Origin of the sequence: Myxococcus sp. CA040A (genome assembly GCF_013336725.1) — a bacterium.
GTDB lineage: Bacteria > Myxococcota > Myxococcia > Myxococcales > Myxococcaceae > Myxococcus > Myxococcus llanfairpwllgwyngyllgogerychwyrndrobwllllantysiliogogogochensis.
In genome coordinates, this window is record NZ_JABUMR010000001.1 from 1,602,449 (window position 1) to 1,660,119 (window position 57,671).

The 57,671-nt window shown below is 68.4% G+C and carries 37 protein-coding genes (2 of these 37 running past the window's edge); 16 read left to right on the forward strand and 21 right to left on the reverse strand.

The genetic code is table 11. The features are described 5' to 3' along the window. From pgm to HUA75_RS06605, 7 genes are all read right to left on the reverse strand, one after another. Positions 1-1,444: the 5' portion of a phosphoglucomutase (alpha-D-glucose-1,6-bisphosphate-dependent) gene (pgm, locus tag HUA75_RS06575; RefSeq protein ID WP_174485813.1), read on the reverse strand. It extends 197 nt beyond the left edge of the window; the window shows 1,444 of its 1,641 coding nt (coding positions 1-1,444); it begins with the start codon at positions 1,442-1,444; its stop codon lies off the left edge, out of view. A 103-nt stretch (positions 1,445-1,547) separates the two neighbouring features. After that, entirely contained in the window at positions 1,548-3,179 is a 1,632-nt protein-coding gene (locus tag HUA75_RS06580) for an MFS transporter (RefSeq protein WP_174453598.1), read from the reverse strand. Positions 3,180-3,252: 73 nt separating this feature from the next. After that, positions 3,253-4,209, reverse strand: a complete 957-nt coding sequence (locus HUA75_RS06585; RefSeq protein WP_174485814.1) for a hypothetical protein — start codon at positions 4,207-4,209, stop codon at positions 3,253-3,255. Positions 4,210-4,220: 11 nt separating this feature from the next. Then, complete coding sequence (locus HUA75_RS06590) at positions 4,221-5,819, reverse strand: caspase family protein (protein WP_174485815.1); 1,599 nt, start codon at positions 5,817-5,819, stop codon at positions 4,221-4,223. Further along, entirely contained in the window at positions 5,816-6,586 is a 771-nt protein-coding gene (locus tag HUA75_RS06595; RefSeq protein ID WP_174453601.1) for an ACP synthase, read from the reverse strand. The genes HUA75_RS06590 and HUA75_RS06595 overlap by 4 nt, the downstream gene beginning before the upstream one ends. Further along, a complete protein-coding gene (locus tag HUA75_RS06600; RefSeq protein ID WP_141644816.1) occupies positions 6,583-7,125 on the reverse strand; it encodes an RNA polymerase sigma factor in 543 nt (180 codons plus the stop codon). Before HUA75_RS06600 ends, HUA75_RS06595 begins: the two co-directional genes overlap by 4 nt. Positions 7,126-7,150: 25 nt before the next feature. Then, entirely contained in the window at positions 7,151-8,125 is a 975-nt protein-coding gene (locus HUA75_RS06605) for a hypothetical protein (RefSeq protein ID WP_174485816.1), read from the reverse strand. Between the two features lie 241 nt (positions 8,126-8,366). Here HUA75_RS06605 and HUA75_RS06610 point away from each other — a divergent pair, with 241 nt between their 5' ends. After that, the gene (locus tag HUA75_RS06610) at positions 8,367-9,191 is read left to right on the forward strand and encodes a nucleotidyltransferase (RefSeq protein WP_174485930.1); all 825 of its coding nucleotides are present in this window, start codon (positions 8,367-8,369) and stop codon (positions 9,189-9,191) included. After that, entirely contained in the window at positions 9,175-9,879 is a 705-nt protein-coding gene (locus HUA75_RS06615; protein WP_141644819.1) for a metallophosphoesterase, read from the forward strand. The genes HUA75_RS06610 and HUA75_RS06615 overlap by 17 nt, the downstream gene beginning before the upstream one ends. A 7-nt stretch (positions 9,880-9,886) precedes the next feature. Here the strand turns inward: HUA75_RS06615 and HUA75_RS06620 are convergent, their stop codons facing one another. The 7 genes from HUA75_RS06620 to HUA75_RS06650 all read right to left on the reverse strand — a co-directional run bounded on the left by HUA75_RS06620 (position 9,887) and on the right by HUA75_RS06650 (position 17,581). Then, positions 9,887-10,255, reverse strand: coding sequence for a Rieske (2Fe-2S) protein (locus HUA75_RS06620; protein WP_141644820.1), 369 nt, complete (start codon positions 10,253-10,255; stop codon positions 9,887-9,889). After that, positions 10,252-11,589, reverse strand: a complete 1,338-nt coding sequence (hmgA, locus tag HUA75_RS06625; protein WP_174485817.1) for a homogentisate 1,2-dioxygenase — start codon at positions 11,587-11,589, stop codon at positions 10,252-10,254. Before hmgA ends, HUA75_RS06620 begins: the two co-directional genes overlap by 4 nt. A gap of 30 nt (positions 11,590-11,619) precedes the next feature. Continuing rightward, a complete protein-coding gene (gene hppD, locus HUA75_RS06630) occupies positions 11,620-12,696 on the reverse strand; it encodes a 4-hydroxyphenylpyruvate dioxygenase (protein ID WP_174485818.1) in 1,077 nt (358 codons plus the stop codon). A gap of 211 nt (positions 12,697-12,907) precedes the next feature. Continuing rightward, entirely contained in the window at positions 12,908-14,422 is a 1,515-nt protein-coding gene (locus HUA75_RS06635; RefSeq protein ID WP_174485819.1) for a DUF4340 domain-containing protein, read from the reverse strand. Then, entirely contained in the window at positions 14,419-15,978 is a 1,560-nt protein-coding gene (locus HUA75_RS06640; protein ID WP_174485820.1) for a Gldg family protein, read from the reverse strand. The genes HUA75_RS06635 and HUA75_RS06640 overlap by 4 nt, the downstream gene beginning before the upstream one ends. A 36-nt stretch (positions 15,979-16,014) precedes the next feature. After that, positions 16,015-16,818, reverse strand: coding sequence for an ABC transporter permease (locus tag HUA75_RS06645; RefSeq protein ID WP_174463067.1), 804 nt, complete (start codon positions 16,816-16,818; stop codon positions 16,015-16,017). A gap of 40 nt (positions 16,819-16,858) precedes the next feature. Then, positions 16,859-17,581 carry an ABC transporter ATP-binding protein gene (locus HUA75_RS06650; protein ID WP_141644831.1) on the reverse strand — a complete coding sequence of 241 codons (723 nt, stop codon included), beginning with the start codon at positions 17,579-17,581 and terminating at the stop codon, positions 16,859-16,861. Between the two features lie 228 nt (positions 17,582-17,809). Between HUA75_RS06650 and HUA75_RS06655 the strand changes: the two genes are divergently transcribed. Beyond that, positions 17,810-19,003, forward strand: a complete 1,194-nt coding sequence (locus tag HUA75_RS06655) for an aspartate kinase (protein WP_141644826.1) — start codon at positions 17,810-17,812, stop codon at positions 19,001-19,003. A 110-nt stretch (positions 19,004-19,113) separates the two neighbouring features. On the opposite strand, the gene HUA75_RS06660 is transcribed toward HUA75_RS06655, so the two are convergent. Beyond that, on the reverse strand, positions 19,114-20,739 hold the full coding sequence (locus HUA75_RS06660; RefSeq protein WP_174485821.1) for a nitrous oxide reductase family maturation protein NosD: 1,626 nt from the start codon (positions 20,737-20,739) through the stop codon (positions 19,114-19,116). Between the two features lie 410 nt (positions 20,740-21,149). On the opposite strand from HUA75_RS06660, the gene HUA75_RS06665 reads away from it, so the two are divergent. Continuing rightward, positions 21,150-21,542, forward strand: a complete 393-nt coding sequence (locus tag HUA75_RS06665) for a LysM peptidoglycan-binding domain-containing protein (RefSeq protein WP_141647503.1) — start codon at positions 21,150-21,152, stop codon at positions 21,540-21,542. A gap of 208 nt (positions 21,543-21,750) precedes the next feature. On the opposite strand, the gene HUA75_RS06670 is transcribed toward HUA75_RS06665, so the two are convergent. Continuing rightward, a complete protein-coding gene (locus HUA75_RS06670; RefSeq protein WP_217445915.1) occupies positions 21,751-22,206 on the reverse strand; it encodes a hypothetical protein in 456 nt (151 codons plus the stop codon). A gap of 352 nt (positions 22,207-22,558) precedes the next feature. Between HUA75_RS06670 and HUA75_RS06675 the strand changes: the two genes are divergently transcribed. Further along, positions 22,559-25,246: an ATP-dependent Clp protease ATP-binding subunit gene (locus tag HUA75_RS06675; RefSeq protein ID WP_174485823.1), complete on the forward strand. Its 2,688-nt coding sequence runs from the start codon at positions 22,559-22,561 to the stop codon at positions 25,244-25,246. Positions 25,247-25,273: 27 nt separating this feature from the next. Here the strand turns inward: HUA75_RS06675 and cutA are convergent, their stop codons facing one another. From cutA to HUA75_RS06690, 3 genes are all read right to left on the reverse strand, one after another. Further along, the gene (cutA, locus tag HUA75_RS06680; protein WP_141647500.1) at positions 25,274-25,600 is read right to left on the reverse strand and encodes a divalent-cation tolerance protein CutA; all 327 of its coding nucleotides are present in this window, start codon (positions 25,598-25,600) and stop codon (positions 25,274-25,276) included. A gap of 10 nt (positions 25,601-25,610) precedes the next feature. Further along, positions 25,611-26,576 carry an ATP-binding protein gene (locus HUA75_RS06685; RefSeq protein ID WP_174485824.1) on the reverse strand — a complete coding sequence of 322 codons (966 nt, stop codon included), beginning with the start codon at positions 26,574-26,576 and terminating at the stop codon, positions 25,611-25,613. A gap of 61 nt (positions 26,577-26,637) precedes the next feature. Next, on the reverse strand, positions 26,638-27,300 hold the full coding sequence (locus HUA75_RS06690; RefSeq protein WP_174485825.1) for a hypothetical protein: 663 nt from the start codon (positions 27,298-27,300) through the stop codon (positions 26,638-26,640). A 282-nt stretch (positions 27,301-27,582) separates the two neighbouring features. Between HUA75_RS06690 and HUA75_RS06695 the strand changes: the two genes are divergently transcribed. The 11 genes from HUA75_RS06695 to HUA75_RS06745 all read left to right on the forward strand — a co-directional run bounded on the left by HUA75_RS06695 (position 27,583) and on the right by HUA75_RS06745 (position 55,464). After that, positions 27,583-31,164, forward strand: coding sequence for a tetratricopeptide repeat protein (locus HUA75_RS06695; RefSeq protein ID WP_174485826.1), 3,582 nt, complete (start codon positions 27,583-27,585; stop codon positions 31,162-31,164). Beyond that, the gene (gene gltE / locus HUA75_RS06700) at positions 31,164-32,633 is read left to right on the forward strand and encodes an adventurous gliding motility TPR repeat lipoprotein GltE (RefSeq protein ID WP_174485827.1); all 1,470 of its coding nucleotides are present in this window, start codon (positions 31,164-31,166) and stop codon (positions 32,631-32,633) included. Before HUA75_RS06695 ends, gltE begins: the two co-directional genes overlap by 1 nt. A 125-nt stretch (positions 32,634-32,758) precedes the next feature. After that, positions 32,759-33,031, forward strand: coding sequence for an adventurous gliding motility protein CglF (cglF, locus tag HUA75_RS06705; protein ID WP_141647495.1), 273 nt, complete (start codon positions 32,759-32,761; stop codon positions 33,029-33,031). Between the two features lie 78 nt (positions 33,032-33,109). Further along, complete coding sequence (gene gltG, locus HUA75_RS06710) at positions 33,110-35,074, forward strand: adventurous gliding motility protein GltG (protein WP_141647494.1); 1,965 nt, start codon at positions 33,110-33,112, stop codon at positions 35,072-35,074. 102 nt (positions 35,075-35,176) lie between these two features. Beyond that, entirely contained in the window at positions 35,177-35,809 is a 633-nt protein-coding gene (gene cglE, locus HUA75_RS06715) for an adventurous gliding motility protein CglE (RefSeq protein WP_141647493.1), read from the forward strand. Positions 35,810-36,019: 210 nt separating this feature from the next. After that, entirely contained in the window at positions 36,020-37,720 is a 1,701-nt protein-coding gene (locus HUA75_RS06720; protein ID WP_174485828.1) for a DEAD/DEAH box helicase, read from the forward strand. 129 nt (positions 37,721-37,849) lie between these two features. Beyond that, the gene (locus HUA75_RS06725) at positions 37,850-50,125 is read left to right on the forward strand and encodes a tetratricopeptide repeat protein (RefSeq protein ID WP_174485829.1); all 12,276 of its coding nucleotides are present in this window, start codon (positions 37,850-37,852) and stop codon (positions 50,123-50,125) included. A 136-nt stretch (positions 50,126-50,261) separates the two neighbouring features. Beyond that, a complete protein-coding gene (gltJ, locus tag HUA75_RS06730) occupies positions 50,262-52,391 on the forward strand; it encodes an adventurous gliding motility protein GltJ (protein WP_174485830.1) in 2,130 nt (709 codons plus the stop codon). Positions 52,392-52,637: 246 nt separating this feature from the next. Further along, positions 52,638-53,555, forward strand: coding sequence for a hypothetical protein (locus tag HUA75_RS06735; protein ID WP_254627373.1), 918 nt, complete (start codon positions 52,638-52,640; stop codon positions 53,553-53,555). Positions 53,556-53,754: 199 nt separating this feature from the next. Continuing rightward, positions 53,755-54,243 carry a toxin-antitoxin system YwqK family antitoxin gene (locus tag HUA75_RS06740; RefSeq protein WP_174485831.1) on the forward strand — a complete coding sequence of 163 codons (489 nt, stop codon included), beginning with the start codon at positions 53,755-53,757 and terminating at the stop codon, positions 54,241-54,243. Between the two features lie 120 nt (positions 54,244-54,363). Continuing rightward, positions 54,364-55,464, forward strand: coding sequence for a TIGR04552 family protein (locus tag HUA75_RS06745; RefSeq protein WP_174453621.1), 1,101 nt, complete (start codon positions 54,364-54,366; stop codon positions 55,462-55,464). 37 nt (positions 55,465-55,501) lie between these two features. Here the strand turns inward: HUA75_RS06745 and HUA75_RS06750 are convergent, their stop codons facing one another. Together HUA75_RS06750 and ffh are read right to left on the reverse strand one after the other, a co-directional pair. Further along, a complete protein-coding gene (locus HUA75_RS06750; RefSeq protein ID WP_217445916.1) occupies positions 55,502-56,869 on the reverse strand; it encodes an Ig-like domain-containing protein in 1,368 nt (455 codons plus the stop codon). A gap of 237 nt (positions 56,870-57,106) precedes the next feature. Then, on the reverse strand, positions 57,107-57,671 hold the end of the coding sequence (gene ffh, locus HUA75_RS06755) for a signal recognition particle protein (protein ID WP_141649456.1). The gene runs 1,082 nt beyond the window's last position; the window shows 565 of its 1,647 coding nt (coding positions 1,083-1,647); its start codon lies off the right edge, out of view — the gene reads right to left on this strand; it ends in the stop codon at positions 57,107-57,109.

Sequence of the window (57,671 nt, forward strand, 5' to 3'; positions counted from 1 at the left end):
GGCGCTGGAGGATGGGTTCTCCCGCGAGGCTCGTCGCCTTCACCGCCTCCGGTGAGAGCTTCTTCAGCACGGACTTCTGCGCGGGCGTGGCCGCCTGGTCGATGCGCGCGTAGTACGGCGTGCCGAAGCGCCCCGCCAGCTCCTGATAGTGCTGTCCCGGGTCCTTGCCGGTGCGCGCGAGAATCTCCACCGCGAGCAGGTCGAGCAACATGCCGTCCTTGTCGGTGGTCCACACGGTGCCGTCGCGGCGCAGGAAGGACGCGCCCGCGCTCTCCTCACCGCCGAAGCCGAGCGAGCCGTCCAACAGCCCGTCCACGAACCACTTGAAGCCCACCGGCACCTCGACGACGCGGCGGCCCAGGCTCTTGGCCACGCGGTCGATGAGCCCGCTGCTCACCAGCGTCTTGCCCACGGCGGTGTCCGCCTTCCAGCCGGGCCGGTTCTGGAACAGGTAGTGGATGGCCACCGCGAGGTAGTGGTTGGGATTCATCAACCCGATGGAGCGCGTGACGATGCCGTGCCGGTCCGAGTCCGCGTCATTGCCGAAGGCGATGTCGTACTGGTCCTTGAGCTTCACGAGATTCGCCATGGCGTACGGCGACGAGCAGTCCATGCGGATCTTCCCGTCATGGTCCACCGGCATGAAGCGGAACGTCGGGTCCACCGTGGGGTTCACCACGCGCAGGTTCAATCCGTAGCGCGTGGCGATGGGCTCCCAGTACGCGACATTGGAGCCGCCGAGCGGATCCGCGCCGATGTGCAGCTTCGCGCCGCGCAGGGCCTCCATGTCCACCACGGTGCCCAGGTCCTCGACATAGGGCGTGATGAAGTCGTGGGGCTTCACCGTCGGGGCCGTGCGCGCCTTCTCGTAGGGCGTGCGCTTCACGCCCGCGTTGCTGGTACCGAGCAGCGCATTGGCGCGGCGCTCGATGCCGGAGGTGACGTTCGTGTCCGCGGGGCCGCCGTTGGGCGGGTTGTATTTGATGCCGCCGTCCTCGGGCGGGTTGTGGGACGGGGTGATGACGATGCCGTCCGAGAGCCCCGAGGCGCCCCGGCCTTTGTTGTACGTGAGGATGGCGTGGGAGATGACGGGCGTGGGCGTGGCGCCGTCGGTGAAGCGCACCTGGACGCCGTTGGCGGCCAGCACCTCGAGCGCGGTCTGCTGCGCGGGCGCGGACAGCGCATGGGTGTCCATGCCCAGGAACAGCGGCCCGTCGATGCCCTGCTGCTGCCGGTACTCGCAGATGGCCTGCGTCACCGCGATGATGTGGGCCTCGTTGAAGCTGGTGCGCGCGGACGAGCCCCGGTGGCCCGACGTGCCAAAGGCGACGCGCTGCTCGGGCACGGCCACGTCGGGACGCTCCGCGTAGTAGCGCGCGCGCAGCTTCTCGGGGTCGATGAGGAGGTCTTCCGGCGGGAGCTTTCCAGCGAGGGGATGGGCCATGTCGCCGCCAACATAAACGCGCCGCGCGACGGATGGATCTCCCATGTGAGGGAGCTGTCCTCGGGTGGACCCAGACCCTCCCGGGCTCGAAGCGGGTGCCGCGCTACGAGCCGGTGGCGCCGGAGGGGGAGGGGGGCGCCTCCTGCTCGGGCAGGTAGAACGCCCCGGAGCGCGCGGCGAGCACCGCCGCGGTGAGCAGGCCCACCGTCAACCCGAAGACGGCGATGCCGGCCAGCGTCACCCAGTCGGTGACACCCGAGGGCTGGAACAGCGCGGTGAAGGGCGTGGCGAAATCGAAGCCCTTCTCCGGTGTCTTGCGCAGGTTCTGCACGGCGGTGAGCAGCGCTGTCGTCATCGCGCCCAGCACCATGCCCACCACGGCCGCGAAGGCGGCGCTGCCCATGAGGACGGGGCGGGTGACGGCGCGGGTGGTGGGGCGGCTCTGCACGTCGAAGTCCGGGTCCTTCACGCCCAGCGGCACGAAGCGCGCGAGCAGCAACAGACCGGGGATGCCGCCCACCATGGTGAACCAGAAGAAGGGCTCCCAGCCGATGGCGTACACGAGGAAGCCGGCGATGGGCCCCGCCACCACGCGCGGAATGGAGAAGAGGCTGGAGAGCAGCGCGAACTGGGTGGCGGAGAAGCGCTTCTGCGTCAGCCGCATCAGCAGCACGGAGAAGGCCCCGGTGCCCAGGCCCTGCGTCACGTTCTCGAAGCCGATGGCGATGTACATCAGCCACGGCGTGGGGGCTCCAGCGCGCGCGACGAGCACGTAGCCGATGTTGGACACAATCTGGATGACGCCGAACACCCAGAGCGCGCGGCCCAGGCCCAGCACCGTCGTCCACGCGCCTCCCACGAGCGTGCCGGCGATGGTGCCGAACAGGCCGATGGTGCCCAGGGCCACGCCCCGGTGCAGGTCGCTGTAGCCCATGTCCACCAGGAAGGGCCGCAAGAGCGTGCCGCCGAGGTTGTCGGCCAGCTTGTAGAGGAAGACGAAGGCGAGGATTTCGAGCGCCCGGTGCCGCGCGAGGAAGCCCACGAAGGGATACCAGACGGCGTCCTTGAGGGACTTCGGAGGCGTGAAGCGCTCCTCGGGCTCCGGCGCGAAGCGCGTGACGATGAGCATGGGCAGGTACAGCACCGCCAGCCCGATGACGACCCACTTCCACGACACGCGGCCCGCGAGCGTAATCGCCGCCGAGCCCGCGATGAACATGGCCGCGCGGTACACCGCCACGCGCGCGCCCACCGCCACGCCCTGCTCCTCCTTGCGCAGCACCTCCACCGCGTACGCGTCGATGGCGATGTCCTGCGTCGCCGCGGAGAACGCCACCGCCATGGCCAGCGCGCCCACCACCCACGCGGTCTCCGGATGTTCTCCGATGCCGGCCAGGGCCAATGTCGTCGCGAAGAGGGCCACCTGCGCCACCGCCATCCAGCCCCGCCGCCGGCCCCAGAAGGGCGGCACATAGCGGTCCATCAGCGGCGACCAGAGGAACTTGAAGGACCACGGTGCCTGCGCCAGCGTGATGATGCCCACCACGCGGATGTCCACGCCGATGCTGCGCAGCCAGTCGGGGATGGCGATCCACACCAGGCCGAGCGGCAGGCCCGAGGAGAACGAGAGCAGCGTGACGGAGGCCGTCCGCCAGGAGGCCATGGCCCGCGCCAGACTGGCCCAGGTTCCCGGCCGCGCTGCCTGCTCTCCACTCTTGCCCTGCTGCTCGCTCATGGCGGCGGACTCTATACCAGCCGTGCTCGCGGCCCAGGGTGTCCCGCGCGCTTCCGCTCGGAGGGTTGGCCGGTTACCGGTCCAGCGCGGACATGTCCGGGCAGGAGCTGCGCAGGCCCTCGGTGGGGTTGAGGAAGTCCCAGCTCCGGGAGATGAACGTCACGCGGCCCTGCGCGTCCCAGCACTCGGTGTATTTGGCGCCCAGGATGTCGCCCTTGATGATCTCCAGGATGCCCGTCCCCCGCCCGTCCGGCGCCCAGCGCGTGGTGAGCGCCACGTCTTCGCGCAGCCCGCCCTGGACGAAGTCGGTGTCGAGGATCTGGAAGGTCATCTCCGCCAGGTCCCCCTCCGCCTCGCGGTAGATGTAGCGCGAAGGCAGCAGGGTGGGCACGTTGCTGACGAACACCAGCTCCACCCGCGTGGGGAGCTTCCGCGTCTGGTAGTGGATCTCCTCGCGGTCCAGGAAGGGGATGTCCAGGAAGCGTTCTTCCCGGGCCCGCTTCAGGTCCATGATGAGGCTGCCCTCACCCTTGCGGACGCCGCCATTGGCCTGGAAGGAGCCCGACATGAAGCTCCACCACGCGTCCTCGCCTTCACCGATGTCCCGGTACTGGAGCTGGTAGTCGAACCGCTCCCCTTCACGCGTCATCACGAAGCGCGTGTCGAACCTCATGTCGTTGCGCCCCGGGATGGGCCCCCACACCCGACGGTCCGGCTCTCGCTTCGTGGGCGTGTACTGCTGGATGGCCTCCAGCGAGGAGAGGATTCCGTCCACCGCCTCGTTGAAGCGCAGGCCCGTCTCGTCCGTGTCGCCGACGATGCCCGACGAGTCGCCCAACCGGCCCGCCTGCTGCGCGGACTTGCTGGCCACACGTGCGCCCCAGGCTTCGCCTTGGGTCTTCCCCGGCATCGACGCCGTCAGGTCCTCGCGCCGGGGGAAGGCGTTGAGGAACTCCAGGTCGTCATTGGAGAAGTCGCCGCCACATGCGGCCAGGGCCAGACACAGACAGATGGGCACCAGGTGTCGCATCGAACGCTCCCTCAAGGCTGATACGTGACGAGCGCGCCCAGCTCCCAGAAGCCCAGCGAGCGTTGCTCATCCACGGTGTAGAGGAGGTAGTGGAGCCGCGCGCGTCCCGTCACGTGCAGGCGCCGCAGGGGTTGCCACCGCAGGCCCGCCACCAGGCCCGGGGAGAACATCGCGTACTTCTGGTCCGGGTACGTCGCTTCCTCGAAGTCGCGGCGCATCACCAGATACGCCATGCGCGCGCCCACGAAGGGCGCCACGGTGCCTCGCGGCCACTCGGACGTGAGCGTCGTGCCCAGGCTCGTCACCGAATACTTGTAGGGCGGTCCACTCAGGGTCGGCAACGCCAGCAGCGCCTGCTTTCCGCCCACCGCCACGTCCACGCCCCACACCCAGTCGCGGCGGAAGTAGTCGTGAAGCTGCGCCTCCGCGCCCAGCATGCCCACCGAGAGGAACAGCGACTGGCGCGTGGGTGCGTCGAAGAAGGCCTGCACGCCACCGGACAGGCCCACCGTCCACCACGCCCCGCCCTCCGGCGCCGCGCCCTTCACCGGGTCATCCGAGAACGGCGCGTCTCGCAGCCGCGACTCTTCCAGCACCACCTGCCGTCCCCGGGACACTTCCACTTCGCCGATGCGCAGCCGGTCCGACAGCCTTCGCTTCACGCGGTACGTGCCGGGCGCGAGCGCCACGCGGCGCTCCACGTCGGGCGTCTTGTCCAGCTCCGCCACCACCATGCCGCCCGGGTCCACGAAGTAATACATGCCCGCGGGCGCGAGTCCTGGCACCACCAGCCCGTCGCCGCCCGCGCGCAGGTCCGTCAGCACCAGGTCCCCGTTGCCGGCGAGGTCGTAGCTGAACGTCGGATGCTGAGCGCCCCCGCTGCTGGCCGCCGTGTCCGCCACGGTGCGGGCGTAGGCATGCGAGTACGCCTCGAACAGCGTCACGCGTCCGTCACCGCTGCGGTCCGCGTCCCCGAGCAGGCCACTGGCCAGGTGGTGCGAGAAGTAGCTGCCGCGCAGCGCGTCCGACTCCTGCGAGTCCTCGTCCGCCGAACTGGAGGTGAGGATGACCAGTCCCCGCGCATCGCGCGCCGCGCCGGACTCGATTTCGAAGGCCGGTGCCCGTCGCGCGCCCTTGGTGCGCGTCAGCGCGCCAGAGCGGCACGAGTCGAGAATCGCGATGCGGATATCCGCGGGCGCGTTCGACAGCCGCTGCTTGAGGTCCTCGAAGCCCAGCCGCGTGTTGCCCAGGCGCAGCGTGCCGTCCTTCGCGTGGCCGGAGTAGTAGACGAGCAGCGCCGTGCGCTCACCTCGCGCCCGAGCCTCCTTCGCCCGGGCCTCCAACTGCGTCAGCGCCGCGAGGAAGTCCTTCGAGGACTCGTTGAGCAGCAGCATCGCGTCGCCGGGCGCGACACCGCCCAGGCGCGCCAGCAGGCCGTGCATCTTCCGCGCGTCGTCCTGTGCGAAGCGCAGGGGCCGCGTCTCGTCGCCGCCCTCGTCGTTGCCCGCCACCAGCGCGAAGCGGCGCAGGCTGTCCGCATGCGCGGCCGAGGCACCGAGCACGAGGAGGGCGGCCAGCGCGCGCCAGGAAGGAAGCAGGGGAGGGCTCATGGCTTGAACAGCACCCAGTGCGTCTGCGCACCCGGCACGTCGAGCTGGGACATCCGCTCCACCTCGCCGTTCGCCGCCGTGAATGCACGACGGGTCGCCTCCACCACCGACTCCACCGTGAACGGTTCATCCCCGAGCACCAGCACCACGCGCTCGGCCCCGGAGCCGGTGAACTCCCAGCTTCCTTGCAGCCAGTGCAGGTCCTCGCCGGACTCCACGGGGGCGCTCGCGCCGGACTCCGGATGCAGCGCCGTCACCTCGCCGATGGCATCCACGGACACGGCGGCCACGTAGCGGTGGGTGCCCGCCTTGTAGCCCAGCATCACCCGCTCACCCGGTTCCAGGGCCTCGGGAGCCTCCGGCTTCACCTCGCGCTGGGGCCCGGGACCTCCGCCGATGCGCAGCTCCGCGATGTCCGCGCCGCCCTTGCTCCGGTCCCAACCCGGACCCTGATTCAGCAGCGGCCGGGCCAGCACCACCATCAGCACCGACGCGGCCAGCGCCACCGTCGGAGCGAGCCAGCGCCGGGGGGAGGGCTTCAGCGCGTCACGCCGCTGCTGTCGCTCCAACGCGCGCTGCACTCCCAACTCGAAGCGCTCGAAGGGAAGCTCTGCTTCGAAGCGGGCCTGGTTCGACTCGAGGCCGCGCAGCACTGCGCCACAGGTGTCGCAGCTCGCCGCGTGGGCGCGCGCGCGGGTGGCCTCGGGCGAGCCCAGCTCACCGGCCCTCAGGCGTCGCAGTGTCCACTCCGACTCGTGCGCGCTCATCGAACCCTCAGCTCCTCTCCACCCAGCGCGGCGAAGTGCTCCAGCCGCTTGCGAATCGTGGGCACCGAGCGCCCCAGCAACGCCGCCACCTCTTCCAACGTCATCCCATCCACGTGGTAGTGCACCACCGCGGCCTGCGTCTCCGCATCCACCCGGGACAGCAGCCGGCGCACCAGGTCCCGCGTCTCCATCTCTCCCGGGCCCCCGTGGGCTTCCGGGCGCGCGGCCGCGTCCCGCTCGAACCACTGCCTCCAGCCCGCTCGCTCCGAGCGGAGCTGGTTGAGACAGTGGTGCGTGGCGATCTTCATCAACCACGTCAGCGGCGAGGCATCCGCGCGGAAGTCGTCCGCGTGGGCGAGCGCTCGGGCGAACACGTCGTGCATCGCGTCCTCCGCCCTCGCCGCGTCCTTCAACAGGTAGCGGCAGCGTCCCATCACGCTGCCGCCGTACCGCGTGTAAAGGTCGCGCAGGAAGTCCCGCCGGTCCTGCTGGGGACCCCCCTGGATGACCCTGAGGGCCGGCTGGCGCGTTCCTGTCACGCGCCGCAGACTACCGCGAGCCGGCTCACAGCGTGGAGTAGACCGCCGTGCTGAAGCTGCCGCAGGCGCTCACCGTCCCGTAGCCGATGGCCGGGTTGTAGCTGACCGCGTGGTAGGCGCTGCGGAAGTTGCTGTCCCAGCACTCGTTGATGGTCGCCTCGCCGAACAGGTCTCCGCCCGACAGCTTGATGTCCGAGCGACCGAGGCCCGTGCGCTCCCAGCGGCTCTTGATGGACAGCTTCTCCAGCTTCGAGCGCGTCGGGTCCACGTCGATGTTCTGCTTCACGACGTAGTCCAGTTCGCCGCCGGTGCCCGGGGCCTGCTTGAAACGATAGTTCGCGCTCGCCAGGGTGCCTCCGCCGGCATCCACCTGGAAGTCCGCCTCCACGGAGGCCACCGCGTTCGGGGCCGTGCGCGCGTAGCGAATCTCCATCGTCGCCACGCCCGTCTCGCCCTCGTTGCCAGGCAGGGAGTTGTTCTTCTCCCAGTCGATGAGGAACTGTCCGGAGCCATAGCCGGAGCGGCGCTCGCCATCATCATCGACCGCCGCCGTGTGCGAGCCGGCCAGCACCGTCTTGAAGTTCGTGTCGGGCTCGATCTTCGCCTTGGCCGCCAGCACCCACCCGTAGGTGTCGTCATCGGTGCGCGTGACGGTCAGCTTCCAGGTGATGGGGCTCAGGGCCTCCGTGTGCGGACCCCACACCGCGACGTCGCCCTGGATGGAGGACGGCGGGTGCTTGACGATGGCCTCGATGAGGCCGAGCACTCCCAGCGTCCCCCCGTTGATGCTCGCGGCGGCGGCCACGGTGAGCACGTAGTACTCCGACGTCTGGTTCTCGGCGGAGGCCGCGGTCAGTCCCTGACCGCCCGGGCCCGGCGAGGCCACTTCCACCATCTGCTTGGAGGGAAGTCCCTCGCGGAACGAATCGGCGTCCTGCTTCGAGTCAGGATCGCAACCGGCGAGCAACAGGGAGGCGCACAGCAGGCTCTTGCGCAGCATGGTCCTTCTACCTTTCGGATGGCCCCCGGCGGGCCGTGCAGCAGCGTGTTCGCCTCAATGGACACAGCCCTGCCGAAAAACAGAAAGCACGCCTGTCAGGTTCTGAAATGCGCTGGGATTCCAGGGGGTTGGAGGTCGCTCGGACGCCCCTCGGGCGACTTCACCCGGCCTTCGGACGGCGGAAATGCACCGTCCCTACCTTTCGCCCATGGAAAAACGACACCCCAACCATCCCGGGGAGATGGGCACGGACGCCTCGCTCGCGGAACGGGAGCGCACGGCGGATGAAATCAACGCCCGCGCACGGGCCGTGGGGCTGTTGCGCGACGCGGGGGTGCCCTTCGTGGTGGGAGGCGCGTACGCATACGCCACCTATACCGGCATCTACCGGGACACGAAGGACCTGGACCTGTTCCCGCGCAAGGCGGACGCGCTCCGGGCGCTCCAGGTGCTGGAGAAGGACGGCTGGCGCACCGAGCGCACCGACGAGGTGTGGCTCTACAAGGCCTTCAAGGGTGACTACTTCGTCGACTTCATCTTCTCGTCCGGCAACGGCGTGGCGGTGGTCGACGACGAGTGGTTCCAATACGCCAAGACGGCCACCGTCTTCGGACACGAGTGTCTGGTGGCGCCCGCCGAGGAGATGATCTGGTCCAAGGCCTTCGTCGTCGAGCGCGAGCGCTACGACGGCGCGGACGTCAACCACCTCATCCTCAAGGCGGGCCACGTCATGGACTGGGACCGGCTGATGCGCCGGTTCGACCGGTACTGGGAGGTGCTGCTCAGTCACCTGATGATGTTCCGCTTCGCCTATCCCTCGGAGAGAGACCTGGTGCCGGAGTGGGTGATGGCGGAGCTGATGCGCCGCACGCTGGACAGCATCCGCGAGGGGCGCTGGGAGGAGAAGCTGTGTCGCGGCAACCTCGTCTCCAAGGTGAACTACCACGTGGACATCCACCACTGGGGGTTCAGGGACGGGCGGGCCTGGGACGAAAACGAACGACAGCAGGGGGGCGAGCGTGGCGAGGGATCCGAGCTCGAAAATTCGATTGGCGGCAGTCGGTGACCTGCACTGCCGGGAGGACCAGCACGGACGCTTTCGCCACCTCGTCAAGCAGGTGAACGCCACGGCGGACCTGCTGGTGCTGTGTGGGGACCTCACGGACCGCGGCATGCTCGAGGAGGGCAAGGTGCTCGCTGAGGAGCTGTCCGCGCTGCGGGTGCCGTGCGCGGCGGTGCTCGGCAATCACGACTACGAGCACGGCCAGGTGAAGGACATCTGCGCGGAGCTCGCGAAGGTGGGCATCCACATCCTCGATGGGGACCACTTCATCTTCGAGAAGGTGCTTGGCGTGGCTGGCGTGAAGGGCTTTGGCGGCGGTTATGGCAACGCGACGTTGCAGGCCTTCGGCGAGGCGCAGACGAAGGGCTTCGTGCAGGAGGCGGTGACGGAGTCGCTGAAGCTGGAGGCGGCGCTGAGCCACCTCGACACGCCGAGGAAGATCATCATCATGCATTACTCCCCCATCCCGGAGACGCTGGAGGGGGAGAACATCGAGATCCGCCCCTTCCTCGGGACGAGCCGGCTGGCGATGCCCATTGACCACTACGGCGCGGAGGCGGTGTTCCACGGACACGCGCACCACGGCGCGCTCCAGGGGAAAACGAAGAACGGCATCCCCGTCTTCAACGTGGCCATGCCCCTGCTGGCGCGGCACACGCCCGACCAACGCTACGTGCTGCTCGAAGTGTGAGCCGGACTCAGGCGGTGACGACCATCCCGGCTTCCACCTTCACGGGCCAGGACGTCAGCGACGCTCCGCTGCACGGACCGCCGACACACTTCCCGTCGTCGGGTTGGAACAGGGCGCCGTGCCACGCGCAGACGATGAGCTGCTTGTCTGGCGTCAGGTAGCGGTCCAACACGCGCGCCAGCGGGAGCCCGGCGTGGGGGCACCGGTCCACATAGCCGTGGACCTGGGTGCCCTTGCGCACGAGGAAGCCGTGGAAGAACGCCTCGCCAATCTGGAGCACGATGTTGCGCGAGCCCGGGTCCTCCAGCGAGTCCACCGGGCAGAGCTCGACGTCGGAGGGCGTCGTCCAGACGCGCTGCCTTGGAGGCAGGCTCAAGGCAGTCGGGCCTTCTCGAACCCGGCCCAGCAGTCGTCGTAGTCCAACTGCATCGCCGGCGTCTCCATCGCGAAGCGCGTGGGGCGGATGGTCCACCGGGACTCGAACATGAACGCGAGCGTGTCCTGAATCTTGTGCGGCTTCAGGTCCGCGCGGAGGGCCTGCTCGTAGCTCGCCCGGTCCGGACCGTGGCCGCTCATGCAGTTGTGCAGGGACGCGCCGCCCGGAGCAAAGCCTCCGGCCTTCGCGTCATAGACACCCTGCACCAGCCCCATGAACTCGCTCATCACGTTGCGGTGGAACCACGGCGGCCGGAACGTGTTCTCCGCCACCATCCACCGGGGCGGGAAGATGACGAAGTCGCAGTTGGCCGTGCCCGGTGACTCGCTGGGCGAGGTCAGCACCGTGAAGATGGACGGGTCCGGATGGTCGTAGCTCACCGTGCCGATGGTGTTGAACCGCGACAGGTCATACTTGTACGGCGCCAGATTCCCGTGCCACGCCACCACGTCGAGCGGGGAGTGGTCGAACTGGGACGCCCACAGGCGCCCCTGGAACTTCTGGATGACCAGCGTCGGGCGGTCCACGTCCTCGAACGCGGCCACGGGCGTCAGGAAGTCGCGCGCGTTCGCCAGTCCGTTGGAGCCGATGGGCCCCAGGTCTGGCAGGCGGAAGAGGGCGCCGTGGTTCTCACAGATGTAGCCCGACACCGGCCCTTCGGGCAGCTCTGCCCGGAAGCGCACGCCCCGGGGCACCACGCCCATCTCGCCGGGCCGCAGGTCCAGCACGCCCAGCTCCGTCACGAGCGTCAGCCGCCCGGCCTGCGGAACGATGAGCAGCTCGCCGTCGGCGTCGTAGAACACCTTGTCCGTCATCGACCGGTTGGCGAGGTACAGGTGGATGGCGATGCCCGCCCCCGTGCCTGGATCTCCATTGCCCGCGTAGGTGACCAGGCCCTCGACGAAGTCGGTGGGCGCGGTCGGCGCCGGCTGGGGACTCCAGCGCAGGCGGTTGGGCGTGGGCGGGACCTCGTCGAACGGGCCACCGCGCAACAGGCCCTGGGGATGGACCTTGTACGCGGGATGGTTGGCGCTGGGCCGCAGCCGATACAGCCACGAGCGCTTGTTCTCCCGGCGCGCCACTGTGAAGGCCGTGCCGGAGAGCTGCTCCGCGTAGAGCCCGAACGGGGCGCGCTGCGGTGAGTTGCGCCCCACGGGCAGGGCACCCGGGACGGCCTCCGTGGCGAATTCATTGCCAAAGCCGGAGAGATAGTCACCGGGCGCCTGTCGGAGCCCGCTCTTCGGAGGTACCGCGGTTCGATTCTCGAGAGTCACCGTGTCGCTCCTCCGAAGTCGGGCCGGAGACTACTTCCGGGTCTTGTCGACCTTGATGACGCCGCGGCGGATCTGATCCAGCTCGATGGACTCGAACAGCGCCTGGAAGTTGCCGTTGCCGAAGCCCTCGTTGCCCTTGCGCTGGATGATCTCGAAGAAGATGGGCCCGAACAGGTTCTCGGTGAAGATCTGCAGCAGCAGGCCTTCCTGCTGATTGCCGTCGATGAGGATGCGGTTCTTCCGCATGCGCTCCAGGTCCTCGCCGTGGTTGGGGACGCGCGAGTCGACCAGGTCGTAGTAGGTCTCGATGGTGTCCTGGAGATCCACGCCGCGAGCGCGCAGCTTCTCGACGGTGTCGTAGATGTCCTGCGTGGCCAGGGCCAGGTGCTGGATGCCCTCGCCCTTGTACTCGCGGATGAACTCCTCGATCTGCGACTTCTCGTCCTGGCTCTCGTTGAGCGGAATCCGGATGGCGCGGTCCGGCGCAATCATCGCCTGGCTGAACAGGCCCGTGGCCTGGCCCTTGATGTCGAAGTACTTCTGCTCGGTGAAGCCGAAGATGCGGTTGTAGAACGAAGACCACGTCCGCATCTCACCCCGGCGCACGTTGTGCGTCAGGTGGTCCAGCGACTCCAGGCCCACGCTGTTGCGGGCCTCGGCCTCGACGGCGCCGGGAATCTGCACCCAGGAGTCGTAGATGGTGCCGCTCGGACCGTGTCGGTCGATGAGATACAGCAGGCTGCCACCGATGCCCTGGAGGACATAGAAGCCCTCGCCCAGGGAGCTGGCGGCGGGGTCGGCCGGGATGGCGCCGCGCTCCAGCGCCATCTCGTAAGCGGTGCGGGCATTGGCCACGCGGAAGGCCATCGCGTTGGCGGACGGGCCGTGGGCGGCGCGGAACTCGGCGGCCTGCCCCGTGGTCTCCCGGCTGATGAGCAGGTTGATGTCACCCTGCTTGTAGCGAACCAGGTCCTTGCTCGGGTGCTTGGAGAAGGCGGTGAACCCCAGCATCTCCACCAGCTTCACCATTGCCTCGGGGGCGGGGCTCGTGAACTCCACGAACTCGAAGCCATTCAGTCCAAGAGGGTTTTCCGCCGTGCTCATCATGACCCAGCCTCCGCGAAACGTCTGCGAGTGTGCCTTGGAAGGTAGGGAGTGGCGGCCAGGGAGGAAAGCACAAAGCACTGCCAGAGAATGTCAGGCCCTTTCACAATCTCCAGAGGGAGGGCCCACGCGAATGCGCACGGGTGGCGCGTCAAACGCGGCACCGCGTCGCGTCACCTACGGAGGGTCGTGGATTGTCACAGCAGGAGCGGGCTCATCCTCCCGGACCGCGTGCTTCCGTGGGCTCCGGTGCGGGGGCGCCTTCCATCAGGTCTTCAGCCCGCACCGGCAGCACGAGTCCTTCGATGGAGACCTCCATCACCTCGGGCCCCGAACCCCGCACGTAGCTCAAGCCCGACGAGTCGGGCACGTCACCGCCAAGCCACAGTCGCGCCAGCTCGCGTCCATCCGCGCCCCGCAGCACCGCGCCGCGCGAGGACTCGTCGATGCCGTACTTCGCCCAGCTTCGTGGCTTTGCGTCTCCGAAGCTCGTGGCCTTCAGTGCGCCCAGTGCGCGCAGCAGGGAGACGACGCGGAAGTGCTGGGCCTTGCCTTGCTTCGGTGACTCCACCCGCCACGACTCCGTGCCGCCATCCGTCTCCGAGGCGTTGACCAGGATGATGGGGGCCGCGCCTCCGCCAGGGTGGAACACCACGCGTCGCACGTCCTCGCGCCGGAAGCTCAGCACGTGCTTGTCCTTCAGTTCGTGGACGTCCACGTCGAGCACCGTGAGCACGCCGTCCGACACCTCGCCCAGCACCGCGTCTGGGCCCTGCTCCCGCAGCGCGTGGATGCGCGGAGTGCCGTCCTCCATCACCTGGGCGAGTCGGATGCGCACGGGCTCGCCCGAGAGCGGAGTGAAGCGCGCATCGACGAGCGGCGACTCCAGTCCCAGCTTCTTTCGCGTCTGCGCGGAGTCCGGGGGGAAGGCGAGCGCCCGGTGCTCCTTCAAGTTTTTCAACAATGTCGCCACCCGAGCCTCGTCCGCGCGCTCGGCCACGGGTTTCGTCAGGCGCCACTTCGTCGTGCCCGTCTCGTGCTGCAGCACGTAGCTTCGCTCCTGGGCCCGCACCTCGATGGACGCGAGCGAAGTCGCCTCCAGTCCGCCGAGCAGCTCCTTCGAGCGCAGCGCGAAGGTGTCCTTGTCCAGGCTCCACCGCACCGAACCCTGGGCCGCGTAGACCTTCGAGTCCCCGTCACGACGCACGTACACGGACCCGTCGAAGGTGTTCTCGACGCCGCCGTGCAGCGTCACCGTGTGCTGGCGGCTCGGGACGTCTTCACCTCCGCCGCTCGCGTCCGGCAGGAAGGCGTGCGCCGTCACGCTGAAGACGGGCGACTTGAGGCCGTACTTCTCCAGGTCGGCGTCGGTGGGCGCGTCGTTCACCAGGGGGCTCGACGCGGTGCTCCCCAACGTCTCCAGCAGGGCCTCCACCGCGGCGGCCTCCGCGCGTGCCTTCACGGGAGCGACGAGTTGCCACGCGCCATCCGGCTCGCGCGCCAGCTCCGTGGTGTCGCCCTGGGCCCGCACGGTGATGCGAGTGAACACGGGCGCGGCGGCCTTCGCCCCCTGTGTCGCGCTGGACGGCGGGGCGAACAGTTTCTCTGACACCGCGGGGGTCTCGGAGCCTCGGCGCGAGGTGCCGTCGGAGCACGCGGACAAGGTCAGTCCCCCCGCGCCCAGCGCGAGGACCGCCACCGTCACGAGTCCCTTGCCCGTGGCGCTCACTTGTTCCGCCGGGTCAGCCAGATGGCCAGTCCCAGGCCCATCATGGTGAGGGGGAGCAGGTCGGTGGAGATGAAGCGGATGTGGTCCATGTCGTCCGCGTCCAGCTCCAGCGTCGACACCTCGCGGTCCGGGGGGCGCAGGGTGACCTTGGTCACCTGATTGGAGGCCCAGCCCAGCGCGTTCATCACGAGGTTGCGGTTGGGCTCATGGCCCCAGTTCGGATCCAACAGCAGCTCCGCGTCACCCATCACCACGAGTCGCGCCTCGTCGAAGCGCTTGTTGGCGGCGTTCTTCGTGTCGCGGACGATGGCGGCCACGAGCGTGAGCTGGCCCGTCTTCTCGCCATCGGAGGGGACCGCGTTCTCTTCCGGCCTCGTCTCCACCCAGCCGTACTGAGAGGTGTGCACCACGGGCTCCACGCGCACGCCTTCCGCGAGGCCCTCGCGCAGCAGCGTGAGGCTGCGCGGCGTGGGCAGCTCCACGTTCAGCCCGCGCTGCCGCAGCGGGAGCACCATCGCGTGGTTGCTGTAGAACCGGGAGAGCACCACGTAGGGATTGCCGCTGTTGAACTGCGCGTCAGCGGCGATGCCCTCGTCGAGCTGGATGCCGTACTCGGCCAGCAACCCGCCCAGACCGTCCTCCAACCCCGCGTCCGTGAAGTAGAGCAGCCTGCCGCCGCCCGCGAGATACTTGCTCAGCACCTCCACCTCCGGCGTCGTGAAGCGCGCGCGAGCACCCGCGATGATGACCAGCGAGGCATCCCGTGGCACGTCCGTCGCGCCCGCCAGGTACATGGCCTCCGCGCCGTAGCCCTCCTGAAGTAGCTGCCTGCGCAGCTCGGACATGGTGGCGCCCGGGTCATTCGGGGCCGCTTCGTCCTTGGCCAGCGGCCACTCACCGTGGCCGGTGACGAAGTACACCCGCTGCGTGCCCACCGCGTTCAGCTTGATGAGCGCGTTGGTCAGGTCCTGCTCGGAGACGGCCTGCAGCGTCGTGTGCGCCTCGCCACGCACCAACACCACGCTCGCCTGACCCTCCTTGAGCTGGTACTTCGCGGCCAGGTCCGGGCTGCGGCGCGCGTCCTTGAACGTGTACTCGAAGCGCTCCGGCGCCTGCGCGCGGTAGCGCTGGAACAGCGTGTCCAGCAGGCCGTAGGACTCGTGCGTCGGAGGCACGAAGCCAATGGCGAGGACCTTCTCCGGCAGGGCCTCCAGCGTGGCGAGCGTCTGCGGCGCCAGCGTGTGGATGCGTCCCTTCGTCAAATCCCAGCGAGGACTCTTCTGGAAGGCGACGTAGTTGAGCGCCACCAGCGCGAGCAGGGTGGCGACCACGGTGAGTCCCGAGCGCAGGAAGAAGAGGCTGGAGCGGTGCGAGGCGAGCTTGCCGAAGTGCTTCAGGTTCGTCGCCAGGTACACGCCGAGCAGCGCGAGGCCCACCGCCGCCTTCACGCCCGCGGCAATGGGGTTGCCGGAGGTGACGAAGAGGGTGAAGGGGCTCGACAGCAGCAGCAGGAGCCCGAAGGCGCCCAGGTATCGACCGAGGAGGGTCGCATTCATGTGCGGGGATTCCCTTTCGCGTGAGCGCGGGCCATGTCAGGCCCAGCGCCGCGCTTCCACGGTGCGGTGGGTGAGCAGCAGCGAGAAGACGATGACGGATGCGAAGAACACGAGCGTCTGCACGTCGAGGATGCCCTTGAGCATGTTCTGCAACTGCGCGTCGAAGGACAGGTACGTCAGCACCGAGCGCAGCGGCTCCTCCGTGGCCTGCGCCACGCCGGACAGCAGCATCCACGGCAGCAGCACCGCGAAGGTGAGGAAGGCCGCCAGCATCTGGCTCTCCGTGAGCGCGGAGATGAACATGCCCACCGCCATGCACGTGGCGCCCCACAGCAGGATGCCGCCGTAGCCCAGGAGCACGGTGGGCCACTCCAGCGCGGTGCCGGACTCCGCGTGGCCGAACGCGGAGAGCACCAGCGGGAAGATGAGCGTGAGGCCCAGCGTCGCGGAGATGATGCCCAGTCCGCCCAGGTACTTGCCCAGGACGATTTCGATGGGGCGCACTGGCGCGGTCATCAGCAGCTCGAACGTCTTGTTGCGCTTCTCCTCCGCGAACAGCCGCATGGAGAGGAAGGGCGCGATGAAGAGGGTGATGATGATGACCATGCCCCACAGCTGCACCATCACCCCGTCGGTGAGGTTGCGGTAGGCGGTCATGTCCGGAGGCATCATCGCCCACGTGACTTCCCGTGCCTGCTCCTGCACCTGCTGGAACGTCGCGAGCAGGTTCACGAAGAAGAAGGACGAGAGCGCCACCATCGCCGTGAAGACGCCATAGGCCCACGGGGTGGTGAAGAAGAGGGACAGCTCCTTGCGAGCGATGGCCAGGGCGATGCGCATGGACCGAGGGGTTCCTTGAAGGAGGGGACGGGCGTCGCGCTCAGGCGGCGGTCAGCTTGATGAAGACCTCTTCCAGCGACGCGCTCTCCGAGGTGCCCTGGGAGCCGGCCAGCTTGCGGAGGTCGTCGTAGGCGACGATGCGCCCTTGGTTGAGGATGAGGACCTTCTCGCACGTCATCGTCACTTCCGGGAGGATGTGCGTGGAGAGGATGACGGTGTGCTTGCCCGCGAGGCTCTTGATGAGCGCGCGCACCTCCGCGCGCTGCGCGGGGTCCAGGCCTTCCGTCGGCTCGTCGAGGATGAGGACCTGGGGCGAGCCGAGCAGCGCCTGCGCGATGCCGACGCGCTGCTTGTAGCCCTTGGACAGGTTCTGGATGAGGCGGCCGAGCACGTGCGTGACGCCGGTGAGGCCGGCCACCCGCTCGACTTCGCCCTTGAGTTCCCGGGCGGGCAGGCGCTTGAGGGCCGCGACGAACTTCAGGTACCCGTGCACCGTCATGTCCGGATAGAGGGGCGGCGCCTCCGGCAGGTAGCCGATGCGGCGCTTCACCTCCAGCGGGTGGGTGAAGACGTCGAAGCCTCCCACGCGGGCGACTCCCTCCGAAGGCGGGAGGAAGCCGGTGAGAATCTTCATCGTGGTGGACTTGCCCGCGCCGTTGGGCCCGAGGAAGCCGAGGATTTCGCCCTCTTCGACGCTGAAGGTGAGGTCGTCGATGGCCACGCGGTCGCGATACCGCTTGGTGAGGTGCTGTACCTCGATCATCGCCATGGGCAGGCTCCAGGAGAGACGCGCTCGACCCTGGGCCGCCGGCCGTGGAGGTGTTTCTCGGACGGCCCGGGCAGACCGTCGCCGACTATAGGGGCCGACCTTGGGGTGTCAAGGCGACGCCCGGCTCCCGGCTCGGGTGCTTCACCGCGCTGGCCGGGCTCCTGCAAGACTGCGCTTCGGTGTGGTTCCCCGGACACGCCCAACAGGGGTAGTGAGACGCTCATGCCTATCGTGGTCCAGAAGTACGGCGGCTCGTCGGTGGCCGACGTGGAGAAGATTCGCAAGGTGGCGCGCAGGGTGAAGGACAAGCGCGACGCCGGGTACCAGGTGGTGGTGGTGGTGAGTGCCATGGGCGACACCACGGACGAGCTGCTCGCCCTGGCCAAGCAGGTGTCCCCGGACCCCGCGCGGCGCGAGCTGGACATGTTGTTGACGTGCGGCGAGCGCATCTCCATGGCGCTGCTCTCCATGGCGCTCCAGGAGATGGAGGTGCCGGCCATCAGCTTCACGGGCAGCCAGAGCGGCATCATCACCAACGACGCACACGCACAGGCGCGCATCGTCGAGGTGCGGCCCTATCGCATCCACGACGAGCTGGCGCGCGGCAAGGTCGTCATCGTCGCCGGCTACCAGGGCGTCTCCTACAAGAAGGAAGTGACGACGCTGGGGCGCGGAGGCTCGGACACGACGGCCGTGGCGCTGGCCGCGGCGCTGGAGGCGGAGGCGTGTGAAATCTACTCCGACGTGGATGGCATCTTCAGCGCGGACCCGCGCGTGGTGCCGGATGCGCGCAAGCTGGAGTCGCTCAGCTACGACGAGATGCAGGAGCTGGCGAGCGCGGGCGCCAAGGTGCTCAACGCCCAGGCGGTGGAGTGGGCGAAGTCGCGCGGCATCGCCATCCTCGCGCGGACGGCGCATGCCCCGGGCAACGGCACGGTGGTGCGCGAGCTGACGGCGCCCTCGGACAGTCGGGTGAAGGGCGTGACGGCGGACTCGGAGCTGGCGGTGCTGGCGGTGGGCGAGCAGGTGCCGCTGCCGGAGCTGTTGGAGTTCCTCGACGCTCGAGGCGTGCGAGGCCGCTCCCTGGGCTTCGACGGGCTGCCGGGGGGCACGGCCCACGCGTACCTTCTGGTCCCGCTGGCGGACATCCACGGGCCGGAGGCGCTGCGCAAGGAGCTGGCCACGCGCTTCGACGGAGCGGTGTCATGGCGCGAGGAGCTGGGCACGGTCACCTGCGTGGGCGTGGGGCTCAACGCGGACTGGGCGCCGCTGCGGCAGTCCCTGGCGGCGGCGGAGGAACTCGGCGCGAAGGTGCATGCGGCCCACACGTCACCGCTCCAGCTCACGCTGCTCGTGGACAAGCCCCACCTCAAGCCGCTGACGGCGAGGCTGCACCGGGAGCTGCTCGGCGCGTGACGACCAACGAGTCGCGGTCCATCGACAGCAAGCTGTCGCCTCGCGTGGACCGAGGGGCGCACGGGAGAGGACCTCCCCGTATCCAGCCGGGAGGTCCTCTCTCAACCCCGCTATTCGGTGAGCGCCGCGGAGGCGGCCTGGGCATCCGAGGGGCAGTCGGACTCCACCGCGCCGACGTCGGGCGCCGAGCCGCAGAAGGGCAGGCCCAGGTCCATGCCCCGGTCGACCGCACCCGTGCCGGGCATGAAGGTGTTCGTGTCCACCAGCGCGTTGGCGGACTCGGCGGAGCTCACGTCCTGGCCTTGCTGCTTCCACGCGGCCAGCAGCTCACCCACCCAGGAGTCCTCGGGGATGAAGAAGTTGCCCTTCGTGAAGTGCGCGCCCTGCAGGTACACGTTGGCGGCCAGGTCCAGCCCGGAGGTGTAGGGCCCCAGGTTGACGGCGTTGCGCGTGGCGAAGAGGTTGTTTCGCACCGCCACGTTGGTGGAGTCGCCGCCGGTGCCATGTCCGAGCACCAGCGCGAAGCCCTTCGTCCCGGTGACGGTGTTGTGCAGCACGCGCACGTCGACGCCGTTCTCGATGCGGATGGCGGAGCCCTCGGGCATCTTCAGCGAGTGGACGCGGTTGCGTCGCACGGAGATGTTGGTCGGAGGGGCGCCCACTCGGTTGCCGCCCACGGCGATGCCCAGCGCGGCGTCCGAGATGTCGTTGTCCTCCAGGACGACGTTCTTCGCGGAGTAGTGCACCACCACCGCCTCACCTCGTGACGTCGAGGACTTGGTGAAGCCGTGCATGCGGTTGCCGCGCACGGTGACATCGTGGCACGTCTTGATGTCCACGGCGTTCTCACGGTTGTCGTACATGTGATTGGCTTCGATGAGGACGCCGCTGGCGGGCGCGTCGTTGCTGAAGCCCTCGGGCCCGAGGCACTGCACGGAGTCGCCCGAGTTGTCGTGGATGTCGTTGCCGCGCACGGTGATGTCCTTCGACGTGGGGGCGATGACGACGCCGTGCGAGTCGTCGGACCCTCGAGCGAAGTGATGGATGTGGTTGTTCTCGATGGTGACGCCGCGCGCGCTGGCGTCCGTGCTGATGCCGCTGCCGAAGGCGCCGTGGTGCAGGTCGTTGTTCGCGAGCACCGTGCCCTGGGTGTCTCCGGCGAAGGTGACGGCGATCTGCCGCTGGCTCTTCACGTCGAACTCGAAGCCCTCGATGCGCCAGTTCGGGCGCTGCACCAGGACCATGTACCAGCCGCTGGAAGTGGGAACGAGCTTGGGCTTGCCCTCGCCGAGCAGGGTGATGGGCGCGCTGGTGGTGCCGGCGCGGACGTTGGAGTCGAGCACCAGCTTCTCCGCATAGGTGCCCTGCTGGACGCGGATGATTTCACCGGGGCCCACCAGGGTGAGCGCCTTGGCGATGGTGCGCAGCGGACTGGCTTGCGAGCCGGCGGCGGTGTCGTTGCCGGACGGGCTGACGTACCACTCGCGCGAGTACCGAGGTGGGGCTGGCTCCTCGGGCGTGGGAACGGGCGAAGGTGTGGTGGGCTCCGGGGACGGCGTGGGCACCTGCGTCACGGGAGGCGTCGTCGGCTCGGGAGAGGGCTGGGTCGGGGGAGGCGTGGGACGGGTGGGGAGGGAAATGGTGCCCGAGGGGGAGGGGGGCTCCTTGTTTCCGTTACAGGCGAGGGCTCCCACGGAGAAAGCTCCGATGAGGCACAGGCTGCGCAGCGTGGACATGGGGGTCGACTCCTCTGGGGGTTGAGCGAGCCAAGGAACGTTCGGGAGGGCGAGCGGTATTCTGCTGGCCTGTGCCGTACGGCCCCTCGTGAAGCAGGCGGCCTGTCATCCTTCCCGCGCGTGATGCACTGGTGAAGGAGCGCCGTGGCTCGGTGCTCATTCGCTACCACGAACCCGATGCGAAATGGAAAGGGACCGCCGGCTGCTCTCCTGCCGAAGCGCGGGTGCTCGTGGGGACTGTCGTGGAGCGACGGAGCCGGCGTCCTCGCGAGAGTGTCAGCTGCCACGCAGTGGTGAGGGCCTGGAGGGCAAGACGGGAGCCGAGGCCCGCGTGCCTACAGTGCGCTCCCTCGCACGGCGGCAGTCACGTGGACATCGTGCGACCTGACCCGACGACTGGAGGAACGCCCATGGCCCTGCAGAACGACTACAAGGACGTGCTCGACGTGGCGAAGACGATTGGCGCGAAGGTCGAGTCCCGCGAGGAGAATGGAAAGCTCATCCTCAAGGGCTCGGTGGACTACGCGTGGGACCGCGACCGCATCTGGGACCAGATCAAGGCGAAGCACACGCAGTGGCAGCAGGAAGTCATGGTGAACCTCACCGTGACGCACGCGGAGCCGTACGGCGTCTACACGGTGAAGTCCGGCGACACGCTGGGCAAGCTGGCCAAGGACATCTACGGCGACGTGAAGCTGTACCCGAAGATTTTCGAGGCCAACAAGGACCAGCTCAAGGACCCGGACCACATCAAGGTGGGCCAGGTGCTCAAGCTGCCGCCCAAGTCCATCGCCCAGGCTTGAGCGCTCCGTCGTGTCGGGGGAGCCTCAGGGCTCCTTCGATGCACGGGGTGCTCGCGCGTGAGCGGTTCGTCGTGTCGAGGTGAGCCCGTGGAGGAGGCGCGGGGCTTCGTATACCTCCGTGCGGGCGACCTCTGGCGCGAGGTGCGCTGGCTCGTGAGTCGCGGCCCGCTGCTCTCCGGTTCTTCGAAGAGGGGCGTGCGAGTCCTGCTCAGGGAAGCAGTCCCGGGATACTGCCCCCGGGCCTGGGGCCGATGTGGAACCGGATGCTGCCCGGCGCCAGTGTGCACGCGGGCGGATGGGGCGCGTGGAAGGCACCGTGCCGGGGCAGTGTGCACAGTCCGAGCAGTTGCATCGTGGAGTACGGCGACGAGGGCTGCTCGAGATAGGTCTCCACCGTGTTTCGTGGCGGTGGTGGCTCCTCGGCGGTCACCGCTGGCTCGTCGAGCGCGGCGAGAGCGTCCTCCGGCAATGGACTCGTGTCCGGAACGAAGGAGATGCCCTCGGGAATGGGCTCCTCGCGGTCCGGTCGGCCGATGATGTTCTCGATGCGCTCGGTGCCCTCGTCCTTCACGGCGCGAGGCGCGGTGGCACACGCGCCCAGGAGCGACGCCGCCAGGAGCGTGGAGAGCACTCGGCGCGAATGGAACGGAGACGGAAGGGGCATGGGCGTCAGGGGCCTTGGCGAGATTTAGCCGGCTGCCAGACATGTTCCCTCGGGAAGAGGGGGCCGGGGAAGAGGCGCATTTACCCACCGTGGGGAAGTCGGTCTTGGGACATCACTCGGACTCCTGAGGACTCTCGTCACAGGCTTCGTCCGAAGCGCATGCGGCGCAACGTCGCGAGCCAACGCCTTCCTCCATCCTGGGGGTGGGGCGGTGGAGTCGTGAGAGCGCCTCTCCACGAGAGAGAGGATGAGGCCTCGTCAGGATGCCCGCCCTTCGTGAGGCGGCCTTCCGTGGTCCTCGGCCCGCGCCATTCCTAGCTTGCCCGGGAGTGGAGCGCGGAGGTCGTCGACCATGCTGTGTCAGAACTGCCGGACCCGTCCAGCCGCGGTCATGCTCAAGAAGCGGATGAACGGGCAGGAAGCCATCCTCAACTTCTGCAACCACTGCGCGAGCGCGATGGGCGTGGGGTTGGGGGACGCCAAGGGGTTCGGCAGCCTGGAGAGCCTCGTCGAGCAGATGATGGGCCCTCGCCCTCGGGGCCGGGAGAATCTGCTGACGCAGCTGTCGGAGATGGCGCAGCAGGTGCTGGAGCGCTCGGCGCGGATGACGCTCGACTCGGGCTACGAGCGGATGCGCATCGAGCACCTGTTGCTGTCCTTGCTCCACTCCGTTCCGGAGCTGCGCGAGTCGCTGAAGCACGCAGGCGCGCCCGTGGACGAGTTCGAGGCGCGCCTGGACGCGGTGATGCCCCGCCGCGAGCCGCGCAAGGCCCAGGGTGTGACGCTGTCCTCGGGCGTCAAGCGTGTGCTCCAGATTGCCCGCCTCCAGGCGCTCCAGATGGGGCACAGCTTCATTGGACCGGAGCACCTGCTGCTCGGCATCCTCATGGAGGCGGAGAGCTACGCGGCGCAGTTCCTCTCGGGCGTCGACGTCAATGAGCTGCGCAAGCGCCTGGTCGCCTCGGTGGGCGGCCCCGCGGCGCCCTCGGCGGGAGTCGGTGGGCGGCAGGGAAGCGGAGGGCTTCCGCCAAACCTGACACGCTTCACCAGGGACTTGTCGGTGCTGGCGCGCGCGGGAGAGTTGGACCCGGTCATCGGACGCGAAAAGGAAATCAGTCGCGTCATTCGCATCCTGAGTCGCAAGACGAAGAACAATCCGGTGCTCATCGGTGAACCGGGCGTGGGCAAGACGGCCATCGCGGAGGGACTGGCCCAGCGCATCGTCGCGGGAGAGGTCCCCGAGGTTCTCAAGGACAAGCGCGTGCTGTCGCTGGACCTGGGGAGTGTCCTGGGCGGCACGAAGTTCCGAGGCGAGTTCGAGGAGCGCTTCAAGGGACTGATGGATGAGATTCGCGCCCTCAAGGGGCAGATCATCCTCTTCATCGACGAGGTGCATACGGTGGTGGGCGCCGGTGGTGCCGAGGGCGCGGTGGATGCGTCCAACCTGCTCAAGCCGGCGCTGGCTCGCGGAGAGCTGCAGTGCCTGGGGGCCACGACGCTGGACGAGTATCGGAAGAACATCGAGAAGGACGCCGCCCTGGAGCGCCGCTTCCAACCCGTCATGGTGGCCGAGCCCACGCCGGAGCAGGCCATCGAAATCCTGCGAGGACTGCGCGATGCGTACGAGGCGCATCACCGCGTGAAGATTCTCGACACGTCGCTCACCGCGTCCGTCGAGCTGTCGGACAAGTACGTCAATGACCGGTTCCTGCCGGACAAGGCCATCGACCTGCTCGACGAGGCCTCGGCCATGGTGCGGCTGGGCGCGCGCACCGCGCCGGACCGGCTGGGTGAGGTGGAGGCGATGCTCGCGCAGAAGGAGAAGGACAAGAGCGCGGCGGTGGCGGGGGAGCGCTACGAAGAGGCGAGCCGACTCAAGGGCGAACTCGACACGCTGCGCACGGAGCTGGAAGGCCTGCGCACGCAGTGGCAGCTCAAGCGAGGTGTCACCGAACCCGCCGTGACGCCGGAGGACATCGCCACGGTGGTGAGCGAGTGGACGGGCATCCCCGCGCGCAAGCTGCAACAGGAAGAGGGACAGCGACTGCTGGAGATGGAGGAGGCGCTGAAGCAGCGCGTGGTGGGACAGGAGGACGCGCTGCGCGCCATCTCCGAGGCGGTGCGCCGGGCTCGCGCGGGCTTGAAGGATCCGAATCGTCCCATCGGCTCGTTCCTGTTCCTGGGGCCCACGGGCGTGGGCAAGACGGAGACGGCGCGCGCGCTGGCCGAGTATCTGTTCAACGACGAGGCCGCGATGATTCGCCTGGACATGTCCGAGTTCCAGGAGCGCCACACGGCGAGCCGGCTCATCGGCGCGCCCCCGGGTTACGTGGGCTACGAGGATGCGGGGCGACTCACGGAAGCCGTGCGTCGCAGGCCGTACTCGGTGTTGCTCTTCGACGAGGTGGAGAAGGCGCACCCGGACGTGTTCAACCTGTTGCTGCAGATTCTCGACGACGGGCGGCTCACGGACTCACGCGGCCGCACCGTGGACTTCAAGAACGTGGTCATCATCATGACGTCCAACCTGGGCTCGGAGGCGATGGGGGCCGCGAGGGCGGCGCTCGGCTTCCAGAGCTCGGGGGACGAGGAGCGGACGGTCAGGGAGCGGGCCAGCGAGGCGGTGATGAACGCGCTGCGCGGGCACTTCCGGCCGGAGTTCATCAACCGCATCGACGAAATCATCGTCTTCCATCCGCTCAACCCGGAGCAGCTCCGACGCATCGTCGACACGATGCTGGAGGCCACGCGCCGCAAGCTGCACGGGCAGAACGTGGGCCTGGAGTTGACGGACGCGGCGCGCGACTCGCTGGCCGAGAGGGGGTTCGAGCCCCGCTATGGCGCACGCCCCCTTCGCCGCGTCATCCAGCGCGAGCTGGAGACGGAGCTCAGCCGGATGATGCTGCGCGGTGAGCTGAGCGAGGGCCAGCGCATCCGGGTCGACTTCCAGGATGGACACTTCGTCTTCAAGGCGGAACCGGGAGCGCCCGCGGAGGTGGAGCCGAAGCCCCCCGAGGCTCCTGTTCCACCCGCCACGTGAGTGCCTCGACGCGCGCGGTGGTGCCGCTCAGGGAGAGGCGCGGGTGTTGTCGAGAATCCACGCGAGATAGGGCGCGTGGCCGTCGGCGATGTCGACGCGGAGCACCTCGGGCACCTGGTAGGGGTGCAGCGCGATGATGCGGGCGCGCAGGGTGTCGAAGAGCGCGGCTCTCGTCTTGAAGAGGATGAGCGCCTCCGCGTCGTCCTGCACCTTGCCCTCCCAGCGATAGATGGAGCGAAGGCCGGGGAGGATGTTGCCGCAGGCGGCGAGCTGTTCTTCCACGACGGTCCGCGCCAGCTCCGCGGCCTTGTCGGCGGAGGGCGCTGTGACGAGGACCAGGATGGCGTCGGTCATGGCGCCCGAGTCACCGCCCGGCGCTGCGCATGCCGCCGGTGGGGGGCTGGTGGAGCGTGTCCATTTCCTGCCGCGTGCGTCGGCGGTCAGGGGTGTCCTTGGGCAGCTCCACGAAGGTGCACATCTCGCAGAGGCGGCTGTAGATGCGCTCGCCCACGCGCTCGCGCAGCAGCTCCGCTTCCTTCACCACCGCCTTCGCGTCTTCCGTCGTCCGGTAGCCGGTGGGGCCCATGGGGCGCTGCTTCTTCTCCGGCTCCAGCGAGTAGTTCGTCGCGAACAGCGTGGTGCGGCCCGCGTTGTAGCGGCGGGCGATGAGCTCATCCAGCGTCTCCATCTCGAACGGGCTGCCGCGTCCCTTGCCCAGCTCGTCGATGGCCAGCACCTCCACCTCCGACAGCGGCCCGATGATTTCTCCGCCACTCTTGCCGTCCTGGAAGCCCCGCCGGATGGTGGCGTAGAGGAGGGAAATCTCCACGTAGCGCGCGCGCACGCCCATCTCGATGACGAGGTGGCCCAGCGTGGCCGCGAGCAGGTGCGTCTTCCCGGTGCCCACCGGGCCGCTCAGGATGAAGCCCTTGGACGTGGCGCCCTTCACGTAGTGGTGGCCGAAGTGCATCGCCACCCCGCGGCCCCGGTCCTGGGCCTCGTTGAAGGCGCGGTAGTTGTCGAAGGACGCGTGCGCCACCACGCCGGGCAGCCGCACGTCGTTGAAGATGGTCACCCGCCGCATCCGCCGCGTGCAGGTGCAGGGCTCCATCACCTCGTAGCGCTTGGGCCCCACCTTCTGGCTGAAGACGCCCTCTCGCTCCACCAGCACATGGCCGCGCCCGCCGCAGATGGAGCAGTTCTCCGAGCATGCGCACACGCGCGCCTGCGCCTGGTCTCCGTGCCGTTCGATGACATACGTCCGGCCGGCACAGACGCGGCACCCCTCCCCAGTCGCCTTCGCTCCCACACCCGTCTCGCGCATCGCCATAGCAGAGCCCTTCCCCGCCTCCTCGCAAACTGAACGGGCGAGCAGTAGTCGTGTCGCCCCCTCAGACTTCCTTCACACCCAGTCGTCGTCGCACCGCGGCCACCACCCGGAAGCGCCGGGAGAGCCTTCGCGCGCGCACCGACATCACCTGCTGTTCAGAACCCACCGAAAGTGCGTCACGCCACACCTCGCGTCGCTGAAGGAAGGGGAGGGCTCTCAGGAGCGCCAGGAAGCTCAGGGCTTCCTGCGCATCGAGCGCGGCGGGCTCGCCCGGAATGCTCGCCAGCACCGTGCCGCGCAGCCACGCCACCCGGGGCGCCAGGGCCTGTTCCCGCCCCGCGAGGTCCTCCAGCGCGTCGACGAGCCGCGCATGTCGGGTCTCCTCCCACGACAGCGCCTTCCGACGTCGCGAGGGGGCCTCCGGCGCCGGCGTCTCACCCGCGCCCGCCGTCAGCGAACGGTACTTCTTGATCTCCGCGTCGACCTGCCGCCGACACGCCCGCAGGTTTCGCAGCACGGGCTCACCGGGGCGCGCATCCCACAGTGCCTTCTCCGCCGAGCGGGAGATGCCCCGCGCCACCACCTCGAACGGAACGCCCTCTCTCGCCCAGGATGTCAGAAGCTCCGTGTCCAATGCCGAGAGCATCAGCCCCGCGCCACGCACCGCGAGGAAGTAGTCCTGCACCAGCTCCTCGAAGCTGGCGCTTTCCGGCAACAGACTCATGATCCGACACCCACTCCAGGCAGGGCGACCGGGCAGCCGGCCGTCCGCTCCCCCATACCCGGTGGGTCCGACAAGGCAACCGTGTTGTCATCCTTTTCACAGCAGTTCTGGAAGTTTGCCGGCCTGCTTTCCACTTCTGGAGGGGCCAGCCAGTCAGGGTTGACCCTGCACTTGGAAACCGCGCATAGTGGTTCTCCCCGAATGGAAATTCCCGAAGATTCCCGGCCACTTGCCTGTTCGGTAGGCAACCGGGGACGCCGGTCCCCCCCGCTTAGGAAGACCATGCGCCGTTCGCTCCTCGTCTGCCTCGTCCTCCTGGCCTCGGCCTCCGCCGCTCAGGAGAAGAAAGCGCCGCGTGACGCCGACCTGGGCCAGAAGTCCGCCACCGCGGTGGACAAGTCCCTGGCTGGCGACATCACCCGCGAGAAGAAGAAGGAAGAAGTCGCCCCCGCGCTCCAGTACGACCAGTTCCGACTGGGCGTGGAGCTGCAGGTGGCCTCCAAGCGACGCGAGCAGATCGTCTCGCTGAAGAAGATCATCTCCCTGTCGCCGGATCCGAAGGAGGTCCCCAGCCTCCTGTTCCGCCTGGGAGAGTTCTACTGGGAGGAGTCGAAGTTCTATTTCTTCGAGGCCAACCGCAAGGACGACGACCTCATCAAGGCGATGAACCGCAACGACGCCGCGGGCCAGCAGCAGGCCAAGGCGGAGAAGGCGGAGTTCGTCGCGAAGCAGAAGGAGTACGGCAAGCTCGCCGTCGAGCAGTACACCCGGATTGTCCAGGAGTTCCCCAAGTTCGAGCGCACGGACGAGGTGCTCTTCTTCCTCGGTCAGTACCTGATGGAGGAAGGCCAGGACCGCAAGGCGCTGGTCGCCTTCAAGCGCCTGGTGGAGAAGCACCCGAAGTCCAAGTACATCCCGGACGCGTACCTCGCCTTCGGCGAGTACTACTTCAACAACTCCAAGGGAAAGCGCCCAGAGCTGGAGAAGGCGCTGGTGGCCTACAAGAAGGCCGCCGAGTTCCCAGAGAGCCAAGTGTACGCGTTCGCCCTCTACAAGCAGGGCTGGTGCCACTACAACCTGGGTGACTACGCGGCGGCGAAGGACAAGTTCAAGACGGTGGTGCTGTACGGCGAGCTGGCCGGCGCCAACGCGGTGGAGAAGGACGGCGGCAAGAGCGGCCGAGGCTCGCTGGTGCGTGAGGCCCGGACCGACTACGTGCGAGCGTACGCGCACGAGGGTGACGTGGCGCAGGCGCGCGCGGACTTCGGCAAGGTGGCCTCCAATCCGGAGGACCGCTTCACGATGCTCAAGCAGCTCGCCAACATGTACTACGGCGACGGCAAGGACCGCGAAGCGGCCATCACCTTCAACTCCCTCATCAAGGAGAAGCCGCTGTCGCCCGAGGCGCCCGGCTTCCAGGGGAAGATCGTCGACTGCATCCTTCGCATGGGCAACAAGGAGCGCACCGTGGCCCAGGTGCGCCGGCTCGTGAAGATCATGAAGGAGGTCGAAAGCTCCGGCGTCATCAAGGACGACAAGGACAAGAAGCTGCTCGCGGAGGCGAAGGAGCTGTCCGAGCGCACGCTCTCCAACCTCGCCGTCACCTGGCACAACGAGGGCCGCAAGACGCGCAACGAGGAGACGTTCCGCTACGCGGACGCCGTCTACAGCGACTACCTCACGCTCTTCCCGGAGAACCCCAAGGCGTACGACCTGCGCTTCTTCTGGGCGGAGTTGCTCAACGACAACCTGCAGAACTACGAGAAGGCCGCCGCCAACTACACGCTCGTCGTGCTCCAGGACGCCAAGGTGCTGGAGGCCAAGGACGACAAGGGCAAGCTGAAGCCGGGCAAGCCGGGCAAGTGGCTGCCGAACGCGTCCTACAACGCGGTGCTGGCCTACGACGAGGTCGTCAAGGCCGCCGAGGCGCGTGGCGAGGCGAAGAGCGAATCGGTGGGCACGGACCTGTCGAAGAAGGCCGCCATCCCCACGCTGAAGAAGGCGCTGTTGGATGCGTGCGAGCGCTACCTCAAGTACGTGCCCAAGGGTGACAAGCGGGTGGAGATCGCCTTCAAGGCGGCGAACATCTACTACCGCCACAACCACTTCGACGAGGCGGTGCTGCGCTTCAGCGAAATCGCGCTCGGCTACCCCGAGTACAAGTTCGAGAACGGCGACCGCGCGGCGGAGATCAGCGCCAACCTCATCCTCGACTCGTACAACCTGCTCCAGGACTTCGCGAAGGTGAACGAGTGGGCGCGGCGCTTCTACGCCAACGACAAGCTGGCCACGGGCAAGTTCCGCGACGACCTAGCCAAGCTGATTGAGCAGTCGTCGTTCAAGCTGGTCAGCCAGTTGGAGGAGAAGAAGGAGTTCTCCAAGGCGGCCGAGGCGTACCTCAACTTCGTGCACGACTTCCCGCAGACGGAGATCGCCGACCTGGCGCTCTACAACGCGTCCGTCGACTACTACAAAGCGAAGATGCTGGATAAGACGATTGAAGTGCGGGCCCGGCTCTTCGCCCAGTATCCGCGCTCCAAGTACGTGCCGGACTCCATCTACGCCAACGCGGAAGCGCTGGAGGCCATCGGCGACTTCGAGCAGGCCGCGACGACCTACGAGCTGTACGTGAAGGGCTACGAGCGCAGCGTGTCGGAGAAGGGTGGCGGCAAGGCGCGCCCGAGCAAGTCCAGCAAGTCCAACAGGAAGGGCGGCGGCGACGACAAGCCGGCGGTGCCGCAGAAGTGGGACGAGGCCAAGGCGCAGGTGGCACTGTTCAACGCGTCCACCTACCGCGAGGGCCTGGGCCAGACGAAGGCGGCGCTGCGCAACCGCGAGCGCTACCTGGAGCTGTGGCCGAAGGCCAAGGACGCGGATGACATCCGCCTGTCCATCATCGAGCTGACCGGCAAGAGCGGCGCGGCGATGCGGGCCATCAAGATGCTGGAAGAGTACGAGCGCGACAACATGCGCTCGGCCAGCAAGTTCCTCACCGCCGAGGGACGGATCATCGACCTGTACAAGAAGATGAACAAGTCGCGCGACGTGACGCGCATGTACAAGCGCGTGGGCGAGCACTTCGACCAGCTCCCCCGCCGCGTGCAGACCACACTGGAGAAGCCCGCGCTGGCCACCGCCGCGCAGGCGCAGTTCCTGGGCGTGGAGCTGGACTGGGCGGAATACAAGCGCCTGAAGCTGTACTGGGGCGCGCCGCCGTCGCCGGACCGCTTCCGCGCCAGCATCCAGGACAAGAGCCGCGCGCTGCAGGTGGTGGAGAAGAAGTACGTGCAGACGGTGTCCCTGGGTGCTCCGGAGCCGTCGCTCTGCGCGCTCAACCGCATTGGTCTGGCGTATGACCACTTCGCCCACAGCGTCATCAACGCGCCCATGCCGCGCGGCCTGGACGAAGAGGCCCAGCAGGCGCTGCGCGACGAGTTCACCAACCAGGCCCAGCCGCTCAAGGACAAGGCCACGGAGGCATTCGCCGCCACGGTGGCGAAGAGCCGCGAGCTGGACGTGTTCAACGCCTGCGCCGCGGAGAGCTTGAAGCTGCTGCGCACCACCTACCAGCCGGACCGCTATCCGGAGATGCCGGAGGAGAAGGTCGCGCTGAAGAGCCGCCAGCAGATCATCGGTGGTGACGTGCTGGCCGGCATCCAGGACGTGCCGCCGCCGGCGCCCAAGGCCGTGGCGGAGCAGAAGAACCAGAAGGAGGCGCTGCAGGAGGACCTCACGGACCTCACCGCGCAGTTGCGCTCGCAGACAGAGACCCAGGTGGACACGAAGGCCACCGCCTCCACCCCGGACGGCACCAAGCCCGCCAAGGCGGCTGGGGCCGACGAGGAGCCGGAGGACTTCCTCTAATGAACCGGACGACCCGTACCATGCGCCTGTTCCCCCTCCTGGCGGCCGCGTCGCTCATCGCCGCCGGCTGCACCGCGTCCAAGGCCACTTCTCCCGCGCCCGTGGCGAAGAACCCCACGGCGCAGCCGAAGGACGCTCCGCCTCCGCCCATCTCCAACACGGCCAAGGCGCGCTTCGAGGACGCGGTGAAGTCCTTCGACACGCAGAAGAAGGCCAAGGCGTTCGACTACCCGGCGCTGGAGCGCAAGTTCAAGTCGGCGCTGGAGTCCGACGCGAACCTCGCCGAGGCCGAGTACAACCTGGGCGTCATCGCCGAGCGTCAGGGCAACATCCCGGAGGCGAAGGCCCGCTACAAGGCGGCGCTCACCAAGAAGCCCTCGCTGCGCCAGGCGTCCGAGAACCTGGCCGTCATGGAGCAGAACGGGGGCAACGTGGCCGGCGCGGTGGCCCTCTACCAGGAGGTCCTCCAGCGTTATCCGGACGACGCGCAGTCGCGCGCGCGCCTGGCGGAGATCTACCGGCAGCAGAACGACCACGACAAGGCGATGGAGCTGGCCCGTGGCGCGCTGATGAGAGATCCGACGTCCACCACCGCGCTGAAGGTGATGATCCGCAGCTACCTGGACCGCAAGCAGCTTTCGATGGCGAAGCTGGTGGCGCTGCGCGGCGTGAAGCTGGACGGAGCGGACCCGGAGCTGCACCACTCGGTGGGCCTCATCCAACTGCGCGAGGGTGATGCCGATGACGCTCGGCTGTCCTTCAAGAAGGCGCTGGAGGCGCGCGAGGACTATGTCCCGTCGCACGTCGCGCTGGCGCAGCTCTCGCTGGACGCGGAGGACTATCCCGGCGCCGAGGAGCACCTGCGCCGCATCCTCCAGGCGGACGGGAAGAACGCCACCGCGCACCTGAACCTGGGCCTCTCCTACAAGGGCCAGGGTCAGTACGACAAGGCGATGCAGGAGTATGACGAAGCGGAGAAGCTGGACCCGGAGCTGGCGGCCGTCCACCTCAACCGCGCCATCCTCCTCCACAAGGTGAAGGACGCCCCCGAGCGCGCCGTGGAGCTCTACAAACGGTACATCGCCACGGCGGGCGGAGAGGTGGCCCTGTCCGGCGAGGCCCCCGTCTTCGGGCTGCTGCGTGAGGCGGAGGCCATCGTCAGCGCCAAGCGCGAGGCCAGCGCGGCCGAAGAGCAGGCGAAGAAGATGGAGGACCTCCAGAAGAAGCAGCAGGCCCAGATGCAGGCGGCGGAGAAGAAGCAGGCGCCCCAGGCCCCCGCGCCCAATGGCGCCGCGGCGGCTCCGGCCACGGGCACGGGCACTTCCGCCCAGGCCACTCCAGCGGGGGGCTCTTCGCCCCAGACGCCGGCGGCCCCTCCTCAGTCCCCCGCAGCGGGTGCTCAGGACAAGAAGAATGCAGGCACGACGGATCCTTCCGAGCCGGGTGAGCCTGAAGACGACCTGCTGTGAAAGTTGGGATGTCCCCGGGTGCCTTCGCTGTGGCGAGCCCCGGGGGGATGATGCGAACCTTCGCTGTCCGTTGTCTGGACATGCGGCGTCGAACGGGCCCGGCGGGGCCCTTGTGGGAGGCAGTGATGCGGAAGGCTCTGATGTTGTGCGCGGTGCTCGCGGTGGCTCCGGCCTTCGCCCAGGATGATGCGGCCAAGCCGGCAGGTGGGGGCGCGGAGGGTAATGTGCGCTACTCCAAGACGACGAACATCGACTTCGAGGACGACACCATCGAAGGCGACCTCACCAAGCCGGACGGCGAGTACATCGAGGCGCGCGAGACGGTGAAGCACTCGAACCTCATCCGCATCCGCGAGGACTTCGAGGACAAGGTGATGCAGTCCGTGGGCGAGCTGTAACAGGCGTCGGTGCGTCGGCGGGAACCTTCCGGCGCGAGCGTTGTCCATAGCGAGCATCCACCTTCCGCAGGAGCCCTCATGGCCGTTCCCCTGACACTCAAGGTCTTCAAGGGCGACACCCTGGTCGCCACCAAGGACTACGAGCGCGACATCATCAAGATTGGCCGGCTGTCCTCGGCGCACCTGTGCCTGGAGGACGAGAAGGTCAGCCGCATCCACTCCGTCATCGAGGTCGCCGGCGACGGCTCCATGTCCATCATCGACATGGGCAGCGTCGAGGGGACGTACGTCAACAACAAGCGGGTCAACAAGGGCCTGCTGTCGTTCGGCGACGAGATTCGGGTGGGCGCCACCACCATCCGGCTGGAGAACCCCTCCGCCATCGCGGCCGCCAATCTGGCCGTGGCCGCGGCGAGCACGGATACCACCACGGAGAAGAACCCCGTGCTGGGCTCCACCACCGCCGCCACGGGGCTGGCGCAGGCCGCCGCCGCCGAGGCCGCCGAGTCGTCCCTTCCCACCCCCGTCGCCGCCGCGAGCGCGGGTGCGCTGGACGCCTCCGTCGCCCCCACGCAGAAGAGCCCCATCCTCGCCGCCGAGGAGCCCGCGCCGGCTCCCCGCGCGACGCAGGCCCCGGTCGACGACGCCGCGCCCCGCGTGCGCACGGTGCGCCGCTCCAAGTCGAGCGGTCCGCAGGGTGTGTCGCTGCGTTTCTGCTGGGGTGACCAGCGGGTGGGCGAGTTCTTCGTCGCCCCGGGTATCAAGCGCTTCGTGACGGTGGGCAGCGCCGCGGGCGTCGACTTCGTCATGGGTGACGCCAAGTTCGGCGCTCCCCGCTTCGACGTGCTGCGCACGGACGGTCAGTCGTTCGTCGTGCGCTTCACGGGGAAGATGAAGGGCGAATTGGTCCGCAAGGGCGAGACGCAGGAACTCAAGGCGGTCATCGAATCCGGCAAGGCCTCGCACGAGGGTGACGCGTACACGCTCACGCTCGACGCGGAGGACTTCTTCTGGGTGGACCTGGGCGGCGTGACGATGGAGGCGAGCTTCCAGTCCGTCCCCAAGCGCGTCGTGGCGCCGCTGGGCGAGTCGCTGGACTACACCGCGCTCAACATCTTCCTGGTGATGTTCTTCGCGGCCACCGCGTTCGTCATCACCGCGATGAACCGCACGGGCGAGGGTGACGAGTACGCGGACGAGTTGTCCGGCAACCAGGCGCGCATCGCCAAGTTCCTCATCAAGCCGCCCGAGGCGCAGAAGAACAAGTTCCTCGAGCGCCTCAATCAGCAGAAGGAAGCGAAGAAGAGCGGCGAGATGGCGGCCAAGAGCCGCGGTGACGAAGGTCAGATGGGCAAGAAGGACGCGCCCAAGACCAACAACCGCACCGCGCCCAAGGGCGACCCGAACAAGAAGGACGAGGCGCGCGCGCTGACCGCCAAGATTTTCGGCGGCGGCAAGGGCGGCATCTCCACCGTGTTCGGCAGCAAGGGCCTGGGCGGCGACCTGAAGAGCGCCATGGGCAACATGTTCGGCGCCAAGGCGGGCAACTCGGGTGGCTTCGGCGGCCTGGGCCTGCGTGGCTCCGGCGGTGGTGGCGGCGGCACCGGTGACACCGTCGGCATCGGCGGTATCGGCACCAAGGGTCGTGGCGGCGGCACCGGCAGCTACGGCACGGGCGTGGGCGTGCTGGGTGGCAAGTCCAGCGTGGACGTGGGCATCACCTCGTCCGACCCGGAGGTCATGGGCTCGCTGGACAAGGAGCTCATCCGCAAGGTCATCCACATGAACCGCGGGCAGATTCGCTACTGCTACGAAAGCCTCCTCAACCGGTTCCCGAAGCTGGGCGGCAAGGTGGCCGTGAAGTTCGTGATTACCGCCACTGGCTCCGTGGCGTCGTCCTCGGTGGCCCAGTCCACCGCGGGCAACGCGGAGCTGGAGACGTGCGTGGCCGGTCGCGTGCGCACCTGGAAGTTCCCCGAGCCCAAGGGCGGTGGCGTGGTGGTCGTCACCTATCCGTTCATCTTCAAGCAGTCCGGCGATTAGCGCCGGCCTTCCTCCGCTTCACGGGCGGCCCTTCCCCGGGGTCGCCCGCGCAGTCACCCCGGCTCCCGTCCCCCGTGGGAGCCACGTCAACCTCAGGACCGCATGAAAGCCCTCGCCTCCATTGCCCTGTGTGCCGTGTTCGTCCTCCCCGTGGCCGCGAGCGCTCAGCAACCACCCCCCACGGCGACGGGAGACAAGCCCGCCGTCACGTTCGATGAAATCGAGCGCGGCTTCTACTTCGCGCTGCTCGGCGGTCCGCTCTTCCTGACCAATCCGCCCGCGGCGGAGGGGACGCCCCGTCCGTTCTCCTCGGGCCCCATGGCCCAGGTGGAGTTCGGCGTGGACCTGGGCGAGCGGGTGTCCGTGGGCCTGTTCATCATGGGCTCCAGCATCCGCACGAGCGCCGAGTACATCGGCGAGTCCGGCGGCGCGGTGTCCGGTGACTTCTCCACCTTCGTCCCGGGCGCGGTGTTGCGCGCGCGCCTGGTGGGCCTGGCCGACAGCCAGGAAGTGAAGCGCACGTGGTTCTATGTCCGCGCAGGCGCGGGTTATGCGATGTTCTCGCCGAAGCGTCTCCTTCCGGATTCCGACATTCTTGTGTTTGCCGGGCCCGGAGTGGAGTACTACACACGGTTGCGCCACTTTTCCGTGGGGCTCGAGGTCACGGGGAACTACCTCGTTTCCGGAGGCTCGTTCGGGTTCGCGGTGGCGCCGAACATTCGCTACGCGTTCTAGTTCCAGCGGGAGAAAGACGTGCCTCAGGAGAATGGAAGCGGTGGGCCGCGCCAGGGTGGGCGTGGTCGTGACGGGGGTGCGCCGGGTCAGGGCCCGCGCCGTGACGGTCCTGGCGGTGGTTTTGGTGGCCGGGGCGGTCCGGGAGGCCCTGGTGGAAGGGGCGAGGGCAGAGGCCGCGACGGACGTGGTCGGGGTCGTGACGAAGGCCCCGTGGGCCCGGGTCAGCGTGTCATCTCCGAGCTGAGCGTCCTGGAGAAGGCCCTGTCCAAGACGGACTTCGTGGCCGAGAAGGGCCCGCTGCAGGCGATTGTGCGCTCGCTGCGGCCCATGCGGCTGAAGTCCCTGGAGGACCTGGACCTCAACACGCGAGGCCGACTCATCACCACGATGCTGCGCGTGCAGCGTCAGCCCAAGCCCGCGGCTCCGGATGCTTCGGCCCCCGCGGAGGCGAGTGCCCCGGTGGAGGCCACCGAGGCTCCGGCCGAGGCCGCCGCTCCGGCGGAAGGCGCGGAGGGTGCGGTCGCCGAGGGTGAGACGGGCGCGGCTCCGGCCGAGGCTGCTGCTCCGGCGGCGCCCGCGGTGGACCCCGCCAAGGAGAAGTTCGACGCGTGGACGGACGTGCTGTTCCTGGTGGGACAGGTCTGGCGCGCGGCGGGAGACCGGGAGCGCGCCGAGGTGGCCTTCGCCGCCAGCGGTCGTCAGCCCGGCCCCGAGGTCGAGGAGCCTGCGGCGCCCGCGGCTCGGACGGAGGCACGTCCGGAGCGCGGTGAGCGTCGGGAGCGCCCGGAGCGAGGCGAGCGTCGGGAGCGCGGTGAGCGTCCCGAGCGTGGCGCTGCCGGCGAGCGCCGGGAGCGTCCCGAGCGCGGCGCGGCTGGCGAGCGTCGGGAGCGTCCCGAGCGCGGCGCGGCTGGCGAGCGTCCGGAGCGCGGCGAGCGCCGTCCGATGCCGGAGCTGACGGGCGACTGGAAGGAGCAGGCCAAGCAGCTCGAGGGGATGGGTCGCACGCGTGACGCGGCCCGTCTGCACGAGCGGAACAATGGCTTCGCGGACGCCACCCGGCTGTTCGAGGCGGGCGGAGACCTCAAGAGCGCGCTGCGCACCGCGCTCGCGGGCAGCGACAACGATGCCGCGCGCCGACTGGTGGGCACGCTGCCCCCGGATCAGCTCGCTCCCACGCTGGAGAAGGCCGGTGCCTACGAGCTCCTGATGGAGCACTACGTTGGCAAGGGCGACTTCGAGAACGTGGCGCGCCTGTATGAGCGCGCGCGCCAGTTCGACCAGGCGGCGCTCGCGTACGAGCGTGCGGGGAAGCTGACCCTGGCGCGCAAGGCGTACGAGCGCTCGCGGGACATGGCCAGCGCCAACCGCATCCGTGGGCTCGAAGTGAAGAGCCTGGTGGAGCGTGGAGATCGTCTGGGCGCGGCCACGTTGCTCGTGGCGGCGGGCCAGCGTCGCGAGGCGGTGGAGGTGCTGGGCACCCTGCCTCCTCCCAAGGCGTTCCACTTCATGCAGCGGCTGAAGCTGGACGAAGAGGCGAAGGAGCTGGCGCAGCGCGAGCTGGCCCGGGCCGAGCAGGAGCAGAAGCCCGCGGGCCGTGCCCGGTGGCTGGAGCTGCTCGGCGACGTCGCGGCTTCCGCCGAGGCGTGGGAGGCCGCGGGGCGCAAGGACAAGGCGCTGCCGCTGCACGAGAAGCTCGGCAACCTGCCTCGCGCCGCCCAGCTCGCCGAAGAGCTGCAGCAGCGTGACAAGGCCGTGGCCCTCTACACCCAGCTCAACGACAGCGCGGGTGTGGAGCGTGCGAAGGCCCTGCCGGAGACGCCCGTGGCGCCCCCGGCTTCCGCCGAGTCGTCCGAAGGCGGTGCGGGGGGCGAGGACGGGGACGTTCCCTCCGACGCTTCCTCGGCCGAGTAGCAAGAAGGCCAATGATTCCCGCCCTTTGGCGGGTTTTACACGATTGCTCGGGGGCGCTCGCGGCCGGTAGAGTCCGGCGGCTGGCGCCCCCGCTGCGTTCCATTTTTACCCCCGAGGCCCGCCCTCCCCATGCAACAGCCCACGTCTCCTCGACCCACGCTGCGCGTGTCCGATGACCGGAGCTTCGTCGAAGCCGAGGCCTCCCTGGAGAAGTCCGGCCGCGTGGAAGAGCTGATCCGCCTGTACGAGGGCCGCGCTCGCGACGTCGCCGCCGACGAGGCCGTGCGCCTGTTGTGCCGCGCCGCGGAGCTGGCTCATGACCGGCAGCGCAACGCGCCTCGCGCCGAGGAGCTCCTCAAGCGCGCGATGCTGGTGGCGAAGGATCCGCTGCCCGCGCTGCGAGGCCTCAAGCGGCTGCACGAGTCGCGGCAGGACGCCGCGGCGCTCGCGGATGTGCTGGAGCGACTGGGCAGCTCCACGCAGGGCGAGGAGAGCGCCGGCCACTACCTGAAGGCCGCGGACCTCTACGAGCAGAAGCTCTTCCGCCGCGACAGGGCGGTGCTGTGCCTGCAGCGCGCGGCCCGCGCGAAGTCCGACCGGGCCATCTTCCGACGCGTGCGCCAGTTGCTGTTGTCCGAGGAGCGCTTCCAGACGGCCTTCGAGGCACTGGAGCGAGAGCGCGAGGCGCTGGGCGACGCGGGCATGGCCGAGGAGTACGCGGCGTTGGCGGAGCGACTGGTGGATGATCCCACCGAGCACGAGCTGGCGCAGCGGGTGCTGGATGTCGCCCGGACGCTGGAGCCGCAGAACGCGCGCGTGGAGAAGGCCACCCGGGCGCTGCAGCGCTTCGAGCAGACGTGGCGGGACCGTGTGCGGATGCTGCGCAGCATGTCGCTGGAGGAGCGCGACAGGAAGAGCGCGGCCCGGCTGTCGTTGCTCGTGGCGAAGCTGTTCGCCTGGTACGACCCGACCGCCGCCGGCAAGGTGAAGGAGGCGTTGGACCGCTGCTTCCTGCTGTGGCCGGGCATGCCCGAGGGGCTGTCACTCATCGAGAAGATGGCCGCGCGCTCAGGCGGCGATTTCGCGGCGGCGATTGCCCAGATTGAAGCCATGGCGGGCGAGGTGAAGGACCGCGCCGCGCAGGTCGACCTGTGGCTGCGCGTGGGCACGCTGCGTCTGGGGCGGCTGAACGACGCTCCGGGTGCGCTGGGCGCCTTCGAGCGGGCCGTGGCGGCGGACCCGTCGCGCGCGGACGCGGCGAGCCTCACGGCGGAGCAGTTGCTGGAGGGGGGCCGGGCGGCGGACGCGGTGGTGGTGCTGGAGCGCTACCTGACCACGGTGAAGGACAAGTCGAACCAGGCCGCGATGCGGCTGCGCCTGGCGGAGCTGTGCCTGACGCAGTTGAAGGACAGCGCCGCGGCGCGCACGCACCTGGAGGCGGCGCTCAAGCTGGACCCCACGCATGCGCTGGCGGCCTTCCAACTGGCGCGGCTGTTGGCGGAGGACGAGGAGCTGGAGGCCGTGGTTCCGCTGTTGGACCTGGCGCTCCTGGCGCCGCGTCCCAGGTCGGAGCGGGTGGCTTTCTGCGAGGCGCTCGCCCTGATGTTCGAGGAGAAGGAAGACGCGCGAGGTGCCTTCGAGGTGCTGTCGCGCGCGCTGGAGTTGGACCCCGCGCGGCCGTTGCTGCTCGGCTCGGTGGTGGAGCACGCGGAGAAGGCCAACGCGAGGCCCGCGCTGGCCCTGGCGCTGCAGCGCGCGGCGCAGGCGGCCCCGGTGGTGGAAGTCGCCGCGACGCTGTGGCGGCACCTGGCGCAACTGCTCCAGGGCCCGCTGGCGGACCCGGTGCGCGCGGAGGCCGCGTGGCGCGAGGTGCTGGCGCGGCTGCCCGGTGACGAGGTTGCCGCGGAAGCGGTGAAGTCACTGCAGGCGGTCGCGGCGCTCGCTGACGACCCGAAGGCCCGGCTGGAGGCGGAGGTGACGCGGCGCGAGGCCGCTGGCGCCGCGCCCGAGGAGCTGGAGCCGCTGGTGCGTGAGTGGACGCAGCTGGCGCCCGACGAGGTGAGCGCCGTGCAGCGGTTGCAGGCGCTGTGCGTGGCGCTGTCGCGCTTCGACGAAGCGGCGGCGCTCGCGGGGCGGCTGGCCTCGCTGGCGGAGACGCAGCTCGAGCGCAACGAGTGGACGGCGCGGCAGGCGAAGCTGTACGCGGAGCGACTGGGGCGCCAGGAGGACGCGGCGGACCTGTTCCTGGGGCTGTTGTCGGAGAACGTGTCCACCGGCGTGGTGGTGGGTGGCCTGGAGCGACTGGCCGCGGCGGGGGTGCGGACGCAGGAAGTCACCGAGGCCCTGGCGGCGCACTATGGGCGCGCCGGTGACCACCAGCGACAGGTGGCGGCGCTCCAGCAGCAGCTCGAGGCCACCACGGAGCCGACGGCGCGCAAGCGCCTCTTTTCGTTGCTGGCGAGCATCCACGAGAAGCAGTTGGCGGACAGCCGCGCGGCCTTCGACACCCGGGTGCGCGTGCTGCGCGAGGACCCGCGGGATGAGCCCACGCGCGCCGAGGCCCTGCGTCTGGCGCGGGACTTGTCCGCGCACGCGGAGCTGGGGCGCGTGCTGCGCACGCTGGCGACGGAGTCGGAAGACCCCACGGTGGCGCTGTCGCTGCTCACCGAAGCGGCGGGGCTCACGGAGGAGGGCGGGCTGGTGGCGGATGCCATCTCCGCGCTCGAGGCGGCGGTGGAGCGGGCGCCGGAGTCGGGCCCGGTGCTCCAGCGGCTCGTGCGGTTGTACGGGCGCGCCGGGCGCTCCGCGGATGCCGAGGAACTGCTGCGCAAGCGCATCCACGGCGCGCGTGGAGCGGAGCGGCTGGAGTTGCTGCTCCAGCTCGTGGACCTGAACGTGGAGCTGGGCCGTCCGGCGCAGGCCGCCGAGGCGCTCCAGTCCTCGCTCTCGCATGGCGCGGAGGAAGGCCGGCACCTGCCGCGCCTGGCGGAGCTGTACGAGAAGGCGGGCCGTACCCGCGAGCTGGGCGACACGCTGGCCCGGATGATTGGCCTGGCGGAGTCGTCGGGCGAGACGGACAAGGCGTCGCGGCTGAAGCTGCGGCGCGCGCAGTTGCTGCAGGGCACACAGGACGGCAGCGCCGAAGCGGTGCAGAGCTACGCGGACATCCTGCTCCAGCGTCCCTCGGACCCGGATGCGCTCGCGGCGTTGGAGGCGATGTTGGCCTCGGGGCCCGCGCGGGAGGCGGCGGCGCGCGTATTGGTGCCCGCGCTCGAGCGGACCAAGGACCACCGCAAGCTGGTGGCCACGCTGGACGTGCTGGCGGAAGTGGCGAAGGACGACGCGGCGCGCGTGCAGGTGCTGCGGCAGGCCGCGCAGGTGCATCTGGCGCATCTGAGGCAGCCGGAGCTGGCGTTCGCGGCGCTGGCGCGGGCCCTGCGACTGGCGCCGGGCGACGCCGGGTTGCGCTCCACGGCGCGTCAGGCGGCGGAGGACGCGGACTCGGTGGACAGCTACGCGGAGATCATCGCGGAGCTGGCGGAGGAGGGCGACGTGGGCCCCGCGCGCGGCGCGCTGCTGCGCGAGCTGGCGGAGGTGCAGGAGAAGAAGCTCGACGACAAGGCGGGGGCGGTGAAGGCCCTGCGTGCGTTGCTGGCCCTGGAGCCGGGCAACCTGGACAGCCTGCGCGCCTTGCAGCGGCTGCACCGCGCGGGCGAGGAGTGGGCCGCGCTGGCCGAGGTGCTCGAGAAGCTGGCCGCCGCGTCGCCGGAGCCCGCCGAGCAGCTCGCGTTCCTGCGTGAGGCCGCGCTGCTCCACGAGACGCGTCTGTCGGACCTGGAGAGCGCGTCGGAGGCGTGGCGCGCCATCGCGGAGCGCGACTCGGCGAGCCGTGAGGCCGCCGCGACGCTGGACCGGCTCTACACGGAGCTGGAGCGTCACCAGGACCTGGCGTGGGCGCTGGCGCTGCGCCGCAACCAGGAAGGACAGAGCCCGCAGGGGCGAGAGGTCTCCTTCCGCCTGGCGGAGCTGCAGCGCACGGTGCTGGATGACCCGAACGCGGCGCTGGGACTCTACAAGCGCATCCTCGCCGAGGACTCCGGTCACCCGGGCTCGCGCGCCGCGCTGGAGACGTGGGTGAAGGCGGCGGTGCCCGCCAGTGGCGCCGCGCTGGAGGTGTTGGATCCGGTGCTCGCGCAGGTGGGGGACCATGCCCGCCGCGTGGCGCTGCGCGAGGCTCGAATGGAGTCGGCGCTCACGGTGGAGAAGATCCTCCTGTCCGGTGAAGTGCGCCGCATCTACGAGCGCGACATGCGGCAGCCGTCGCTGGCCTTCATGTCTGCGGTGAAGTCCTTCGCGCAGGGGCTGGACCGGGACGGCGTGCGTCCCGACCTGGAGCGCCTGGGGCGCGAGACGGGCTCGCACGAAGTGCTCGCGGAGATCTACGAGTCCGCGGCGGTGGAACTCACGGAGGGAGACCCGGCGGCCTTGGAGCTGCTGCGTCGTGCCGCGGAGCTGCGCGAGTCGTTGGACCAGCCCGAGGAGGCCGCGCGCCTCTGGAAGAACCTGCTCGCGGACGCGCCGCAGGACCGCCAGGCGTTGGAGGCCCTGTCCCGGCTGTATGAGAAGGGGCAGAACGCGAAGAGCCTCTCCGAGGTCTACACCCGTCAAGCCCAGCTCTCCCAGGACGTGGAGGAGCGCGTCGGTCTGCTGCTCAAGGCGGGCGAGGCCTATGCCAACGCGGGTGAGGACGCGAAGGCCGTCGAGACCTATCGCTCCGCGCTCTCGCTGCGGCGGGTGCCCGAGGGACTGCTCGCGCTGGAGAAGCTGTACGCGAAGGCACGGCGGTTCGTGGAGCAGGCGGACGTGCTGGATCAGCTCGCGGATGGCGCCGCGGACGACGCCGCGCGACGGGGCTGGCTGCTGAAGCGGGCGCAGTTGCTTGAGAAGGAAGTGGGCCCCACGGAGGCGCTGCCGGTGTATCGCCGGCTGCTGGAATTGGCGCCTGGGGACGGGCAGGTGGTGGCGGGCCTGGAGCGCTTGATGGCGCACGACGGGCCCCGCGTGGAGGCGGCGCGCCTGCTGGAGCCCGTCTATCGCGGCCTGAACGACACGCGAAAGCTGGTGGAGGTCCTGGAGGTGTTGTTGCACGGCATCGCGCCGGAGCGGCGGCTGGAGCACATCCAGGAGATCGCCACCCTGCGCGAGGCGCTGGGGCAGACCTCGCTCGCGTTCGTCGCGCGGCTGCGGGCCTTCAATGAGTTCCCGCAGGAGACCTCGGTGCGCGACGAGTTGGAGCGGCTGGCGGCCGACTCTGGTTCGTTCGAGGAAGTCGCTGGCGCCTACGAGGACCAGCTTGAGCGCGACACGCAGGAGCCGCTCGCGGGTGACCTGTGGCGGCGTCTGGCGACGCTCTACGACAACCGGCTCAAGCGCTACGACCTGGCGGTCCGGGCGCTGGAGGAAGTGAGCCGGAGGGACCCGAAGAACAAGGGGGTGCTGGAGTCCATCGCGCGCGTGCATCGCCGCACCGGCGCGCACCGGGAGCTGGCGCTCGTCATGCGGCGTCAGGTGGCGGCGGAGCCGAGCGAGGCATCGCAGATCAATCTCCTGTTCGAGCTGGCGCACCTCGCCGAGGAGACGCTGGCGGACAAGGCGCTTTCGGCGCAGGCGTACCGCGAGGTGCTCGTCCTTCGGCCGGAGAACACGAACGCGCTCAAGCTGCTGGGCCGCGTGCTGGCGGAGATGGAGCGCTGGCCGGAGCTGGCGCAGCACATCGAGCGGGAAATCCAGCTCGCGGACGCGCGTGGCGCGCAGGAAGAAGCGTCGGACCTGCGCGTGCGCCTGGGGCGCCTGAAGTTCTCGCGTCTGGATGACCCGCGCGGAGCCCTGGAGTTGTACCAGTCGGTGCTGGCGCGCAGGGCGGGACATGCGGGCGCCGTCGGTGCGCTGGAGGAGATGGCCCGCTCGGAGAGTCCACTGCGTGGCGCGGCCGCCAGTGCGCTGGAGCCCGTCTTCGTCGCGGTGGGCAACCACCTGAAGCAGGTGGAGATGCTGGAGTCCCGCGTGTCGGCGGAGGCGGTGCCGCAGGAGCGGGCCGCGCTCTTGCGTCGCATCGCGGAGATGTATGCCGGCCCGCTGGAGAACGCGGAGATGGGCTTCCTGGCGGCGACGCGTGCGCTGCGCGAGCTGCCGGATGACCTGCGCTCGCTGGAGCTGTGCGCGTCGCTGGTGGACCGGGCCGAGGCTCCCGAGGAGCTGGGCTCGGTCATCATGGAAGTGGCGCCCAAGGCGGGAGACGCCGCGCGGGCCGAGCTGTACCGCTCGCTGGCTCGACTGCAGACGGACCTGGGCGAGCCTTCCGAGGCGCTGACGTCCTGGAAGCGCGTGCTGGAGCTGCGTCCCACCGACACCGAGGCGCTGGATGGCACGGTCCGCCTGGTGGCTTCGCAGGGCAAGCCCACGGAGCTGTTGGAGGTGCTGCGCCGTCAGCTCGCCGTGGCCGAGGAGCCGGCGCGCCGCGCGGCGGTGCTCTTCCAGATTGGTCATCTGCAGGAGGAGCAGCTCCACGACGCGCTCGGTGCGCTGGCGACGTTCCGGCGCCTGCTGGAACTCAAGCCGGATGACATGGCCGCGCTGGAGCGGATGGAGGCCCTCTGCCAGAAGCAGGAGCGCTGGCCGGAGCTGGCGGACGTGCTGGCGCGTCGCATCGCGCTGATGCCTCTCGAGACGGGGCTGGAGCTGAAGTTCCGGCTGGCCATGGTGCGCGAGACGCGGCTGTTGGACCGGACGGGCGCGCTGGCGTTGTACGGCGAGGTGCTGGCGGTGCAGCCCAACCATCCTGGCGCGGTCGGCCGGATGGAAAGCCTGGTGTCTCGCGAGCCGCAGAACCTGCTGGCGGTGGAGACGCTGCTGCGGGCGTTCCGCGCGAGCGGAGACGTGCCTCGACTGGCGCAGGTCATCGAAGCGCGCGTGGGTGTGTCCACGGACGCGTTCGAGCGCAAGGCGCTGCTGGGCGAGCTGGCCACGCTGCGCGAGTCGCAGGGCGAGGTGGAGCTGACGTTCCTGGCCCTCTTCCGCGCCTTCAAGGAGGACCCGAACGACGGTGAGGTGCGCCGGCGCTTGGAGAACGCGACGGACGGCTCCGACAGCTACGACGAACTGGTTGCCGCATACGAGGAAGCGCTGCCTCGCGTGGCCGAAGCCGCCGACGCGGCTCAGGTCTGCCTGAAGCTGGGCCAGTTGCTGGAGACGAAGCTGCGCGACTCCGACCGCGCCGTTTCCTATTTCGAGCGGGCGCGCACGCTGCATGCGGCGGTTCAGGGGCGGGCGCTGGTCGCGCTGGACCGCCTGTACCTGGAGCTGCAGGCGTGGCCGGAGCTGGCGGGCATCCTGGAGGCGCTGGTCTCCGGGGCCACCGAGCAGGTGGAGCGCGTGGGCTACCTCTTCCGCCTGGGTCAGCTCTACCAGGAGCGGCTGGACAGTCCGGACCGTGCGGCGGGGGCCTACGAGGCCATCCTCAAGGTGGAGCCGGGGCACATGGCCTCCGCGCGCCTGTTGGAGGGCATCTACGAGGCCGCATCGGCGTCGGAGAAGCTCTACGCCATCCTCAAGCTGCAGGCCGACAAGGTGGTGGGCGCGGAGAGGGACCGCGTCGTCTCGAAGATGGCGCAGGTGTCCGCCGAGGGGCTCTCGGACCTGGGCGGCTCCATCGAGCTGTACCGCGAGCTGCTGGCGAAGAACGCGCGCAACGACCAGGCCTTCACCGCGCTGGAGTCGCTCTACGAGCGCGCGGACCGGCCGCAGGACCTGCGCGAACTGCTCGAGGGGCGTCTGGCGATGACGCTGGACCCTCGCGAGGTGGTGCGCCTCAACGAGCGGCTGGGTCGTGTGGTGTATCGGCTGCTCAAGAAGCCCGAAGCGGCCGTGCCGTACTTCAAGGCGGCGCTGGACCGTGACGCGCGCAACCGCGCGGTGCTGGACACGCTGCGGGAGCTGTACGACGAGACGGAACAGCGCGAGGAACTGGTCGGCGTGCTGCGCCGGCTCATCCCCCTGCAGGAGAACAGCGAGGGTGTGAAGGCGCTGCGGCTGCGCCTGGCGGAAGTGCTGGCCGGCATGGGCCGCCGCGAGGAGGCGCTGGACGCCGCCCGCCGCGCGCTGGAGGTGGAGCCGCACCAGGTGCAGGAACTCGTCCGGGTCCACGCGCTCTTCGTCACCCTGCGCGCATGGAACGACGCGGTGCGCGCGCTGGAGCTGAAGGTTCAGGTGCACCTGGGCACCGAGGAGCGTGAGGCCGCGGTCGCCACGTACTTCGAGGTGGCGGACCTGTGGGCGGGGCAGGGCGGCAAGCCCGAGCAGTCCTCGAGCGCCCTGGAGAAGGTGCTGGAGCTGGACCCGTCGAACCGCACGGCCTACGAGCGGGTGTGCGAGCTGTACCGCACGTACAACGACTGGCGCGCGTATGCGACGGCGGTCGACCGTTACATGCCCCACTTCGTCACGGCCGAAGAGAAGATGGCGGCGCTGCGCGAGCTGGCGCGGGTGCAGGAAGAGCGGCTGGGGCAGAAGGACGTGGCCTTCCTGGCGCTGTGTCGCGCGCTGCAGCTCGATGCCTCCGACGACACGTTGCGCGAGGAAGTGGAGCGCCTGGCGGACGAGACGGGCAGTCACGAGGAGCTGGCCGCCGTCTACGAGGAAGTGGCGGACGAGCTTCCTCGCGGTCCGTTGGCGGAGCGGTTGTACGCCACGCTCGCGCGTGTCCACGACACGCGGCTGGATGATCCGCAGGCGGCGGAGGGCGCGTTCCGGAAGATTCTCGAGTTCGACCCGACCAACGCCACCGCGCTGGACGGACTGGCCGCCGTCTTCCATCGACGGGGCCACGAGCGCGAGTACGTGGTGGCGCTGGAGCAGAAGCTCGAGGCCGCTGGCTCCATCGAGCAGCGCAAGGGCATCCTGCGAGAGATTGCTCGCGTCTGGGACGAGAAGCTCGAGGACCCGACCGAGGCCGCCAGCGCGCTCCTGCGGGCCTTGGAGCTGGAGCCGGACGCGGAGGCGCTCGGGGTGCTCACCGCGCTGTACCGGCGGCAGCGCTCGTGGCGCGACGTGGCCATGACGCTTTTGCGCGCGCGTGATTTGGCGGACACCGCCGAGGAGCGCGCGCGCATCCAGGTGGAGGTCGCGGGTGTCTTCGAGCGCGACCTCTCCGATGACGACTCCGCCGTCGCCGCCTACCGGCAGTCGCTGGAGCTGGACCCGGTCAACCGCGAGGCGCTGGAGTCACTGGAGCGGCTGCACACCAAGCTGGACCAGCCCGCGGACCTGCTCGCCATCTACGAGCGCATGCTGGAGCTGAGCGAGGACTGGCGCGAGAAGGTCCGCGTCCTCTTCCGCAGCGCCAGCATCTGGGAGGACAAGTACCAGAACCCTGCCAATGCGGACGTGTGCGTGGAGGGCGTGCTCTCCATCGACCCGCAGAACGTCCAGGCCATCAAGGTGCTCATCCGCCTGCGACGGGCCCAGGCTCGCTGGGAAGACCTCATCACCGCCTACGAGCGGCAGCTCTCCCTGGCCGTCAGCCCGCAGGAGCAGGCGGAGCTGTACGTGGACATCGGCAACGTCCAGTACCAGCAGCTCAAGGTGGTGGACCGGGCCGTCAATAGCTACCACTCGGCGCTCGCGGCGGACCCCGAGAGCCGTCCCGCGTTGCATGCGCTCGGCAATCTGTACGAGCGCAGCGGCAACTGGCCCTTCGCGCTGGAGATGCTCCAGAAGGAAGCGGAGCTCGCGGGCCAGACGAAGGACGCGGTGGAGCTGTTCTACCGTTTGGGGAAGATCAACGAGGACATGCTGATGGACTCGGGCAGCGCCCGGAGTGCCTATCAGCAGGCCATCGCCATCGACGCGGGCCATCTGCCCAGCATCCGCGCCCTCAAGGGCATCCAGGAGCAGGAGAAGGACTGGAGCGGCTACGAGCAGACGCTGCGTCAGGAGGCGGAGCAGACGGAGGACCCGGCCGCCAAGGGTCGGGCGCTCCTCGATGTGGCGCGCTACCACGCGGAGACGCGCGAGGACCGAGAGACGGCCACGGGCTACTGGGAAGAGGCGCTCAAGCACATCCCGGACAGCATCGAGGCCGCGAGGCCGCTGGCGGACGTCTACATCGCCCATGAGGAGTGGGCCATGGCCGAGCGGATGCTCGACATCGTCACGCGCAAGCTGTCGGAAAAGGCCATGGTGGAGAAGGACGCGGCCACGGCGGCGGACCTGTGCCGGCAGCTCTACCGACTGGGCTACGTGGCGGAGAAGCTGGGGCGGCGCGACAAGGCCCTGAGCTGCTACGAGACGGCGTACGAGCGCGACGCGACGTACCTCCCCGCACTGGAGGGCTACGGCAACCTGCTGGTGCAGACGCGCCGCTACGAGGGCGCGCTCAAGGTGTTCCAGACCATCCTCATCCACCACCGTGAGGAACTCACGGACCTGGAGGTGGTGGAGGTCTACTGGCAGCTCGGTGACATCCACGCCGCGCTTGGCCAGGCGGACCGCGCGCAGAACCACTTCGAGAAGGCGCTCGCCATCGACCCGGGCCACGAGCCCACGCTGCGCGCGCTCGTCGTGCTGATGGACAAGGCGGGCCAGTACGAGAAGTCCGCCGACCTGCGCCAGCAGCTCGTTGGCGTGCTGGAGGATGAGGCCAAGGCGAAGGTGTACCTGGACCTGGGCCGCATCTCCCGCGACGAGCTGCATGACCCGTACATGGCCATCGATGCCTTCACGGGCGCGCTCAAGGTCCAGCCGGATGCGCTGGAGGTGATGGACCAGCTCTACGTGCTCCTGCGCGAGACGCGTCAGGGCCAGAAGGCCGCGGATGTGCTGGCGCGGATGCTGGCGCTGCCCGCGTTGGCGTCCGAGCCCCACAAGGCCAAGCGCGTGTGGTTCGCGTTGGGCGAATTGCGCCGCGATGACTTGAAGGACGTGGAGGGCGCGACCCAGGCGTTCAACGCGGCCCTGGACCTGGACCCGCGCTTCGTCGAGGCGTTCAGCTCCCTGGAGGCGATGCTCGGCGGTGCCCGCCAGTGGAAGCCGCTGGAGGAGAACTACACGAAGATGCTCGGCCGGCTGCCGAAGACGCCGGAGACGCACGTGGCGCGCATGGCGCTGTGGCGCGCGCTGGGCGACCTGTACCACCAGGTGCTCAAGCATCCGGAGGGCGCGGTGGCCGCCTATGGCGTGGCCGCCAAGGGGCTCCCGGATGACGCGGCGGTGCAGGAGGCCTTCGCGGAACTCGCCGGCAACATGCCTGGCAAGGAAGAAGAGGCCATCGCCGCGCTTCGTCGGGCGCTGCCTCACACGACGGACCCTCGCAAGATATGCGGACAGCTTGTCCGGCTGGCGGCGCTGCGCAAGGACTACGACGTGGCCTGGCTCGCGGCGCAGGCCGCGTCGGGCCTCCTGGGTGAAGCGGGGGAGGACGAGAAGGAGATCCTCTCCAAGCTGGGGCCGTACGCGAAGAAGAAGGAAGTGGCGCAGCGCCCGGTGGACGACCAGTTGTGGCACACGCACCTGTTCCACCCGAAGTCGCGTGGACCGCTCGCGGAGCTGCTCGGCCTGCTCTTCGCCAAGGCGGGGCACCTGTACGCGGTGCCCTTCACGCAGTACCAGCTCGTGCCGAAGAAGCACCGCATCGACGTGGCCAGCGCGCAGGAGTACCACGTGCACCACTACCGGTACGTGGCGCGCCTGTTGGGCATGGAGGGCGTGGAGCTGTACTCGCCCTTCCTCGTGGCAACGCGCGAGCGCATGGCCAAGCGCTCCAACGAGCCCGCTCCGGAGCCGCTGGTCAACGTGGAGCTCCTGCAGACGCACCCGCCCTGTGTCCGCGTGGGTGGCAAGTACTTCGCGGAGCAGGGCCAGAAAGAGGTGTACTACCTCCTCGGCCGCGCCCTGGCGTTGGCGCGTCCGGAGCTGGCCTTCGCGCAGTACGTGCCCGCGGAGCGCTTGGAGGCCATCCTCCAGGCTGCCCTCAACATGGTGGTGGGCAATGTGCGTGTCGCCGAGTCCCTCCACGGCGTGGAGATGGAGCGGCGGGCCCTGGAGAAGGTCCTCACGGACGTGGACCGCGCGGCGCTCGCCAAGGCGGCTCGGGCCTGGCTGCCCACCGCGACACCGCAGTCGGTGCGCCAGTTCCTGGAGGGCGCGGAGCTCACCGCGGCGCGCGCGGGCCTCTTCGTCGCCGGAGAGATGGAGCCGGTGCGCCGGTTGGTCCAGGGGGAAACGGGGTCCTCGTTCCGAGTGGCGCCCCGCAACAAGCTCAAGGAGTTGCTCGTCTTCGCCACATCCGAAGAGCTACATCACCTCCGTGTGGCTGTTGGCACACACGTGGAGGTGCAGGTTCGTCGATAGCGGGGTAGAACCCTGGGAAGGGTTCACGCGTTGATGAGCGACCGGGCGGTCAAGGCACTGATCCTTGACCCCTCCGGTGGCCACTTCTACGATTCCGACGGGATTTCTCCCGTCATTTCCGAGGCTTGCGGAAGAGATGCGTTTCGTCTGTGACAGCTGCCGCGCGCAGTACATGATCAGCGACGACAAAGTGGGCCCGAAGGGGGTCAAGGTTCGTTGCAAGAAGTGCGGCCACACCATCACCGTGCGCCCAGCGGGCGCCGCGGCGGGGAAGGATTCCCCGTCGGAGCCCGCGACTTCTTCCGCCCCTGCCTCCGCCTCGAACGGCGCGAGCACTCCGAGCACCCCGAGCAAGGAGGCCGAGTCGTCGTCGTCCTCCTCGTCCTCGTTGCCCGCCACGCTGGGGACTCCGCCGGAGGGCGGGCTCTTCACGGACGTGGAGGAGGACGAGATTGGAGCGGTGTTCGACCAGGTCCTCAGCTCTGGCACGCACAAGATTCCGGCGGGTGAATCCGTCGGAGAGGCCGCGGCGCGCGACGCCACGGCGGAGAACGTGCGCAAGCTGGCCGAGGCCGAGGACGAGCCCGACAAGGACGAGGCGAAGGCCCCGGCTTCTTCTCACGACTGGTACGTGGCCATCGACGAGAAGCAGGTGGGACCGCTCTCCGTCGAGAAGGTGAAGGACGCGTGGGACCGCGGGGAGGTGGGACCGGACAGCCTGTGCTGGCGCTCCGGTTTCAGCGATTGGATTCCCTTGTCGGAAACGGCGGAGCTGGCGTCGGTGCTGGCCCCGCGTCCGTCGAAGCCGACCATCGTCGCGCCGGAGCCGGTGTCGGGCTCTTCGCCCACGGTCCAGCCCGGGCCCGTGCAGTCGGCGTTCAGCGCGGGCAAGGCCTCCAAGGGCGACAGTGCCCCGGCGCCGTCCGCTTCCTCCGAGGCCCCCTCGGGTTGGAAGCCCTCCGCCGCAAGCGTGCTGGCCTCGCTGGTGAAGGAGGAGAACGATGCGTTCTCCAAGCCTCCGCCGACGCCCGCGCCTCCGTTGGGCCGGGAGCCCGTGTCCCAGTCGAGGTTGCTCGACGTTCCCATGCCTCCGCCCGAGCCGGTGTCTTCGCCGTCGCTCATGGGCGCAAGCGCGGCCATGGCAGCGCAGATGGCGCCCCCTCAGGCGCAGCAGCCCTACCCGCATCCGCAACAGTCGATGGCGCCCTACGGGCAGCCCTCGCAGATGCCCTATGGGCAGCAGCCCGCGCCGTATGCGCAGCCCGGTCCCGCGCAGTATTCGCCCGCGGGCTATGCGCCCACGTATGCGCAGCAGGGCGGGACTTCGCAGGGTGGCAAGAATCGGATGGGAATGATGGTGGGCATCGCCGTCGGGGTGCTGGGGCTCGGTGGTGGCGTGCTTGCGTTCACCATGAAGGGGGACAGCAAGGTCGAGGCTCCGGCCACCTCGCAGGTGGCCTCACCGCCTGTCGCGGCGGCGACTCCTCCGCCGGTCGCGGCTCCCGTGAATCCGCCGCCCGTGGCCGCGCCTGTCCAACCGCCTCCGGTGGTCGCGGGGGCGGCTGCGACGCCAACGCCGCCGCCTGTCGCGGCTGGAACGCCTGAGGCAAACCCGGCCGTTGCTGCGGGGACGCCGGCGCAGCCCGCTGCGACTCCGCCGCCCGTGGCGACGCCGCCAGCGGTCGCACAGGCTCCGGTGTCGCCCACGCCTCCCGTGGAGACGGCGAAGCCGCTCGACTCCGCCGTGGCGAAGGTGGAACGGACGACGCCTCGGAAGAACAATGGTTCCTCCGCCGCGGGTCGCAGGGAAGAGCCGGAGGAGCGGCCGGTGGCGCGCGCGGAGAAGCCCGTGGCGAGCGAGGGTGACAGCGACGACTTCGACGAGCTGTTCGGCACGAAGAAGCCGAAGAGCGAGCCGAAGCCGAGCGAGAACCGGCCGCCGACCGCCTACATCCCTCCCGAGCCTGGGGGCGGTGGTGTGCGCGATACCCTTCAGCGTTCCGACATCATGGAGGTGGTGCTGAACAACAAGCCCGCCATCGTGAAGTGCGTGAACGAGCAGAAGAAGAAGGACCCGATGCTGAGCGGCAAGCTGGTGATGCGGTGGACCATCCAGACGAGTGGCAAGACTGCGAATGTCACGTGCAAGACGGATGAGTACCGCACCACATACATGGCGAGCTGCATCTCGGGGCTCATCAAGAGCTGGGCTTTCCCTCGTCACAAGAAGCAGGGCGAGCCCATCGACTTTCCGTTCACCTTCTGAGCAGGCGAGGGTGTTTCCGGGTCCAGTGCGACACGTGGGTCACGCCTGGGTCCGATGTGAGTGTTCGCTTTCGTGAGGGCTGAATTTCCTCGAAGGCCGAGCGTCAGTGGGCGTGTCGACACTCGTTGACACGTCAGGACGGGCGGGACTAAAGCCGAGCCGCTCGCATGGACGTCGGGGTCTGAAGTCAGTGGCCGGAGGCCCCCAGAGAGACGTTCCAAGCAGACTCACGGAGGGATTCTCAACATGCAGCTTCGCAAGATGATGCTGGTGCTCACGGCGCTGGGCGCGATGAGCGGTTTGATGGCCGGTTGCGGTGACGACGACACGGGCGGCCAGGGCTGCACCTCGAACGATGACTGCGCGGGCACGGAGATCTGCCACCCGTCCGCGGGTGTCTGTGTGACGACGTGTGAGTCTGGTTCCGACTGTCCGGACACCGCCAAGACGTGTGCGCCCCTGGGTGGTACGAGCACCCAGGCCAACACGCGGATCTGCCAGTGCTCCACGGACGTGCTCTGCAATGGTGGCACGGACTCCGAGTCGACCGACCTGGTCTGCTCCGACCTGGACACTGTTTGCGTGCCGAAGTGCGACTCGAACGATGACTGCGGCACCGGTCGCGTGTGCGACACGGCGTCCGGCCAGTGCGAAGAGGACGACACCACGGGCGGCACCTGCACGGGCACCGGCCAGAGCAGCTGCCAGTATGGCCAGTTCTGCAGCAGTGGCACCTGCACCGAGGTTCCGGCGCCTACCTGCGCGAACTTCACGCCTGCCCAGGGTGGCAAGCAGCCCGTCTGGACCATCTCGGATACGGGTCCGATCATCTACGACATCACCAGGACGTCCTGGGGCACGGACAGCTTCTGCGCTACGGGCCTCACCACAGTCAAGGCTCGCGTCCGCGCGTACCAGCCTGCGACTGGCACGGCGACCTTCCCGGCCCAGGTCAGCGGTCTGCCCGGCCTGTTCTACGTGCGCGTCAATGGCAGCCAGTTGGATGGCATCCAGACCATTCGTCCTTCTGAGTACTCGACGTCGAACGGTGGGAAGAACGCGGACTTCACCATGAACTTCTGCGTCGACTCCGCCTCGACGACGTTGTCGATCGGCCTTTACTTCACCGATGGCAATGAGATTTGCGCCCAGTTGAACCGCTAGCTTTCTGGCAGCACAGAGCCTGAATCACGTGAGGCCCCATTCCTGTTCGGGATGGGGCTTCATGCGTCTCTGGTGAATTGTGGCAGTCGAGGCACACTCCCGCAGGCGCACGGCGCGAGAGTGAATAAGGTGCTCAGTTGCTCGTTTGAATGAGGGACGGTGCTCCAGTTACCCGTTGCCACGTGAGAAGGAGAAAGAGATGTCTTTCCGTATTGTTGCCCTGTGTGTGACGTTTGCCGCCTCCCATGCCATGGCCGAGGACACCTCCGTGGGCCGCGAGGTGCGCCTCAACTGCCCTGCGGGAACCCTTCAGAAGGGGACGCGGGTGAGCAAGGACCTTGGCGTCTTCTGCGTGAAGTCGTCGGGGGATGACAAGGGCTCCCACCATGGGCCCTATGTGGACTTCTGGGCCAACGGACAGAAGCAGTCGGAGGGTCAGTACAAGGATGGGTTCCGCACGGGCCACTGGACCTTCTACGACACGAACGGTGTGAAGACGGGGGAGACCCAGTTCGTGAACAACGACTACCATGGTCAGAGGGTTCAGTTTCATCCCAACGGCGCCAAGAAGATGGAGCAGACGTGGGTGAAGGGCCTGCGCGAAGGGGTTGAGGCGACCTACACCGCAGACGGTCAGAAGGTCTCTGAGCTCCGTTATGAGGCTGGAAAGCCGATGGCCTCGAAGTAGTCCTGACCGATTCGTTCCTGCCTGACTCGAAAGGCCCTCGCCTCCTTTTGGAGCGAGGGCCTTTCTTGTTGCTCCCAAGGGACTTTCCCGAATCGTGCTGCTCGGCTAGGAAGCGCAGGCGTGAAGGCTCCTTCGCTAACCCCCGTTCTCCCGGACATCCCTGTTCGCACTGTCGCGGAGATGGGGCTGCGCGAGCTTGAGCGCATCCGCCTCATCCTACGAGGGGGCTCGGTCATCGACTGGAGACGAATGCACTTCCAGGTTCGTGATGAGGTCGACCGATTCCTGCGCCTCTGCCAACTCGATGTCTCCCGCCCTTATGACGAGGACTGGGCCCGCCTCGTGTTGGCGGAGGCGGTGGCGTACCTGCGCAAGACCTTTAATTACCGGGTGGCAGATGCGGTCGCGAAGCCCGAAGAGATCCACGATCTCTTTCTCTTGGCCTCGGGCGCGAAGGGAAATGCTCGGCACCGCCGTATTGCGTGTGTCGTCCTGAAGGTGATGCACGTCATCCAGCATATCGAAGGTCGAGACCTTCTTTTCCGCCTTGCGATTTCGGAGGCAGAGCTGGCTGAGTTGGTGATGGAGAAGGTCCTCGGTGTCGCCCAGGAGATGCAGGCAAAGGGCCTTCCGATTGTGGAGTTCGCGCACTCCATCAAGACGCAGGACTCGCTGGTCACGAAGCTCCTGGCGAAGAAGGAGACGGTTGCAGCCCAGGTTTATGACCGCACTCGATTTCGCATCGTAACCCGCTCACGCGACGACCTCTTGCCCGTGCTGTATTACCTCACGCAGCGACTGTTCCCCTTTCACCTCGTGGTGCCGGGGCAGACTGAAAACACGCTACTCCCCTTCAAGGGAGTGCTTGAGGAACACCCTCACTTTGAGCAGTTCACCTCCAACCTCCACTTGGACCGGAACTATGAGGACCGGGAGGACCGAGGAGGGAACATGTTCTCTGGTAGCAGTTACCGGGCGCTTAATTTCGTGGTCGATATTCCCGTGCGGATGGATGCCTATCTGCCGCTCCCTGAAGAAGACACGCGGCCGCGTAAGGGCCGCGTGGTTATCTCTCTCGTGGAGTTCCAGATTGTCGATGCGGAGACCGCCCATCAGAACGAACTGGGTGAGAACTCTCACGAGTCATACAAGCGCCGTCAGAAGAAGCGCGTGCTGAAGCGATTGAGCCAGGGCCTGGTTGTCCCGAAGCGGCAAGGCTGAACCCTCCCGCTCGTCGGGCAACATTGCTTCTCTGCGCTTACGGATACTCGTAAGTGACTTCCAGTTCAGCCAACTTGGGATCTTCCTCGACATTTGAATCGATGCTGTCGACATTTCCGTCGTTATTTGTCCCAATCTCGAAGCGAAGCCGATACTGGGTTCGCTTGTTTCGAGTTGCACGGTTTGCCCAATCCTGAGCTACCACAGCGGTGACATCGATTCTCCCGGGGCGGCCGAGTGAGTCAGCGGGAACGGGGATTCCAGAGGAGAGGGGCTGAGAATGGTAGGCAGCTTCGAGTCGCGGATCGAAATCGAAACTAGTCGGGAGTTCCTCGCCAACATCCACAGGTTCAAGGAGGAGCCGTCCGAGCTTCCCATAAGGGTCGCCGCGCTGACCAGTCGCCCACCATTTGATTTGTGCTTGGCGGATGAAAACGAGTTCTTCTGGAAGACTGGTCATTTGAAAGCCCAAGAACAGCCGATAACTGAGGTCGCCTGACCAGTCGCCGACGTTGGCCCCATTGTAGAAGGAGGTCTGTCGCGAGAAATCTGGAGCCGACAAGGGACCGCTAGTCCTGAGATCGAAGTCGAAGGTCGTGATCGCCTGACGCATGGTCCGGAAGTTTCGACTCAAGGTTTCCACCAGTGGATTCCCCGCGACGTCACGCGCCGTGGCCGTGACTTGCCAGTGGAGGTCCGTTCCATGAGCAAGGCTCGAGGGCAGGGTGTATGTTATTACCGTTGACGCTGCATTCCATGCGAATGTGCCGGTATTGAGGCCCGCAGGCGATAGAATCGCGAATGCCGTTTCGACGGATCCTCTTTCCATGGGTTCCGAGAATACGACTTCGAGAAGTGTGTTCCGGCCAGCTCCAATGGCTCCATTCACGGGTGTCGTGAACAAGACCGTCGGTGGAGTTGTGTCGGGGGCAGGGCCTTCTGTAGTGAATGAGAGTGAATGAGTCCCACTCAAGGCATTGCCAACAAGGTCCTCGCCGACGACCGTGACTGTATAGAGAGTGTTTTCACTCAGGGGAGAGGCGACTCCCACGGTGAGCGTCGTGCCTTGAAGGCTCCAGGCGGCGTTGCCAAGAGGGTGCTCTGGCTGGAGCGTGACTCGAACGCTGCTCTGCTTCATCGTTTCGGAGAACGTCAGCACCAGGCCCGTATGGATGGATACCTGAGTGGCTCCTCCTAGCGGTGTTGTCGTCCGAATGGTTGGTGGGAGCGTATCGGCAGGCCCGGCGTCAGGCGTGCCTCCTCCATCCTGTTGTTGGCCGGCATCGGCGGGGGGCTGGCCCGCATCTGGCGGGTCCACGATGTCCGGAACATCGATGCACCCCAAAAGCAGGACGACGGCGGCGAGGGGGACGGAGAGGCGAAGTCGGTTCGTCATGAAGGGCATCAGTGCAGAGGGCGTTCCACAGCCAGGCACCGTCACGAGTGCCTGGCCCGGCACCCAGATGCCTACCACGGCCGCGTCAGGCCCGCGTGAGCTGGCCAGTTGCCCTCACGGCAGCCCGTCCGCCATCCCGGACCTCCATCCCGCGAACCGCCACCCCCCGTGAAACGAGAAGCCCGCGCCTCTCGGACTCCTCCGAGCAGCACGGGCTTCACCGTCGTGGACCTCGGCGCCTCGGTCCTACTTTTTCTTCCGGTTCTTCTTCTTGTTGTCCTTCTCCCGCTTGCGGCGCTCCTTGATGGCGTCGCGGTCCTCGGGCTTCCCACTCGCGGCGGGCGGGGCGTAGCCCATGAGGCGGGCCTTCGCCATGGCGGCCTGCCCCATGGGAGGCGTGTAGCCAGGGGCCACCTGCGGCAACTGCATGGGCATCCCCATGCCGGGCATGCCGCCGCTCATCATCTTCTCCATCATCTTGGGGTCCCCACCAAACATGCTGGAGAGGTCCATGTTCCGCATCTGCGACAGCTGACCCAACTGCTTGAAGCCTGGGATTCGGCCGAGGAGGCCCGGGTTCTGGCCAATGGTCCCCATCACCTGCTGCATCATCCCGAACTTCTGGAGCAGCTCGCGCACGTCCTCCGGCTTGCGACCGCTGCCCTTCGCGATGCGGCCAATCCGGCTGGAGTTGATGAGGTCCGGACGCAGGCGCTCCTTCTCCGTCATCGAGTCGTACATCGACTCAATCTTGGTCAGCTCCTTCTCGTCCGGGTTGAGCTGGTCGGTGAGGTCGCCGAAGAGGGGGAAC

Coding starts and splice junctions, on each gene's coding strand:
- HUA75_RS06580 (WP_174453598.1), bottom strand. CDS start 3,179: ATGAGCGAGCAGCAGGGCAAGAGTGGAGAGCAGGCAGCGCGGCCGGGA.
- HUA75_RS06585 (WP_174485814.1), bottom strand. CDS start 4,209: ATGCGACACCTGGTGCCCATCTGTCTGTGTCTGGCCCTGGCCGCATGT.
- HUA75_RS06590 (WP_174485815.1), bottom strand. CDS start 5,819: ATGAGCCCTCCCCTGCTTCCTTCCTGGCGCGCGCTGGCCGCCCTCCTC.
- HUA75_RS06595 (WP_174453601.1), bottom strand. CDS start 6,586: ATGAGCGCGCACGAGTCGGAGTGGACACTGCGACGCCTGAGGGCCGGT.
- HUA75_RS06605 (WP_174485816.1), bottom strand. CDS start 8,125: ATGCTGCGCAAGAGCCTGCTGTGCGCCTCCCTGTTGCTCGCCGGTTGC.
- HUA75_RS06610 (WP_174485930.1), top strand. CDS start 8,367: ATGGGCACGGACGCCTCGCTCGCGGAACGGGAGCGCACGGCGGATGAA.
- hppD (WP_174485818.1), bottom strand. CDS start 12,696: ATGATGAGCACGGCGGAAAACCCTCTTGGACTGAATGGCTTCGAGTTC.
- HUA75_RS06640 (WP_174485820.1), bottom strand. CDS start 15,978: ATGAATGCGACCCTCCTCGGTCGATACCTGGGCGCCTTCGGGCTCCTG.
- HUA75_RS06645 (WP_174463067.1), bottom strand. CDS start 16,818: ATGCGCATCGCCCTGGCCATCGCTCGCAAGGAGCTGTCCCTCTTCTTC.
- HUA75_RS06650 (WP_141644831.1), bottom strand. CDS start 17,581: ATGATCGAGGTACAGCACCTCACCAAGCGGTATCGCGACCGCGTGGCC.
- HUA75_RS06655 (WP_141644826.1), top strand. CDS start 17,810: ATGCCTATCGTGGTCCAGAAGTACGGCGGCTCGTCGGTGGCCGACGTG.
- HUA75_RS06660 (WP_174485821.1), bottom strand. CDS start 20,739: ATGTCCACGCTGCGCAGCCTGTGCCTCATCGGAGCTTTCTCCGTGGGA.
- HUA75_RS06665 (WP_141647503.1), top strand. CDS start 21,150: ATGGCCCTGCAGAACGACTACAAGGACGTGCTCGACGTGGCGAAGACG.
- HUA75_RS06670 (WP_217445915.1), bottom strand. CDS start 22,206: ATGCCCCTTCCGTCTCCGTTCCATTCGCGCCGAGTGCTCTCCACGCTC.
- HUA75_RS06675 (WP_174485823.1), top strand. CDS start 22,559: ATGCTGTGTCAGAACTGCCGGACCCGTCCAGCCGCGGTCATGCTCAAG.
- cutA (WP_141647500.1), bottom strand. CDS start 25,600: ATGACCGACGCCATCCTGGTCCTCGTCACAGCGCCCTCCGCCGACAAG.
- HUA75_RS06685 (WP_174485824.1), bottom strand. CDS start 26,576: ATGGCGATGCGCGAGACGGGTGTGGGAGCGAAGGCGACTGGGGAGGGG.
- HUA75_RS06690 (WP_174485825.1), bottom strand. CDS start 27,300: ATGAGTCTGTTGCCGGAAAGCGCCAGCTTCGAGGAGCTGGTGCAGGAC.
- HUA75_RS06695 (WP_174485826.1), top strand. CDS start 27,583: ATGCGCCGTTCGCTCCTCGTCTGCCTCGTCCTCCTGGCCTCGGCCTCC.
- gltE (WP_174485827.1), top strand. CDS start 31,164: ATGAACCGGACGACCCGTACCATGCGCCTGTTCCCCCTCCTGGCGGCC.
- cglF (WP_141647495.1), top strand. CDS start 32,759: ATGCGGAAGGCTCTGATGTTGTGCGCGGTGCTCGCGGTGGCTCCGGCC.
- gltG (WP_141647494.1), top strand. CDS start 33,110: ATGGCCGTTCCCCTGACACTCAAGGTCTTCAAGGGCGACACCCTGGTC.
- cglE (WP_141647493.1), top strand. CDS start 35,177: ATGAAAGCCCTCGCCTCCATTGCCCTGTGTGCCGTGTTCGTCCTCCCC.
- HUA75_RS06725 (WP_174485829.1), top strand. CDS start 37,850: ATGCAACAGCCCACGTCTCCTCGACCCACGCTGCGCGTGTCCGATGAC.
- gltJ (WP_174485830.1), top strand. CDS start 50,262: ATGCGTTTCGTCTGTGACAGCTGCCGCGCGCAGTACATGATCAGCGAC.
- HUA75_RS06735 (WP_254627373.1), top strand. CDS start 52,638: ATGCAGCTTCGCAAGATGATGCTGGTGCTCACGGCGCTGGGCGCGATG.
- HUA75_RS06740 (WP_174485831.1), top strand. CDS start 53,755: ATGTCTTTCCGTATTGTTGCCCTGTGTGTGACGTTTGCCGCCTCCCAT.
- HUA75_RS06750 (WP_217445916.1), bottom strand. CDS start 56,869: ATGCCCTTCATGACGAACCGACTTCGCCTCTCCGTCCCCCTCGCCGCC.